Source organism: Gramella jeungdoensis (assembly GCF_023805255.1).
Classification (GTDB): domain Bacteria; phylum Bacteroidota; class Bacteroidia; order Flavobacteriales; family Flavobacteriaceae; genus Christiangramia; species Christiangramia jeungdoensis.
On record NZ_JAMSCK010000004.1, the window covers coordinates 346,029 to 403,699 of the forward strand.

A 57,671-nucleotide genomic window follows, 5' to 3' on the forward strand; every position below is an offset into this window, starting at 1 on the left:
GAGGAGAAATTCAATGTATAGGAGCTACTACTCTGGATGAGTACAGGCAGTACATTGAAAAAGATGGTGCCCTTGAAAGAAGGTTCCAAAAGGTGATCGTTGAACCTACTACGGTTGAAGAGACCATCGAGATCCTTAATAACATTAAGAACAAATACGAAGAGCATCATAACGTGGCTTACACAGATGAAGCAATCCATGCTTGTGTAAAACTCACAAACAGGTATATGACAGACCGTTTCCTTCCAGACAAAGCTATTGACGCCCTGGATGAAGCAGGTTCAAGAGTTCATATCACAAATATTGATGTTCCAAAGCAGATCCTTGACCTGGAGAGAAAACTTGAAGAAGTTCGGGAGAACAAAAATTCTGTGGTTAAAAAGCAGAAATATGAAGAGGCTGCCAAATTGAGGGATGACGAGAAGAATCTTGAAAAAGAATTGAGCCTTGCACAGGAAAAATGGGAAGAAGAATCTAAGAAACACAAGGAAACAGTTTCAGAGGAAAATGTTGCCGATGTGGTTTCAATGATGACCGGTATCCCAGTTAACAGAATCGCTCAAACCGAAAGCAATAAACTTGTAGAATTACCTACAAAAATTAAAGGTAAGGTCATCGGTCAGGATGAAGCTGTTGGTAAAGTTGTGAAAGCTATCCAGCGTAACAGGGCCGGATTAAAAGATCCCAACAAACCTATTGGATCTTTTATTTTCCTAGGTCAAACAGGAGTGGGTAAAACCCAGCTTGCAAAAGTACTTGCCCGCGAATTATTCGATAATGAAGATGCCCTTATTAGGATAGATATGAGCGAATACATGGAAAAATTCGCTGTTTCCAGACTAATAGGTGCACCTCCAGGATATGTTGGTTATGAAGAAGGTGGACAGCTAACAGAAAAAGTTAGAAGAAAACCTTACGCAGTTGTGCTTCTGGACGAGGTAGAAAAAGCTCATCCAGACGTTTTCAACATGTTGCTTCAGGTTCTTGATGATGGATATCTTACTGACAGTCTTGGAAGGAAGATCGATTTCAGAAATACCATCATTATCATGACTTCGAATATCGGAGCAAGAAAGCTTAAGGATTTTGGTCAGGGAGTTGGATTTGGAACTGCCGCCAAGAAATCGCAGGCTGATGATAATACCAGAAGTGTGATTGAAAATGCTCTTAAAAAAGCATTTGCACCTGAATTCCTGAACCGTATTGATGATGTAGTGATCTTTAACAGCCTTGAAAGAGACGATATTCATAAGATCATTGACATTGAGCTTGCAAAATTGTTCGAGAGAATTCATGGACTCGGCTATGATCTTAGCCTTACTGATAAAGCTAAAGACTTTATTGCCGAGAAAGGATTTGATAAGCAATACGGAGCCCGTCCTCTGAACAGAGCCATCCAGAAATATATTGAAGATGCTCTTGCAGAAGAGATCATTACATCCAAGCTCAAAGAAGGCGATAGAATTGTGATGGATCTGGATGAAGAAAAAAATGAATTAACTATTGATATTAAAAAATCAGTAAAAGAAACTGAATCTTAAATAGTTACATAATTATAATAAAAAAGCCGCTCCGAAAGAAGCGGCTTTTTTAATATAATTTTTTTTACAATTGTTCAATTTGCTCTAAATTAGTCGGCCTAAGCCCCTGCAAAATGCCTACTGAAAAAATTGATCTTGACTTTGGACAGGTCACTATTCATGAGAATATCCTTATTGCCAAACTTAACGAAGGTGTGTTGTTTGACGTTGAAAACAACAAAAAACTACTGGCACTCGGCAAGCAATTCTTTAGAGATAAAAATTACGGTTATATTTCCCACAGGGTAAATTCCTACGCCGTAGATCCAATGGTCTATTTTGAATCGGCAAATACGCAAAACTTAAAGGCTATAGCGGTAGTCAGCGAAAATGAAATGACGCGTCGCAATGCCGATCAGGTTGAAAGAAAGTTTTATAAAGGCAGCAATTCCTTTGAAGTCTTTCAAACACTTGAAGAAGCTGTTCAATGGATCAAAACAAAGATCTAATCTGCAAAATCTTCTACCTCAAAATTCTCTATAAATTCTTTAGCTTTCTTTATGTAAGGCGCCATAGTTCTGTCTTCGGTAAGAACCGGCACAGTTTTCCTGAAAGCCTCCAGAACCTCATTTAATTTCCCTGAAGTCTTTGCTGGCTCCCTGAAATGAATCGCCTGCGAAGCATTGAAAAGTTCAATTGCCAGTACAGTATTCAGATTTTCAACCACTTTTAGAAGTTTGGTAGCACTGTTCGCTCCCATACTTACATGATCTTCCTGACCATTTGATGAGACTATCGAATCTATGGAAGCCGGACTCGACAATTGCTTATTCTGGCTTACGATACTAGCCGCTGTATATTGTGGGATCATGAACCCGCTATTAAGTCCGGGGTTTTCAACAAGAAAATTAGGAAGACCTCTTAAACCTGACACCAGTTGAAATGTTCTTCTTTCAGAGATATTGGCGAGTTCTGAAAGGGCTATTGCCAGGTAATCCAAGCCTAGTGCCAGCGGCTGACCATGGAAATTCCCTCCCGAAATGATCTTATCGGCTTCAATAAAAATATTGGGATTATCTGTCACCGAATTTATTTCGGTCTTTACTGTTTTTCTCACAAAAGACAACGTGTCTTTAGATGCTCCATGAACCTGAGGTATACATCTAAAAGAATAAGGATCCTGCACATTTTCTTTTTCGGTCTGGGCAATTTCACTTCCTTCAAGAAAAGTTCTAATTCTTTCAGCTGTTTTTATCTGTCCCCTGTGAGGTCTCACCATATGTACAAGTTCATCAAATGGTGAAAGGTTACAATCAAAAGCATCAATGGAGATCGCTCCAATAAGATCGGCCATAAAGGATAGCTTATAAGCCTTTAGCAAAGCATAAACGGCATGAGCACTCATAAACTGGGTTCCGTTAAGTAGAGCCAAACCTTCCTTGCTTTGGAGCTTAACTGGCTCCCAGCCTTTCATATCAAGCAATTCTTTACCTGTGATCACTTTATCTTCAAAATAGACCTCCCCATCGCCTATTAAGGGTAAAGCCAAATGTGCTAACGGTGCAAGATCACCGGATGCACCCAGGGATCCCTGTTCGTATACCACCGGCAGTATATCTTCATTATAAAAATCGATAAGCCTTTCTACTGTTTGCAATGCCACGCCCGAGTTCCCATAACTGAGAGACTGGATCTTTAGGAGTAACATGAGCTTAACAACAGGTTTCGAAACTAAGTCACCCGTTCCGCAGGCATGTGACCTTACCAGGTTTTCCTGAAGTTCGGTAAGTTTTTCTGAGGTAATCTTTACATTGCAAAGAGCTCCAAATCCTGTATTGATCCCATAAACAGGAGTGTCACTCTCCTTGATCTTATTATCCAGGTATCTTCTGGATTTTTCAATGTTTAATCTGGATTCATCACTTAGAGCTAATTTCTTTCCGGTTTTAAGTAGGTCATGAATAACTTCAATATCTAAAACTGCAGAACTTATATAATGATGACTTTGCATTTTATTGGTTTGGTTTTATGGAATGCAAAAATCTTACTTCAAAAATAAGATTCCAAATAATATGAGACTTAAATAAGGATATTTTCAATAATTCCTGATCAGTTTTCCTGATCTTTCATTTCCCGGCTGAAAAGATCTTTGACAGCTCTTCCAATATTTGCTGCGATATCTCCTGCCATTACCCCTTCATAACCCAGCTCTCTGGAGGAAATATCCCCGGAGAGTCCATGAAGAAAAACTCCCAGAACGGCCGCCACCACCGGCTCGTATGACTGCCCGATAAGCGATGTAATAACTCCGGAAAGCACATCACCACTTCCGGCAGTAGCCATACCAGGATTCCCAGAATTATTTATAAAGATCTCCTCCCGGTTAATGGTAAAAGTATGAGCTCCTTTAATTACCACAACAACCTTATGTTTTTTGCTGAAAGCTTTTACCATTTCCAGTTTATGAAAATCGTCTTTCCACTCCCCTATCAGTCTTTTTAATTCCCCTGGGTGTGGAGTTAGTACCGAGTTTTCCGGAAGAAGGCCCAAAAGTTCCATATTAGCAGAAAGAATATTGAGACCATCAGCATCAATTACTACTGGAGAATCTGAAGTCTCCAGCAACTTTTTCAGGGCTTGTACAGATTTTTTATCGGTTCCTGCGCCCATCCCAAAACATACAACATCAGCATCAAAATCTTCAGGGTAATCGCTTACCATATCATTTTCAGGATCTGTAAGCACCATAGCTTCGGGAAGCCCTGTTTGAATGATCTCATATCCGCATTTTGGTATATATAAACTACACAATCCAGAGCCAGTCCTCAAGGCTGCAGTAGCAGTAAGAAGCACACTTCCCATTTTCCCATAACTACCTCCGGCTATCAAAACATGGCCATAATCACCTTTATGCGAATTCTTTTTTCTTTGCTTATAAAGCGGCAGTACCGAATCCTTATTTATAAGATAAGTTTTAGTTGAAAGACCTGCCAGGAACTCCCTGTCCAGACCTATATCTATTATCTGCAGATCACCGACATAATCCATGGTTTCCGGAAGAAAAAATACAAGCTTGGGAGCCTGAAAGCTCAGAGTATAATCAGCTTCTATTATCGCAGCCTTCTCCCCGGGCACCTTATCAGAAAACAATCCGCTGGGCATATCAACAGAAAGAGTGAAGGCCTGGGAATCGTTCATGTGCTTCACAAGTTTCGCCACCCAACCTTCAATAGGACGGTTAAGACCTATTCCAAAAATTGCATCAATCAGAAAGTCACCGGTATCTATATCGGGAAAATCGTTTTCTTTTTTTATGAGTTTAGGCCAGTCATTTGTAACTTCTTTTAACCTTTCATAATTGCTTAGAAAGTCATCAGATCTTTTATCGCTATAGTTCACCACATATACAGTCACGTGATAACCATGCTGAATTAAATGGCGAGCCACTACCAGACCATCACCGCCATTATTTCCTATTCCACAAAAGATCTTAACAGGGATAGGAGCGCCCTGCAGCCTCTTGTGAATTTCATTAAAAACAAGAGTAGCGGCCCTCTCCATTAATTTTTCTGAAGTTATACCCTGCTTTTCAATACTTATCTTATCGGCTTCCGAAAGTTGTTCTGCAGAAAGTATTTTCATAGGAATTGTTTCATTTTTGGTCTCTCTCAAAGATAAACTTATAGAATGAATTCGCATAATATCCCATAAAAAGCCTAAATAAATATTGTATTCATTCCGAATTGAATAAATTTGGGCAAATTTTTGAAAAAAATGAAAGAAATAGCCCTGTCTGGAAAGCATAAAGAACTTAACGCCAAAATGGTTCCCTTTGCCGGTTTTAATATGCCGGTCTCTTACGAAGGTGTGAATATTGAGCATGAAACAGTAAGAGAAAAGCTTGGAGTATTTGATGTATCACATATGGGGGAATTCCTCATATCGGGAGAAAATGCCCTGGAGCTAATTCAAAAAATAAGTTCTAATGATGCCTCCAAACTGGTGGATGGTAAGGCACAGTATTCCTGTATGCCAAATCATGATGGTGGAATTGTAGACGATCTTATCATATACAGGATCGATGCAGAGAAATATCTTCTGGTTGTAAATGCTTCAAACATTGAAAAAGACTGGAACTGGATCGCGCAGCATAATACCATGGAAGCTACCATGCGCGATATGAGCGACGAAATGTCCCTTCTTGCCATTCAGGGTCCGAAAGCAGCAGAGGCGATGCAATCTCTAACCGATATAGAACTTGATAATATGAAGTTCTACACTTTTGAAGTGGGAACTTTTGCCAATGTGGATAAAGTGATAGTTTCGGCAACAGGCTATACCGGTAGTGGTGGTTTTGAAATCTATTTCAGAAATGAGGATGCAGAGCAGATCTGGGATTCGGTAATGGAAGCTGGAAAGGATTTCGGAATCAAACCAATAGGTCTTGCCGCAAGAGACACACTTCGTTTGGAAATGGGGTACTGCCTCTACGGAAATGATATTGACGAAACTACATCACCTATTGAAGCTGGTCTTGGATGGATCACAAAATTCACTAAAGACTTCATCAATAGTGAAGCCTTGAAGCAGGAAAAAGAAAACGGGCCAAAGCGCAAATTGATTGCCTTTGAACTGGATGAAAGAGGAATTCCACGTCAGGGATATGACATTGTTGACGAGAATGGTAAGAAAATTGGAGAAGTAACATCGGGCACCATGTCTCCTTCCCTTGAAAAAGGAATAGGTTTAGGATATGTACCGACAGAGATCGCAGGTGTGGGAAATAAAATTTTTATTCAGATAAGAAAAAAAGCTGTTCCTGCGACTCAGGTAAAACTGCCCTTTTATAAAGGCTAATTTATTTGAAAAGGATACTCATTTTAGGAGCAAGCGGATTTATAGGCAACGCCTTATATAAAGAGCTATGCTCCTATTTTGATACCCATGGTACCTACCGGACAGAGAATGGATCCTTCAGCAGCAACCATCAGTTCCATCATTTTGATATGGAAACTGAAAATATCGAGATCCTTCTTGAGAATTTAAAGCCCGATGTGATAATATCCTCCCTGAGAGGAAATTTTGATGCGCAGGTTGTCACACATTTTGCTATAATCAATCACATTCTTAGGCACAACAGCAAACTTATCTTCATAAGTTCTGCTAATGTATTTGATGCCTTTACCAATTACCCGTCTTACGAATATGATAAGACTTTAAGTCAAAGTATATATGGACGCTTTAAGATCAAAATAGAAAACGCCTTATTAAGACTACCTAACCATCAGTATAATATTGTAAGACTACCGATGGTCTTTGGAAAATTGACTCCCCGAATAAAAGAGATAAAAACCATACTTGATTTAGGCGAACCACTGGAGGTTTTCCCCAATGTGGTGATTAATGCAACCGAGATTCAAAAGGTAACCCAACAGATACATTATATAATCAACAGGAACAGGCAGGGAGTTTTCCACCTGGGAAGTTCAGACTTAATCCATCAAAAGGACTTTATTGAAGAGATCTGCGAAGGACTGGGTTATCAGAATCCACTTTTCAAAAATGTATATGATTCTAATTATGACAGATTTCTGGCGGTTCTTCCCAAAGACAACAAACTACCTAAAAACCTGGAAATAACAATTAGTCAGGTTGTGGAAGCTTCCACGAAGAAATAGCTGTTAATCTTATATTAAAGCGGGGGTATCCCCTATATTTTCAAGGCTTAATTTCTAAATTTAATAAAACCGAAAAACTCAAACTGATGAAAAAATTAAGTGAAGACGAAATTCAGGATAAATTGAAGGATCTGGAAGGCTGGACCTATGCAAAAAAAGCGATCCACACCTCCTTTCAATTTGAGAACTTTAAAGAAGCCTTTACGGTGATGACCCGTATCGCTTTTGAAGCAGAAGCTCAACAGCATCATCCCAACTGGGGAAATGTCTACAATCAACTTGAGATCTCATTATCTACACATGATGCCGATGGTGTTACAGAAAAAGATTTTAAACTGGCAAGGTCAATCGAAGAAATAGTTGATCCTTCAAATTAGAAATTGCTCTATACATCATACAGGCTCCTGATATTTTTCAAGAAATATTAGGAGCTTTTTTTATACTTTTGCCCGAATATTATTTTAATCTACCATGGGAAGAGCATTTGAATTTCGCAAAGCACGTAAAATGAAACGTTGGTCAGCTATGGCCAAGGCATTTACCAGAATAGGAAAAGACATCGTAATGGCTGTTAAGGAAGGTGGTCCAGACCCTGACACCAACGCGAAGTTACGTGCGGTGATTCAGAACGCCAAGAGCGTTAACATGCCTAAGGATAATATTGAACGGGCTATTAAGCGTGCTTCCGATAAATCTCAGGGTGATTATAAAATAGTTCTTTTCGAAGGCTATGCACCACATGGGATCGCTGTACTGGTAGAGACCGCCACAGATAATAACAATCGCACCGTGGCAAATATCCGTTCTCATTTCAATAAATGTGATGGTAATCTTGGAACATCAGGTTCAGTGGAGTTCATGTTCGATCACACCTGTAACTTCAGGATCAATGGCGATGGTATAGATCCAGAAGAACTCGAGTTGGAACTTATAGATTTTGGAGCCGAAGAGGTATTTGAAGATGAAGATGGCATCCATATCTATGCTCCTTTTCAATACTTTGGGAGTATTCAGAAAGAACTTGAAAATCGTGAGATAGAAATCATATCTTCAGGTTTTGAAAGGATCCCTCAGGTTACAAAAAGCCTGAATGAAGAACAGGCTGCCGATGTTGAGAAACTTTTAGAAAAGCTGGAAGAAGATGATGACGTACAAAACGTTTATCATACCATGGAAACTTCAGAAGAATAATCAGAAGTTTTCAGGGATCTTCCCCTCTACACCTTTATATAAATTCTGAATTTCAACCAGATCCTTTTCCAGATTCCCACTGGGATCAACTGGATTATGGATCGTAACCGTTTTCGTCCCGAAATCAAAAGCCACGGGAATAATGGGTACCCGAGCCTTTAAGGCTATGAAATAGAAACCGGTTTTCCATCTCTCTGTCTTTTTTCTGGTTCCTTCAGGTGACAAAGCCAGCCGAAAGATCTCATTCTTTTCAAACATCTCTGCAATGACATCCACTTTTTTCTGGTTTCCTGTTCGGTCTAAAGGAGATCCGCCTACCATCCTGAAATACCAGCCGAAGGGCGGCCTGAATAATTCTTTCTTAGCGACAAAATCTAAATGGATACCCATAATCTTTCTTACCAGTAATCCAATAAAAAAATCATAGGAACTTGTATGTGGAGCGACGATCACCACACATTTCTTTGTAGCAGGATCGAAGTTATTCTCCAGTTTCCAGCCTAAAATATTAAAAAAAATAAGCTTTGCCAGCCAGCGCATAATCAGTATTATTCGCGATGGTGCTTAGTAGACTCATGACCTTTCCTTCTTTTTCTTTCTTCCCTTAGCAGCGAAAGTTCACGTCCTGTTTGCCCCTTTACCGAAGTGTTTTCCTGAGCCCTACGCAGAAGGTATGGAACAACATCCCGAACCGGACCAAATGGCACCAGTTTTACAGCATTATAGCCTTTCCTTGCCAGGTTATAACTAATATGGTCACTCATGCCGTATAACTGACTAAACCATATTCTCTCATCATCAATGGAAAGACCTTTATCTTCAATTATCTGAAGTGCAAGATAACTGCTCACCTCATTATGAGTCCCAATAAATACCGAAATATCTTCCAGATGATTCAGGCAATAGGAAAGAACACTGTTGAAGTTAACATCTGTAGCCTCCTTGCTTTCACATATCGGAGTTGGATAACCCAGTTTCTTCGCACGGGCATTTTCCTTTTCCATGTAGGCTCCCCTAACTATTTTTGCCCCTACTTTAAAGCCTTCTTTTTTTCCTTTCTCGTGAAGGTCTTTTAAATAATCGAGACGATCCCATCTATAACACTGAAGCGTATTAAAAATAAGAACTTCCTCTTTGTTATATTTTCGCATCATCTCTTCCATAAGATCATCTGCTGCCGTTTGCATCCAGGTCTCTTCGGCATCTGCATATAATCTTACTTTTAATTCATGTGCTCGCTTACAAAGAATATCAACTCTCTTTTTTACTCGCTCCCACTCCTCTTTCTCTTCCTCAGTAAGACTTATCTTCTCACTAACTTTCTCCCAGATAGCAAACCTACCGATCCCGGTTGGCTTGAACATAGCGAAAGATATCTCGTCGCTTTCTTTAGCATATTCAACAAGGCTGAGCTTTTTCTCCATAGCAGCATCAAATTCAGCTTCGGTTTCCTTACCTTCTACTGAATAATCCAGTATACTGTGAAGATTCTCATCGTACATTTCTTTCGTCACAGGTTTGCAGTCTTCCTCGGTCACGCCTCCGCAAAACTGCTCAAAGATTGTCTTCTTAATAAGGGTCTCAACGGGGAGATGCAGCTTTAAAGAAATATTGGTTAAAAAAGTACCAGCTTTAACAATGGTTGGCCGGTTCATTAATCCGAAAAGGAAAAGTGCTCTGTCAAGTTCTGCATTTGATTTTAGCTTGAAGGCAGACTTAGTGTTATTGAAGATTTTTTTTCTTATCATGGTGTGGTAGTACTTACGGCAAATATAATTATTGAAACTTGAATTAATTAATATTTTCTCTTTAATTTCGGAGGCTTAAAACCTAGTAAAATGAATGATTTAACCGCTTCTTTGAATCCGGTTCTGTATGCTGAAAATGCCTACCAAAAGCTTAATGAGTTCCTTGTTGAAAATGACCCGTCAAGGATCTTTATTCTTGTAGACAGCAACACCCATGAACATTGTCTCGCGAAATTTATGCAGCAATTGGAAAACAGCCCTCAAACTGAAGTCATTGAGATAGAAGCCGGTGAAGAATACAAGAATCTGCAAACCTGTGAAGGCGTCTGGAATGCCCTTTCAGAACTGGAAGCCGATCGAAAAAGCCTTATGATAAACCTGGGAGGCGGTGTTGTGACCGATCTTGGTGGATTTGTTGCTTCCGCTTTTAAGCGCGGCATTCAGTTTATAAATATTCCTACCACTCTTCTGGCCATGGTAGACGCTTCGGTTGGAGGTAAAACCGGTGTGGACCTAGGGAATCTGAAAAACCAGATCGGGGTGATAAATCAACCGGAAATGGTATTGATAGACACTCAGTTCCTTTCAACCCTTCCGCAGGAGGAAATGAGGAGCGGACTCGCGGAAATATTGAAACACGGCCTTATCGCCAGTGAAACCTACTGGGAAAAAGTTTCGAAACTGGAAGATCTCGATCTTTCTGACCTCGAAGATATTATTAAAGAATCTGTAGACATCAAAAAGGAAATCGTCACTAAGGATCCGTTTGAAAAAAACCTGAGAAAAACGCTTAATTTTGGGCACACCCTTGGACATGCCATAGAATCTTACTGCCTTACTCATCCCGAAAAGAAAAGGCTATTGCACGGTGAAGCCATTGCCGCAGGAATGATCCTGGAGTCTTACATATCAACTGAATTACAGGATTTTCCGAAAGAAAAATTCGAAAAAATCAATAACGTGATCAAGAGCATCTACGGGAAGGAATCTTTTTCTGAAGATGATATTATTCAGATAAAGGAATTGATGAAATTTGACAAAAAGAATGAACGGGGTAATATCAATTTCGTATTACTTAAAGATATAGGCAGGCCGGTGATAGATATTGTGGTTCCTGACAACCTTATTAAAAATGCATTCGACTGGTATTTAAATAATTGATTTTTAACTTATTAAAAATTAAACATAAATAACTACAATGTTTTGTATGCAATTTATTTTTTTATTTATACTTGCATAAAGCATTCAAACTATGAAAAGGATAATCGTAGATTACAAAAAACTCACTCCCGAAATTCTTGGCCTGTTGGTTGAAAAATATCCAGATGGCTATGATGATGACCAGATTATTTCATTTAAAAATGCCAAAAATGAGACCGTAGATGCCGTAGAAGTGCGTACAGATGATACCGTGTATCTTGTAAAGGTTAGTACCCGACTGGAAAACACCATGGCGAATTTTGATGAGGATGACTACGATGATTCAGAATTCAATGATCCGATTGTTGAAATTCCCGAAAAAGGAGACGAAGACTCAGATGATGAGGACCTCGATAAATAAAAAAAGGAACGCGAATTGCGTTCCTTTCTTTTTCAATTCTTTCAGTGAGATTAAGCGTGTTGTAAATCATGCTTACCCTCTTTTATTTCCTCTATCACTTTTGCATTAAAAGCAGGAAGATCATCAGGATTTCTACTTGTTACAAGAGCTTCATCTACAATCACTTCTTCATCTACCCATAGAGCTCCGGCATTCTCAACATCTTTTCTTATTGAATTAAAAGAAGTCATAGTTCTACCTTTAACAACCTCCGCACTAATTAAAGTCCAGGGTGCATGACAAATTGCAGCTACAGGCTTACTTTGTTTAAAGAAGTCTCTTACAAATATGAGTACAGACTCTTCCCTTCTTAGCTTATCCGGATTTATTACACCTCCCGGAAGGACAAGTGCATTATAATCTTTAGCCGAAACTTCATCCAGTGAATAATCTACATCATATTCCTTTCCCCAGTCATTTTTATCCCAGGATTTAATCTTTCCTTTTTCAAGGCTCACAATATCAACTTTAAAACCTTCTTTCTCCATTGCTTGTTTAGGAGAAGAAAGTTCGCTTTCTTCGAAACCATGAGTGGCCAAAATTGCAATTCTCTTTTCCATAATAAAGTTTTATTTTTTTGAGTTCATTTAAATATAGCAAGCATTGAAGGCAATTTCTATTAAGGCCCTACTAAAAATAGAATGAATTAAGTTAAACCTTTATTAAGTTGAAGATTTGTCTTTATCTGACTTCTCTTCAATGTCGAGATGGGATTTGAGCCTGTCTATAATATGTTTCTCTTCCTTCAGTTCAACGCGTCTTTGCTCAAGTTTTTTCATTTCCTGGTAGATCGCCGGCTCTCCAAAACGATTTGGCTCGACCTTCTCTTTTTTAAGCAAAGCATACTGAACGGTAAATTCTGCGCCAAAGAAAAGAATCAAACAGGTATAATATACCCATAAAAGTATCAGGACTACTGAAGATGCTCCTCCGTAAACAGAAGCAGGCTCACTTTTTCCGAAATAGAAACTTATCACGAACTCCCCTATCAGGAAAAGTATCGTGGTTAGCGCAGCCCCCATATAGGTGGTTCTAAGCCTGATCTTTATATCAGGAAGCAATTTGAAAATCATCGCGAAGAGGGTGGTAATAAAGAAAAATGAAAGAGCGTAATTCGCGATAAACACCACAACTTCAGTTATATTAGGTAAAAACTGCTCTATCTTATCAGCTATTAGTCTTAGCACAGCAGATACTACCAGCGCGATCAAAAGAAGAAGACCTAATACCAGGACCATACCGAGGGATATTACCCGATCCAGCACCAGTCTCAGGAAATTGGTCCTTTTAGCTGCAACGTTCCAAATATTGTTCATCGCTATCTTAAGCTGAAAGAAAACTCCTGTGGCACCAAAGACCAGGATAGCCAGTCCAAAAACAACAGCCCAGGTAGATTCCTGGGAAAGTGCGGCATTCTCAATCATGTTTTCGATCGCATCAGCCGTCTCCTGGCCAATGAAACCGGATATTTCTCCCATTAACCTACCACGCACAGCTTCGCGGCCAAAAAAATAGCCAGCTATACTTACAACAATTATTAGAAGTGATGGAAGAGAGAAAAGCGCATAATAAGCAATAGTGGCACTTCGTGCATATGGCTCATTTTTGTTCCAGCTTATGTAGGATTTCTTTAAAAGTTTAAAAAATATTTTAATGGAATTCCACATTAAAGATATCTTTTACGAATGATATCTTTATGATGCAACGCATGCCCGGCCATTACAAATCCAATGGCGCGGGCCGTTGCAGTCATTTCATTCATGATCCCTTTTTGTGCCAGCATTTCATCGGTAAAACTTCTGAATAAATAAATGCCAGATTCTCTTACCTGTTTAAACTCCTCAATCAAGTTATCTGCTTCACGCTTTTCAGCGCCAGAATGAAGTACGTAGGAATCATGGTCGAAACCCGGCAGGGATTTACTTTCCTGTCTGGCAAAAGAAAGAGCCCTGTATTGAAATATGCGATCGGTATCTATAAGATGCTGAACCATTTCCAGAACACTCCATTTCCCCGCCGCATAGCTGTATCGCCATTTCTCAGCGGGAATGGACCTAAAAAACTGAACCATATCTTCAGTATTCTTCTTTAAGGTTCCAATTAGCTCAGCATCGTCAGGAATCAGGTTTATATAATTCCAGTAAAATTCGCCGATCTCATCTTTCTTTAGCTCTGACTTTTTCATATTAATTAAGCTGAATTTCTACTTGCATTAATATTTCCGTAAAGCGAACGGGTAACCATTTTCTCATAGGTTTCAAGTTTCTCACCGGCATTCTCGGAATTCTTGCTTAATTCCTGAACCTTTCTAAGTGCATGCTGTTGTATGGTAAGCAAAGGAAGAACGATACGTTCCCTTGCCTGGATGGATGCTCTCATTGCCGGCTGATTCTGCATTAGATAATTGTACCCCGTCACCTTCAATAACATCTTATTAGATCTTTCAAACTCTTCATGGATTAACTGCCAGAACTCACCAAAATCAGGGTCATTCTTCATATAGGCAGTTAAAGGGAAGAAAGATTTAGTAAGACTCATCATACTATTCTCAAGAAGGGTCCTGAAGAATTCAGAGTTTTCATAAAGCTGTCTTACCCTGTCAAATTCTCCTCTCTTCTCGAGTTCTTCCATTGCGGTCCCAACTCCAAAGAATCCTGGAACGTTCTGCTTTAACTGACTCCAGCTTCCTACAAATGGTATCGCTCTAAGATCAGAAAGATTTAATTCAGCAGATTTATTACGCTTAGATGGCCGGCTACCAATATTGGTCTTGGCATAATACTTAAGCGTGCTCATTTTTTCCAGGTAAGGAATGAATCTCGGATGCTTTTTGAAATCCATATAAGTGTTATAACTGATCTCAGCCAGCTCAGTCATTGTTTTCCTGTCCTCATCGCTCAGAATATTCTTACCATCACTAAAGATCTCATTCGAAACTCCTGAGCTTAATAGCTGCTCAAGGTTATAGGTACATGAATCCTTGGTTCCAAAATTAGAACTAATCGTTTGTCCCTGAACGGTAACCTGGATCTCCTCATTTTCTATGGTAGGTCCTAAAGAAGCATAGAACTGGTGAGTTTTTCCACCTCCTCTTGCAGGTGGTCCTCCTCTACCATCAAAAAAGACAACTTTGATTCCATACTCTCTCGAAATTTTAGTCAGAGCTTCCTTTGCCTTATAAATACTCCAATTTGCCATTAAGTAACCACCGTCTTTGGTTCCATCACTAAATCCTAGCATAATGGTCTGCTTGTTACCTCTTCGCTCGAGATGCTCCTTATATACAGGATTCGTATAAAGTTTTTCCATCACATTGTGAGCATCCTGAAGGTCTGGAACTGTTTCAAATAGAGGGATCACATCAACACTTGGCTTCTCCCAGCCGCACATTCTTAAAAACGCGAATGGCTGAAGAACTCCCTGAACACTTCCACAGTTACTTATTATATAGCGGTTGGCTCCAGGTTCTCCACTCTTCTCCTGTATCTCCTGCATGGCATAGATAGAAGAAATAGTGGCTTTTCCCATACCTTCCTCAAAGTCTTCAGGATCCAGTTTACCCTGCACATTACTAAGCAGCTCAATTTGTTTATCATTGTCCAGATCTCCAAAATCTGCGGGAAGCAGTTTATCTCCTTTGGAAGTCACTTCAACCACTTCTTTTAAGACATCCTGGTGAATCCCGGAATCCTGACGTATATCGAGAGTAGCGAAATGGTAACCAAAAAGGTTTACCTTATTCAGCATATCATCAACTTCATCCAAGAATAATGATTGATGATCTCTAACGAGTATATCTTTGATATCATGAAGTTTAGACTTAAAATCTTCAAGCGGAAGTTTAACTTCTCCGGTTTTAGAAATTGCTGAATCATACAGGCCTTTTTCCAGTTCGCCCATCAACTCATTTACCCCTCTAAAGGTGAGTCTTCTCTTCAATTTTCTAATGTCCCTGTAGTAATTTAGAAATATGGTTCTTCTCAAGCGTTTCGCCACACGCAGGGTTATTTCGGTTGTCACAAAAGGATTCCCGTCACGGTCACCACCAGGCCAAAACCCAAGATTAATAACCTGATTTCCTATATCTTCCCCATCAAAGATATTTTGCTGAAGATAATTATGAATTTTACTGGCGCTTTGATAAAAAACATTCTCAAAATACCAGATCAGGTTTACCGCCTCATCGTATGGAGTAGGCTTCTCTTTTTTAAAGAAAGGGGTTTTCCCTAGTTGGGCAAGCAATTGCTTGATCTTGGTGAGATCGTTCTTCTGAATCGCTTTATCAAGATCGGTAATTATCCCCAGTACGCTGCCTGGATAGAACTGAGTAGGGTGTGCGGTTAAAGTAGGACGCACTTTAAACCGTCTTAAATACTCCTTTAGTTCACTAATTTTTTGCTTGGCTTCCGCCTCTTCTTTTACACTTCTAAGAGTTCCGCGGCCATCCATATTATTTACGATGGGAAAAGAAGCATCTTCAATAGCGTCAAAAAGAACTACCTGTCTTTCTATATATTGGATAAAGCGAAATAACAGATCTATCTTATCCTCTTCGGAAGGCTCTTCGCCATATTTATCAAAAAAACGTTCTACTATTTCAGAAGGATTCTTATTCTCCTTAAAACCTGTTTCACAAATTTCCTGAAATAGCGGTAATAGAGCACCGGTTCTTCTAATCTCGTCATAAGGCAGGGTCAGGAAAATACTGTTGTATACCTGATACTTCGCGAGTACATTGTCATTAAATCTATCTAATCTTGGTTCTCTGTGCATAATTAAATTTTAGGGTATTCAGATTCATTTAAAATTATAAAAAAACCCTTTAAACAAAACAGTCTAAAGGGCCTTTAATAAAAGTTTAGGACTGTTTTACATGTCTTTAAAAATAGAATGCATCAGCCGTTTTTTATCATTAATACTTTCTTCTAAAGAAATCATAGTTTCGGTACGATAAATACCTTCAATATCATCTAACTGGAAAATAACTTCCTTCGCATGCTGGGTATTTCTCGCTCTAATTTTACAGAAGACATTAAATTTCCCGGTAGTAACATGAGCTACAGTTACATATGGAATCTCATTTATTCTTTCAAGAACAAATTTAGTTTGGGAAGTACTTTTTAAGAATATACCTACATATGCAATAAATGCGTACCCAAGCTTTTTATAATCCAGGGTCAGTGAGGATCCTATGATAATCCCTGCTTCCTCCATTTTCTTCACCCTAACATGAACAGTACCTGCTGAAATTAGCAGTTTTTTAGCGATATCGGTAAATGGAGTCCTTGTATTCTCGATAAGCATATCAAGAATCTGGTGGTCGGTTTCGTCTAATTTGAACTTGGCCATCTTTAAACTTCTTTTTTAATGAAGTTCAAAATTAAGACAAAATCATTGAATTATTGACAATTTATTTGATAATTATCCATATTTAACCTGCAATTCTGCAGTATTTAAGAAAATTTTATTAACTATAACGTTTTCGACAACTTTTTCCTCACCTAAAAGTCTGAGTTTTCTTCTTCCCCCGTCTACCTCTCGATGCCCAAACTTCTCTATATTTTTAGCGATCTTTTCAATAACCGGCTGGAATTCGATTTTAGCATCAAGTAATATTTCTTTAAACTGAATACTTACATCCTTTAACTCACTATCCACCTCCACATTCCTTATAATAATATCATTGAATAGCTTTTGATTTTCAGGAATTTTAAAATAATCCTCATAATTCGACCCGGGATCGTTTCTCGATGCGATCTGATACAAACAGGACAGCAGGGCCCTGAAAACATATTTCCTCACCGCTTCTCGCTCATAATCATCAGGAAAGTGCCCTGCCTCAAACAGTAAGGTTGGTGTAGAAAGATTTTGAAATGTATCGCCCGCACAATTTATATTGAAGGCATCGTCATACCTCCCTATCTGTTCAGGTAATTGAGCTTTCAGGTCTTCAGCAATTCCAGCAATCAGACCCATGCTTTTTTTACGAAACCCATCTATACTCCTTTCTTTATCCTTTGAAGGAGTTAAAAAGGAAAGGGTAGCCGGCTTAGGTTTATTACCGGCGCTAAAAATAGTTCTCTGGTCATGAAGGTTTAAACAGAAGTCTGGACCGATCAAATCATATTGCATCTTAAGAATCCTACTTTCTGGCTGACTTAAATTTTGAAGATCCCTGTTAAGATCTACCAAATTAGCATTTACTCGTGTATATTCCTGAGCTCCATCTGGATTGAGCATGGGAATTATATACAGACTGCAGCTTTTTAATATTAAGGAGAACACTTCATTGGAGACATCTTCTTTAAAAGCATTTAACAGATCCACTACAGCTTTGGTGGTTGTAGATTCATTTCCGTGCATTTGAGACCAGGCCAGAACTTTTATTTTACCCGATCCAAGTTTATACATATAGACAGGTCTCTCCTGAACAGATCTTCCAATTTCTGTTATTTCAAAATATTTTTCAAAACTCTCATTTACTAATTCGATATCCGAAATAGTAAGATACCTACCAGTAATTCCATCGAACTTTATCCTGGAATACCAGCTATCTCCAAACAGATCTTTAAGCGCTTCATTTTTCATGTTTACAAAACTAAACATTGTAAATTTTACAAATGTAAACACCGGGACACATAATTTATGTATACAGTTGTAAACAAGCTGATGCCTATGTAATCAACTTTAATAGGAAAAATTCCTATGCGATATATTTTTACATGTTTATATTTGTTTTTTAGTTGTTTAAGTATATTTATTTAAAGTGTTTATTTGATATATTTGTGATAGTTTACAAATGTAACAGGTTTGATTTGAAAATATTATTTACATTTGTAAATCAGTAAACTTCTTAATTTGTGTTACAATGGTAAACACTGAAAAATTCGCTGCCCGGCTCAATAAAATCCTCGATTATTATGATTTATCTGCCGCTTCATTCGCAGATAAAATCGAAGTGGGGCGCTCTTCTATCTCCCATATTCTTTCCGGAAGAAATAAGCCAAGTCTCGATTTTGTTATGAAAATTGTAAAGAATTTTCCTGAGGTTGAACTCTACTGGTTGCTAAATGGAAAAGGAAAGTTTCCAGCGGTTGAGGAAACTTCTGAAAAAACCGAAGACATATTTATCGATAAACCGAGAACGGAAAAAACTTCAGAACCCATCCCGAATATAAATCCATCTAATGAGAGTTCTTCCCTGCCTTTGGGTACTTCAGGTAAAAAAATTCAAAGGATAGTAATATTTTATTCGGATGGCAGTTTTGATGCATTTGAAAATTGATTATCCCAGATAAATTAGATTATTTTGCGGTATGAGAAAATTACTGGGATTAATTAGCCTGTTACTTTTAGCATCCTGTTTTAATGCTGAACGAAAATGTGAAGATTTCCGCACCGGGACCTTTAAATTTGAAACCTATTTAAATGGGGAGCTGGTCACCTCTACTTTTATTAGAAACGACAGCATTGAGATCGAAAAATTTCAGGGAAAGACCGATACTTCCTCAGTAAGATGGATAAATGACTGTGAATACATTCTGAAAAATCTTCATCCCGATGGGATGTCTGAAGAGAAAGCCATTCACATGAAAATACTTACCACGAATAAGGATGGATATACCTTTGAATATGGGCAGGTAGGCCAGGCTAAGAAAGCCAGGGGAAAAGTGATAAAAGTCTCCGGAGATTAGTTCTGCCTTTCTCGAAGTAGTTTGTTCTGTTCCTCCATCAAATCATTTAGATTAGAAAGAAGTTCTATGTCTTTTGGCGTAACCACCTTCTCATTTTTAGGATCCTGAGCCTTGTTCCTGAAGCGATTCATGAATTTCACTACTATAAACACTACAAAACCAATTACGAGAAAGTCAATAAGCGTTTCTATCATTAATCCATAACCAATAGAAACTTCCTTGACAAAATCGGCAGTACCTTCAGTGCCTGCTGCCTCTCGCAGTACCAGCTTTCGATCAGCATAATTGATGCCATCTGTCATCAGGCTTAATGGAGGCATGATCACCTGCTTAACCAGAACATCAATCACACTGTTAAAGGCGGTTCCGATAATGATCCCTACCGCCATATCTACCATGTTGCCTTTTACAGCAAACTCCTTAAATTCCTTAAATAAGCCCATTAATCATCAAATAAAGATCCCTGTCCTTCAGAGCCCGATTTGTTCTCAGGCACACTAATCTTACCAGCTTTTATATCTTCTCCACTGATTTCATCTTCTACTGAAGTTTTTTCTTTTTCAGTTTCTTCCTCATTATCTTCCTGCTCCTCATAGGGCATGGGCTCAAGAAGATTTATCTGATTGACCTTCTCTGTAGTTAATTGATTTCCAAGAGCTTTAATACCTTTAACCGAAATAAATTCTTCAAGATTTATCTCTTCGTTCTCGCGGCGTTCTTTACCCTTAGGTTTAGTATAAACAATTTCAGCTCTAGGATAATAATCCGTTGAAACTATCTCCAGGAACGAATCTTCATGATCACTTATGAATTTCTCTTCCTTATCGGGATTTTCAATAAGGAAACGCTTTACATAGTAACGCTCTTTTTCTGGTTCCCAGTAAATCGCCGAAATTGGCTTATCCTTCACCCATTTTTCCAGAACCACAATTTCTTCATCAAAACGGGTAGTCAGCTCAGGCTTGATGGTTTTCACTATTCCATCCTGGGTAATGATAAGCAATCTATCCTCCCCCTTAAATTCCCCAAGCAACTCTCCTCTTTCGTCAACATTCAGCCTCTTCACGGTTTCATCAAACCAGATCCTTCTGGGCTTTAAAGTTGAAACCCCTTCTTCTTTTAGCTCTATGCGTTTCACTGAATATTTGGTGACAATATTGCCTTTTACATTTCTTCCTTTGATAAGGACATCGGCAAAATCAAGATCGAATTTCAGTTTTCTTATACTTCCCACCTGTCTTAGCAAAACTGTGACAACTTCGGCCTCTCCATTTGGGTTGGCAGAAAAATAAAGTACTTTCGAGTCCTTCTTTTCCTGTGTAAGATCATACTCCCTGTCTCTGGTCACCGAAGTTACCGCAAAACGTTTTACATAAGTCTTACCACCTTTCCCGTCACGATAAACCATATTATAGATGGTTCGTTTATCTTTTTTCTTGAATATGGCAACGTGAATGATATCCTTTCCTATAAAGGTCTTGGTGTCAACTTTTGTCACCATCATTTTACCGTCAGCGGTGAAACATATCACATCGTCTATATCGGAACAATCGGTGACATATTCATCTTTTTTCAGGGACGTACCCACAAAACCTTCAGACCTGTTGACATAAAGCTTGGTGTTCCTTATGACCACCTTAGTAGCTTCAATATCCTCAAATAGTCGAAGTTCAGTCTTGCGCTCCCTGCCTTCACCATAATCCTTTTTTAGCTTTTTGAAATAATCTACCGCGAAATCCACGATATTATCCAGATGATGTTTCACCTGAGCGATATCTCCCTCAAGGGCATCTATCTTTTGCTGAGCCTTATCGATGTCAAATTTTGAAATCCTTTTAATTCGGATCTCGGTAAGTCTCACGATATCCTCTTCGGTTACTTCTCGCTTAAGATGCTTGGTGTGAGGTTTCAGACCTTTATCAATGGCCTGGATAACACCTTCCCAGGTCTCTTCTTCTTCAATATCCCGATAAATACGGTTCTCAATAAAAATTCTTTCCAGAGAGGCGAAATGCCATTGTTCTTCCAGCTCATCGAGTTTGATCTCCAGTTCGCTCTTAAGCAGATGAAGCGTATGATCTGTAGATCTTCTAAGAATTTCTGAAACTCCCAGGAATATTGGTTTATGATCAATGATCACACAACCCAGAGGTGCCAGTGAATTTTCACACTGCGTGAAAGCATACAGGGCATCAATAGTTTTATCTGGCGAAATATTATTTGGCAGATGGATAAGTATCTCAACCTCGGCAGCCGTATTATCTTCGATCCTTTTGATCTTTATTTTTCCCTTGTCATTTGCCTTTAAGATCGAGTCGATAAGACTGGAAGTATTGGTGCCATAAGGAATCTCTGTAATTGCCAGGGTATTCTTATCGAGCTGGCTAATCTTAGCCCTGATTCGAACACGCCCCCCACGTTTACCGTCATTATAATTGCTGATATCAGCGATACCCCCGGTTGGAAAATCTGGAAAAAGTTTGAACTTTTTCCCTCTTAAATGATTGATGGAGGCCTCAATTATTTCATTGAAATTATGCGGAAGTATCCTGGTACTTAAACCAACAGCAATACCTTCTGCTCCCTGAGCAAGTAACAAAGGGAACTTAACAGGTAGATTCACAGGTTCCTGTTTTCTACCATCGTAAGATAATTGCCATTCCGTTAATTTCGGACTATAGAGTACTTCCAGGGCAAATTTGGAAAGGCGAGCCTCAATATAACGCGGAGCAGCCGCACGGTCACCGGTAAGGATATTCCCCCAGTTCCCTTGCGTGTCAATAAGCAGGTCTTTCTGGCCTATCTGCACCATAGCATCCCCAATACTGGCATCACCGTGAGGGTGATATTGCATGGTATGACCAACTATATTCGCTACTTTGTTGTAACGACCATCATCCAGGTCTTTCATGGAGTGCATGATACGGCGCTGCACGGGTTTGAAGCCATCTTCTATTGCGGGTACCGCCCGTTCAAGGATCACATATGATGCATAATCCAGGAACCAGTCCTTGTACATTCCGGTTACCCTTATAAGTTCTTCTTTATTTTCTTCAAACTGCTCTTCCTGAGCTCCTTCTAGGTTTTCTTCCATTAGGCAGTAACTTTAGGCGTGGTTTCCAGCACTTTTTGCAGCGAGGCAACCATTCCCTTTTTCTTTTTTCGGGTTAAAAATGTAGTATTGAAAGTATATTTTCTATATCCTTTTTTTCTTCTTGATTTGATATAAATGGTAAGCGCTGAATAGATCCCATAATCCACAAAACGAAACTTACCCAGTTTACGCTTGGGGAATTCGGCTTTTTTCACCCTGTATTCCATGAATTTGGAGAAAAAAACACCATTATTCTTAAAGTTCAGTGTCTCACCGTCGCTATCAAAATCAAAAGACTGACCAATCCTGTGCACATAGAAGCCAAGAAGCAATGTCACTATGTTCGGAACAAAATGACTAAACCCGATCTCCTGTTCGGAATCTGACGCCATTATTTCAATATTCACAAAAACATTAGTGATAAATACCGCTATTAAAACGATATATATTGAAGGTACTATCTTGATCTCTGTGCGGTTGGTGAATCTCATATCCCAAGTTCTTCTACAAGATCAAGTTCAACTTTCAGGTTATCTATGATGAATTCCTGCCTGTCTGGTGTATTCTTACCCATATAGAAACTCAGCATTTCTTCTATAGATTTATCCTTGTCCAGCATTACAGGGTCAAGGCGAATATCCTCTCCTATAAAATGCTTGAATTCATCTGGCGAAATCTCACCAAGACCTTTAAATCGCGTAATCTCAACTTTACCGGAAAGCTTGGCGATCGCCTGCTTACGCTCCATTTCACTATAGCAATAGATAGTTTCCTTTTTATTTCGCACCCTGAATAAAGGGGTTTGCAGAATATAAAGATGATTTTCCTTGATCAGTTCCGGGAAGAACTGAAGGAAGAAAGTTATAAGCAGCAACCTGATATGCATTCCATCCACATCGGCATCGGTAGCGATCACAATATTATGATACCTAAGATCCTCCAGGGATTCTTCAATATTTAAAGCTGCCTGCAGCAGGTTGAATTCTTCATTCTCATAGACAATCTTTTTGGAAAGTCCGTAACTGTTCAAAGGCTTCCCCTTAAGACTGAAAACCGCCTGGGTGACCACATCCCTGCTTTTTGTAATAGAACCACTTGCAGAATCACCCTCGGTAATAAAAAGCGTGGTTTCAAGGCAACGTTCATGTTTGCTATCACCAAGATGAACCCTGCAGTCCCTTAATTTCTTATTGTGCAGGCTTGCTTTTTTCGCACGATCTCTTGCAAGTTTTCTAATTCCTGAAAGATCCTTTCTTTCACGTTCAGCCTGTAATATCTTTTTCTGAAGCTTTTCAGCTGTTTCAGGGTTTTTATGCAGGTAATTATCCAGATTCCTTTTTACGAAATCATTGATGTAAGTTCTTACTGTTGGCAGATCGCCACCCATATCGGTTGAACCCAGTTTGGTCTTGGTCTGACTCTCAAAGACCGGCTCCATCACTTTTATACTTATGGCAGACACTATAGACTTTCTTATATCACTAGCTTCATAATTCTTTCCGTAGAACTCACGCACAGTTTTCACAACTGCTTCCCGAAAGGCCGAAAGGTGAGTCCCTCCCTGAGAGGTGTTCTGACCATTTACAAAAGAATGATACTCTTCGCTATACTGCGATTTACTATGGGTAATGGCGACTTCAATGTCATCCCCACGCATATGAATGATGGGATATAACATATCCTCATTACTGATGCTATCCTGAAGAAGGTCTTTAAGACCATTTTCAGAATAAAATTTTTCTCCGTTAAAAACTATGGTCAATCCCGGATTGAGATATACATAGTTCTTGAGCATTTTTTCAATGTACTCATTGCGGAACTTATAGTTCTTGAAGATTACCTCATCTGGAATAAAAGTGATCTTGGTACCTCTTCGACGTGAAGTTTCATCAAGATGTTCTTCATCGGTAAGGTTTCCCTGCTCGAATTCGGCGGCATGACTTTTTCCATCACGGGAAGATTCTACTCTGAAATATGAGGAAAGCGCGTTAACTGCCTTGGTACCAACCCCGTTAAGTCCAACAGATTTTTTGAAGGCACGGGTGTCATATTTCCCACCGGTATTCATTTTGGATACTACATCCACTACCTTACCCAATGGAATACCCCTACCATAATCACGAACAATAACGCGCTGGTTCTGCACGGAGATCTCGATGGTCTTCCCTGCTCCCATCACGAATTCGTCAATACTATTATCTAAAACCTCTTTTAAAAGAATATAAATCCCGTCATCCTGACTCGAACCATCTCCCAGTTTCCCAATGTACATCCCGGGACGCATACGAATATGTTCCTTCCAGTCTAATGACCGAATATTGTCTTCGGTATATTTAGTAGTATTCTCGCTCATAAATAGTCATGGAGTTATGCCCCTAATATAAGGCAATACCTAAAAAACTGAAATAAATCCAGCCTAAATTAATTAACAAAGATTTAGGAAGAAATGTTAATTAGATTTGAGAGGTGAGAAATTAGATGTTAGATTTCTCCAGAACTATTTAAAATCAACTACCTGGTGTTTTTTATAGCCTTATATTTTATACCTAACTTCTATCAGACATTAAAACGGAAGTGCATTACATCGCCATCCTTTACGATATAATCCTTTCCTTCCACTCTCATCTTACCGGCTTCTTTCACCTTCGCTTCACTCCCGTAATTTACGTAATCATCGTACCCAATCACCTCAGCGCGAATAAAGCCTTTTTCAAAATCGGTATGTATCACACCGGCGGCCTGTGGAGCTGAAGCTCCCACTTTAACGGTCCATGCACGAACTTCTTTTTCTCCTGCCGTGAAGTAAGTTTGCAGGTCAAGTAATTTATATGCACCACGAATCAGCTTTGCAGAACCAGGCTCATCGAGTCCAATATCCTGAAGAAACATCTGGCGTTCTTCGTAATCTTCCAGTTCGGTGATATCTGCTTCAGTACCAACCGCGAGCACTAAAACCTCAGCATTCTCGTCTTTTACAGCATCTCTAACCTTTTCTACATGCTCATTTCCATCAACAGCTGCATCTTCATTCACATTACACACATACATCACTGGCTTATCGGTAATGAACTGCAAAGGTTTAATGAATTCCTTTCTTTCTTCATCGGTCAGATCTATAGCCCGAACCGATTTTCCTTCTTCAAGACCTTTCTTGACTTTCAATAAGGCTGCTTCTTCTTTTTGAGCATCTTTATTTCCGGTCTTGGCAGCACGCTTTACCTTATCGAGTTTTTTCTCAACAGTTTCAAGATCTTTGAGCTGAAGTTCCATATCGATGGTTTCTTTATCCCTTAAAGGATTGATAGAACCATCAACATGCACGATATTGTCGTTATCGAAGCATCTTAAAACATGAAGAATAGCATCGGTTTCCCGGATGTTCCCAAGAAACTGATTTCCCAGCCCTTCTCCCTTGCTGGCCCCTTTTACAAGTCCGGCAATATCAACGATCTCTACAGTGGCCGGAATTACCCTTTCAGGCTTTACAAGTTCACCTAATTTACTAAGCCTTGGGTCTGGAACGTTCACAACCCCGATGTTAGGTTCTATGGTACAAAACGGAAAGTTTGCACTCTGCGCCTTCGCATTACTTAGACAATTAAAAAGTGTTGATTTTCCAACATTGGGAAGTCCTACAATTCCGGCTTTCATAAACTCAAATTTAGATGCTTGTTTTTTGCGGCTGCAAAGATAAGTATTAGAATCGAGAATTTAGAAGATCCATCAATCAAGCTTCACCAATTTATTTTTCAAGGATTTTTACTGAATTTCCTGGGTACGGTTTAGTATTTTTTTAACTGAAGCGGCTGGCATATTTTTTAATTTTAGGAGAAAGAATTGCTAACTGAGTCTAATACATCTCCAATGTCAAAACAATCGAACCCTGAAGAAACCCAATGGTATAAAGATGCTATCATTTATGAACTTCATATAAAAGCCTTTTTTGACAGTAATGGAGATGGAATTGGTGATTTTGAAGGACTCCTGCAAAAGCTGGATTACCTGGAAGACCTGGGAGTAACCGCCATCTGGCTCCTGCCTTTCTATCCTTCTCCGTTAAGAGATGATGGGTACGATATCGCCGATTATTATTCCATTAATCCTTCTTATGGAAATGTGGAAGATTTCAAGCGCTTTATTAAGGAAGCTCATGAAAGAGGGCTCAAGGTCATAACCGAGCTGGTAATCAATCATACATCAGATCAGCATCCCTGGTTTCAGAAGGCAAGAAAGGCTCCGCCAGGCTCTCCTGAAAGAGATTATTATGTATGGAGCGATGATCCACAGAAATATAAGGATGCGAGAATCATTTTCACTGACACAGAACCATCTAACTGGAGCTGGGACGCGGAAGCCCAGGCCTATTACTGGCATCGATTCTTTTCCCACCAGCCGGATCTCAATTTCGACAACCCACAGGTACAGCAGGAAGTTTTCGATGTTCTTGATTACTGGTGCAAAATGGGAGTGGACGGCTTCAGGCTGGATGCCATTCCATATCTATTTGAAAGAGACGGCACCAATTGCGAAAATCTCCCTGAGACCCATACTTTCCTGAAAAAATTAAGAGCCCATGTAGATAAGAATTACAACGATAAGCTTTTACTGGCAGAGGCGAATATGTGGCCGGAAGATTCGGCGGCATATTTTGGAGACGGGGATGAATGCCATATGAACTACCACTTCCCTATAATGCCACGAATGTTCATGGCGGTAAAAATGGAAGACCGCTACCCTATTATTGATATCATAGATCAAACTCCTACAATTCCAGAAAATTGCCAGTGGGGTATCTTCCTAAGGAATCACGATGAGCTTACCCTGGAAATGGTCACCGATGAGGAACGCGATTATATGTATAAGGTCTACACCAAGGACCCACAGGCTAAGATCAACGTAGGAATTCGCCATCGTCTGGCACCATTGCTCGATAATAACAGAAGTAAGATAGAACTGATGAACGTGCTTCTATTCTCATTACCGGGAACTCCCATCATCTATTATGGTGATGAGATTGGAATGGGTGATAATTTTTACCTGGGTGACCGCGACGGGGTTAGAACCCCAATGCAGTGGACTGCCGACCGTAATGCAGGATTCTCTCTTGCAAACCCACAGAAATTATATCTTCCGTTAATCATTGATCCTGAATATAAATATGAATCAATAAACGTAGAAACGCAGCAAATGATCTCCTCTTCTTTGCTTTGGTGGATGAAGAGGATCATAGGGATGCGAAAAAAATTCAAAGCTTTTGGCCGTGGTGATATAGAATTTCTATCCCCCTCCAATTCTAAAATCCTGGCTTTCACGCGGTCTTATGAAGATGAACAGATTCTTGTTCTTGCAAATCTTTCGAGATTCTCCCAACCGGCCGAGCTTGACCTGGAAGAATTTAAAGGCTACACACCAATAGAAGCTTTTAGCCACAACAAATTTCCAAAAATCAGTGAAAGGCCATATTTATTCACTCTTTCTCCTTATGGATATTACTGGTTCGTTCTTGAAAAAGAAAGAGAAAGAGTAAAAGGTGAAACCAAAATTCCTGTACTTAAAATAGATAAATGGACCAATCTTTTAAAGAACAGGACGCTTCAAAAACTTTCTGCACAGATTTTACCACCATATCTAAATAATCGAAGATGGTTTGAAAGTGGCGGAAGGAACCTACAGGAAATATCGGTTAAGGAATCGGTAGAAATAAAGATCCAATCTCTACCCACCCGTATCCTGATCCTGGAAGTCATTTATAATGAAGGTTTACCTGAACTCTATCAACTCCCCGTTTCCTTTGTAGCTACAGTAAATGAGAACGTATTAAATGAAATTCCAAAGAGAGGTATTATCGCCGAACTAAAGATTGGAAATGATAAAGGATATTTATTCGATTCTGTCTACGCTGAAGATTTTCGGGACCATTTGATCGAAGGATTCCGTTCTTCCAGAAGATCCAAATCTGCTTCGGGCGAACTGGAATTCTCTTCAGAAAAATCAGCCCTGAAAGAGATTGAAGCAGATCCGCGTTCAGAATTGGTAAATACCGAACACAGGCAAACTATAATCACTTACGACAATCAGTTTTTACTAAAACTATATCGAAGACTGGATACAACCTTTAATCCGGATGTTGAAACTATAAAATTCCTCTCCACAAAAACCGATTTTCTCAAAATTTCAAATTATGCCGGGGCTATCAAATTCAGTCAAAAATCTGGTAAACCATACATTTTTGCCATGCTTCAGCATATGGTGGATAACCAGGGTGAAGTCTGGGACCATGTAAAGGATTCCCTTGACAGGTATTTTGAGAATGTGCTCACCAGTACCAAACATATCGATATTGAGAAACCTTCCACTCGTATCCTGGAACCCCTGGGTTATGAAAGTATACCGCAGCCTATCCAGGAATTACTCGGCATCATTCTCCCTGAGAGAATGTATCAGTTGGGTGAGTTCACAGCCGAACTGCATACGGCTCTCTCGCGGCATTCTTCCGATAAAGATTTTGACAAGGAGGAATCATCCCTTCACTATCAGAGATCTTTATTCTCCGGACTACAAACCCTTACAAGAACAAGTCTGGAAAAACTGAAATCTGTACTTAAAGAGCTTCCAGAAGATGTTCGTGAAGAGGCCACGGAAGTGATTGGATTAAAGCAGGATATTCTAAAATGTTTCAAAACAATCTACGATCACAAGATCCCGGTAATGAAAATACGCACCCATGGCGATTATCATTTAAAACAGATCTTATGGACCGGCAGGGAATATATTATGAATAGCTTTGAGGGTGATCCCTCCAAATCATTCAGTGAGAGAAGAATAAGAAGGTCGGCAATGCGGGATCTGGCAGCAATGATAAGGTCGCTTCATTATGCCGCATACAGCAATATACTTTCTCCAGAATATAACCAGCAGCGCCGGGAAGGGAACCTTGAAGAATGGGCTGAAACCTGGCATTATTACATTAGCCGTTTGTATATAAAAGGATATTTTGAAAAAGCCGGCCAGAGTGATTATGTGCCAAAGGATCCTGAAGATTTCAAGATCCTGATGCACACTTTTCTTTTAGAGAAAGCCCTTTATGAGCTTAATTTTGAGATCGATAATCGTCCCGAATGGATCATTATCCCGATTCGTGGAATAAAAGCTGTGATCCAATACTATAACAAGGCCTGAATTATTCGACGATATACATCTCGTTAGATGCCTTGATGTATTCCTGAGGATTGAAGGTTGATTCAAAACTGTTCCTTACCAGATCCAGTTTTAGCTTGAGGTTCTTCATCTCATCTTTCAGGAAAGGATCGTTCTGGTATTTTTGAATAAGGCCCTCATACTTATCAAGATTTTCAAGGATCCTGAACGTAAGCATCCCGAATCTTATCTTAAGATTCTGAACTCTCAGCATCTGGTCATGGTATTCCTGTTTCCAGTTTTCGGGATTGGTTTTGCGCTCTTCTACGATCTTATTTTCGGCGATCTTTGAGATATCAAGAATGTACTGAGTTCGCTTCTTGGCATCGGTTTCATCGGTGAAATTCTCCCTGAATTGCTTTTTCGATATTCCCAGAATCTCCACCAGGTTATCTTCCATAGCCTTATTCTGAAGCTCTTTCAGCTCATTCAGACTTTTATTAATAGCTTCCCATTCTGTTTCAATAAGATCCTTGTCATGAGTGAACTGTGAAATTGAAGCAGTAAGTTTCAGCATTTTTACACTCTGATCTTTAAGTTCACGATCCCTACGATTAAGGGATCCTATAAACTGGCTGATTCCGTCGAAAAGACTGCCTGCGAACATCCCGGTAAAAGGCGTGCCTTTAGCTAGATCACCGGTAACCTGAAGCATATGGTTTAGCGCCTGTAACTTAGCATCATCTTCCTGTTCTTCGGCAATATATTGTTTGAATTTTCCGAACCACTCCTGGTAGCCTTCATAATTCATAGGATTACTAACCGCATCAAGGGTGGAGTAGAATTCACGTGAAGCATTAAATAGATTTAGTGGCTTTATCTCGCGTTCCATCGAAGCCAGGTTAAGCACCGCCGAACTATAATTATACTTATAAACACTTATCGTGTTCTTATCTATCTCTTCCTGGCGCTCCTCGAGATATTTTACTCTTTCCAGTAACTTTTCAACTTTTTCTGAAGCAGAATTGGTATTCTTAATACTTTCGTCAAGGTTATTGATCTTTGAATCTATCTCTTTGATACGGAATTCAAGGTTCTGACTCAACAACGAACGTTCGCGATTAAGTTCTTTCAAAACCTGTTCAGTCACACTAGCTCCCTGATTATCCGAATAAATCTGAGCACTTGCGCCCAGGCTACTTATTATAGCCAAAAAAACGAAGAAGGTCTTCTTCATAATACACTGGTTTTTAGTCAATTTTATTAACGTCTGTGTTATGCAACATATTTCGTGCCACCGAAAAAAAGACCCCCAAATGTAAGTATCCCGGGCATTAAGCCGTTAAGAATATTGTAGATTTAATAAACATTTATGAAAGCTTCCCCAGGCGGAATAAAATAGGAAAGCTCACTTCATTCTTTACTCCAAATGCTTTTCTCAAATCTTTTTCGATAAGTGATACCGGATCTTCGTGATTAGCCTGCTCATAATGTTTAACTGCAGACCAGGTTCGCAAATAACCCAGTAGCTGATCGATGGTCCATTTATATTCTTGATAAAACATAGGGGTTTCTATCTCAGAAAAAGGGAAAGGAATACTAAAATAATTATCTTCCAGATACTTCCTTTCGGGATCCCAGTAAGATCCTATGACATTATTGTAGAAATGACCAATGATTTTATTGGTTTCCGGGTTACCAGAAAACAGTCCATATCCAAGAACGGCAAACAAACCATCAGGCTTTAAACATCTTTTTACCTCATTATAGAATTTATTAAAATTGAACCAGTGTATTGCCTGTGCAGTAATTATTAAATCAAAATCATTATCTGGAAAATCGGTTTTTTCTGCAGGTTGAACCGAGTAATGGATATTCTCTCTTTTAACGGCATTTTTGATTTGATTGGTACTGATATCGGTGGCTTCTACCTTTTTAAAAAAAGCATAAATTTCAGCAGCTACCTGACCATTTCCCGTCCCGCAATCCCAGGCTTTTTCATGCCCGCTGAGTCTTGCAATAATATAATCATAGACTTCTGCAGGATATTTTGGCCTGTACCTGGAGTAATCTTCTGCATGTGACGAAAAATTGTCTTTCAAAACTATTCTATTAGGCTTGCGAAGACCATTTGCCGGAACTTCCACCCTGTTTCATCATTCACAGGCCCTCGGGTTTGTTTCATGAGTATCCCGATAACATCAGTGACAGGATCGGCAAAATACTGGGTATTGAAATATCCACCCCAGTCAAAGGTACCTTCGCTTCCCTGCCCTCCTTTCTCTTCACCCCTTTTAGACACTATTCCAAAGGCGAGACCGTAAAAATTTTCAGGTCCGCCAAATAGATCCTCGGTATGATTACTCAATATCATTTTAACCGTTACGGGACTCAATAGCCTGTTACCATTATAAATGCCTCCGTTCAGATACATTTGAAGGAATTTTGCATAATCCAGCGCTGTGCTCGACAATCCGGCTCCGCCGGAAAAGAAAGTTTTTGCTCCCTTCACCGGATATTGAGGATCGTAAAAAGTTACGGGAAATGCTTCCCATTTATCCCCTTCCTTATGTTGAACCTGAACCAGACGGTCTGCTTTTGATGCCGGTAAATAGAAATAAGTATCATTCATACCTAAAGGCTCGAAGATCCTCTCCTGAAGAAATTCATCAAAACCCTTACCTGAGACGATCTCGATAAAATAACCCAGCACGTCAAGTCCTTCCGAGTAAGTAAACTTTTCGCCCGGTTGATGATGTAGAGGCAGTTTTGCCAGTTTTTTAACACTTTCCTCAATCGTTACCCCCTCGGTAGTAAAGAGATCGGTTATTCCCGCCTTCGCATAGATTTTTTTAAACCTTTCATCACTGTCTATTACTCCATATCCTATCCCTGATGTATGCGTCAGTAAATGACGTATAGTAATTTCCTTCTTCGCCGGAATGCTTTGAAAAGTAGAATCGGCTTCATTAAATGATGCCAGAAGTTGTGGATCCTTGAATTCAGGAATATATTTTGAAATAGGATCGTCCAGCCGGAACTTCCCCTCTTCCCATAACATCATCACGGCAGTAGCCGTAATGGCTTTAGACTGGGAAGCGATCCTGAAAATATCCTCTTTTTCAAGATCTTCTCCATTAGCCTTTGCATCTCCAAAAGCTTTATGATAAACTATTTTTCCATCTTTCGCTATAAGAGCTACGGCTCCCGGGATCTGACCACTCTCGATCGAATTCTGGAGCATATCTCCAATTTTCTCGAGTCTTTCAGAAGAAATGCCAACACTCTCAGGCTTGGCTTCAGTTAAAACAGAATTCTTTTGCTGAGCTTCAAGACTGAGAAAAAATAAAATACAGATTAAAAGACTAATTCTCGATTTCATATCAATGGTTGGTTTTATTATCAGGAGATCTTTAAAAGATTCATATCAAATTTAGGAATTTTCTGCACACCTAACCGATATCTATAAATATCATAACATTTCACATCAAAATCAGCGTGATTCACATCAAACTAAGCCTTAAATTCATTATATTGTATAAGTTTAGTTAACATTAAAAAATTTTGTCATGAAAAATCCCAAAACAATTTTGAATGGCTATACCAATACCCTTCTGTTAATATTCAGTTTGCTTTTTCTGTCGGTACAGAGTTTTGCTTTTCAGCCTGCCGATATAAAATTCGTAGAATATAAAGGAGAGGTGGTTAACGCCAGAAATGGAAGACCTATATCTTCTGCATACTTAGCTTTAAACAATAGCAATATTTCTACAATTACAAATGCCGATGGGGAATTCTCCCTTAAGGTTCCTGAAGATCTAATCGAAGCTACTGTGACAATTTCAGTTCTCGGCTTCCAGAGTAAAACCTTACCTCTCACCTATTTCAAGGGACAGGGAACTAGAATTGAACTGGAAGAGACCGTAGAAGAGCTTTCCGAGGTGAACCTTTATAAAGCCACAAATCCCCGGCTACTGGTAGAGGAAATGCTGGCCAAAAAAGATGAGAATTACCTATCTGATCAAAGTCTGATGACTTCCTTCTACAGAGAAACCATCAAAAAAGGCTGGAGTAATGTAAGCCTTTCTGAAGCCGTGGTCAAAATATTTAAAAGTCCTTATAATTCGCCGAGAAAAGACCTGGTTTCCATTTACAAGGCCAGGAAAAGTACCGATTACGAAAAACTGGACACCGTAGCCGTCAAACTTAAAGGTGGTCCCTTTAATACCCTCTACCTTGATATGATGAAGTATACCGAGTATGTACTCAGACCGGGAATGGTAGATAGTTACGAATTCACTTTTGACGATCCTACCAAGATAAATGATCGTTTCACTTATGTGGTGAATTTTAAAGAACTGGATGAATCAGATCCATGGTATTACGGTAGATTATTCATCGATGCTGAAACTTCAACACTGGTCAAAGCAGATTATAGTCTGAATGTAGACGATAGAAGAGCTGCTGCGAAGATGTTCGTTAAAAAGAAACCCACCGGTGCCAAAGTATATCCTGTGGAACTAAATTACCAGGTAGACTATGCACAGAATGATGGAAAATGGCATTACGCCTACGGTAAAGCCCAGATGGACTATGTGGTAAACTGGAAAAGAAAGATCTTTAATTCCAGATACAAGATAAACAGCGAGATGGTGGTTACCGACTGGCAGGAATATGCAAGTGACGACTGGAAAAAAACTGTAGACCTTATAAACCCTAACATTGTGATGGTAGATGATGTATCAGGCTTTTATGATACTGAATTCTGGGGCAGCAATAATATTATTGAACCCGAGAAATCCATTCAGAATGCTATAGATAAGATAAAACGGAAAATGAAAGACGAGTAAAAGAAAAAGCCCCCGCTACAGCGGGGGCTTTTAGTTTGAATTAGGCTGTAATTCAAGCTACCCAACGGTAAGAGTCTTTGTAAAACTGTTCTTTTTAGTTTTGATGGTTACTATATAGCTACCCGCAGGAACCCGTGAGAAATCGAGCGTACGTTTTAAGATAAGATCCTTACTCTTAAAATACTGAACAGATTTTCCATATCTATCAAATATTTCTACATGCATAAAGGTCTCCTCTGGATTTGCTATATAAAGAGCTACTTTATTTCCATCCACTTTAAGTATCGGTTTATAAACAAAGGAATATTCTCCTTTACTTATAGTTATGCTTTTTCCAGTTTTTCTAATTACCGAAGTAGCTACACTATATTCTTTTTCCAGCTTAAGCGAGTATTTCCCATCGGGTAAACTTTCAAAATCAAGGATCTTAGAATAAGAGCTCTCGTTAAAGAACCTGTCTTTGAATAGAACTTCTCCAGATTCATCCAGCAAACTTAATACAGCACCTTTCTCGATACTTTGGAGTTCAACAATAAGGTTTTGCTGATCATTGATCCTGATATCAAGCTCATCGGCAGCTTTTACATTCATAAACACTAAAAATAATAGTGTGATTCCAAGGGTTCTGATTGTTGTTTTCATAATCTTAAGTTTTAAAAGGTTAGAACTGCGATTAAAGATTAATTCAAACTTACCCCATAAAAACCTATAAGAATAGAAGCCAATAAACTGATATATGTAACAAAATAACACCGAATAAGTCAAAGAAAACGTTTTCGCATAATTTGGAACATATTATTGGTAATCTAGTATAGTTTCGCAAAATTTGAGAAGGTTAACTTTAAGGAGAAATATGACAAATATGGGAACCGGCCACAAACCTACTTTGGAAAAGATCGAACCTGGATTTGGAAGTTCTTTCTCCTACAGAACCTACTACAGAGACCTTAAGAATAAAAAGCCCACCTTTTGGCACTACCATCCCGAAATTGAACTTGTATATGTGAACGGAGGATGTGGAAAGAGACAGATAGGAAGCCACATCTCTTATTACAGGAATGGCGATCTTATTCTAATAGGCTCACACCTGCCCCACTGCTCCTTTACCGATAGCCTTACCGAACATGAATGTGAATCTGTGATTCAGTTCAAACCCGATTTTATCGGAAACGATTTCTTTGATATAGTTGAGTTGAAGGGTATAAAGAATTTATTGGATCGAGCGAAGAAAGGCATCGTATTTCACGGTGATACCAAAAGACGTATAGGGGCAGAAATTGAAAAATTAAGGGAACTTGAACCTTTCGCACGCCTTCTTGGATTGCTGGAAGTTCTGAAACAACTGGAAAAAGCTAACAATTATACCATTCTTAATGCTCAGGGCTTTATCCTGGAAACCGAGTTACAGGATAACGACAGGATAAATGTGATCTTCAATTTCGTAAAAGAAGAATTCACCAGACATATCAGCCTGGATGAGATAAGTGAAAAAGTAAGTATGACCAACCCTGCTTTTTGCCGCTACTTTAAAAAGATCACCGGTAAAACATTCACAAAGTTTGTAAATGAATACAGGCTGGCTCATGCTGCCAAACTACTTCACGAAAAACAGATAAGTATTACTGAAGTTTGTTATGAAAGTGGATTCAACAACTTCAGTCATTTCAATAAGCTTTTTAAAGCCTTCACGGGTAAACCTCCATCCACTTACAGGAATGAATTGAAGTTTAGCGTATCATAAAAAATCCCGCTCACAAGAACGGGATTAAAATTCCTGTGAATTTATTCTGTTTATTCATTATGCATGAAACGCTGTTTTGCCAACAGTTCTTCTTCGCTTTCTACATGATCTTCGTCGGGTACACAACAGTCAACAGGACATACAGCTGCACACTGAGGTTCTTCATGAAATCCTTTACACTCAGTACACTTATCTGGAACTATATAATAAATCTCATCGCTTATTGGTTCCTGAGCCTCATTAGCGTCCGCTTCCTTACCATTGGGAAGCACAACTTCTCCATCCAGGTCAGTACCATCTGCATATCTCCAGTCGTCCGCTCCTTCATAAATTGCGGTATTCGGGCATTCAGGCTCGCAGGCCCCGCAGTTTATGCATTCATCGGTTATTACAATTGCCATAGCTATTTCTTTTATTTGTAAATTTAAAAAACTGAACGAAAAAAGACCGACAGCTTTTAATAAATTTTATGGTAATAAGCTGAGGAAACTTTAATTTCGCTGCACAAATTTAACATGCACACCACTCATAACCAAATAAGCCAATGACAATTGACGACCATAAATCACATCTAATTAAACTGGGGAAATTCCTGAATCAATTCCAGGTGGTAGAATCGGTTAAAGATGATTCCCTCCCGGCAAATGAGAAGTTGTTCGCCGAAATGGAAGAGAAGATAGATAATGCGGTGCACCATAATGGCTGGTTTACCAGGGAAAATGTGGTATTCTCTCTTCAGCAGTGGAGCGAGGCTCTAACAGAAGAAAACCTAAAGCTATGGCTGGCAGAATATGATCTTTCAAAAAGTGGAGGAAAAACCGTAGGGATTGTTATGGCCGGAAATATACCGCTGGTTGGTTTTCATGATTTTATTTCGGTACTGGTTTCTGGTCATAATGTGCTCATTAAGCTTTCTTCCAACGACAAGCATATATTACCGCTTATATCGAAATATTTAATGAAGCTGGATAGCAGGTATGAAGAACGAATAAAATTCACCAAAGGCAAACTGGAAGATTTTGACGCGGTTATAGCCACAGGGAGCGATAATACGGCTCGCTATTTTGAATATTACTTTAAAGGTAAACCAAGTATCATTAGAAAGAATCGTAATTCGGTGGCAATACTTACCGGAAATGAAAGCCAGGAGGAACTATCAAGACTTGGTGAAGATATTTTCAGGTATTATGGACTGGGGTGCAGGAATGTATCCAAACTATACGTGCCCGAAAATTACGATTTTGACCGATTCTTTAAAGCTATTTATGAATGGAATCCGATAATTCACAGAGATAAATATGCCAATAACTACGATTACAATAAGGCTGTCTACCTGATGAGCGAATTCAAATTGCTTGAAAACGGTTTTTTGATATTAAAGGAAGACAAGAGTTTTGGTTCTCCAATCGCCACTTTATTTTATGAAACCTACAAAAATGAAGGCCAGTTAAATAAAACCCTGCAGAAGAATAAAGATAAGATACAATGCATTGTAAAAAATGAGCCGGGGAATACCGAGGTAAGGTTTGGACAAACCCAGAAACCACAGTTATGGGATTACGCCGATAATATTGATACTATTGAGTTCCTGTTAAATTTATAAGGCTACTATTATAATTTTAATAACAGCATTTACTGGCATTTTTAGCATCTTTGTTATAACATAATCAAGTAAAAGTTTTATGAAAAAACATAATTTCAGCGCAGGCCCCTGTATTTTACCTCAAGAGGTATTTAAGGAAGCCTCTCAGGCTATTTTAGACTTTAACGGTTCAGGTTTATCAATACTGGAAATATCACATCGCAGTCCGGCATTTGTTTCCGTTATGGAAGAGGCACAGTCATTGGCGCTGGAACTGCTTGGTTTAAAGGATAAGGGATATAAGGCCTTATTCCTTCAGGGAGGTGCAAGCACCCAGTTCCTTATGGTTGCCTATAACTTACTGGAGAAAAAAGCCGCTTATCTTAACACCGGGACCTGGTCTACAAAAGCCATCAAGGAAGCCAGGTTATTTGGTGATGTTGCGGAAGTGGCCTCCTCAAAAGATAAAAACTTCAATTATATACCTAAGTCATTCAGCATCCCAGACGATGCCGATTACTTTCACTGTACCAGTAATAATACCATTTTCGGGACCCAGATAAAGGAATTCCCTTCTACTTCCAAACCACTGGTTTGCGACATGAGTAGTGATATTTTCTCAAGGGAACTGGATTTTTCCAAATTTGATCTTATTTACGCCGGCGCTCAAAAGAATATGGGACCTGCAGGTACCACCTTAGTTGTGATAAAAGAAGATATTCTTGGAAAGGTTTCGAGAGAGATCCCGTCAATGATGAGTTATGCTACCCATATTAGTAAAGACAGTATGTTTAATACACCTGCGGTGTATGCTGTATATGTATCCATGCTTACCCTTCGCTGGATAAAAGCTAAAGGAGGTATTAAAGCCATGGAAGAATTAAATAATAGAAAAGCTGAACTCATCTATGCTGAAATAGATCGAAACCCATTATTTAAAGGATTTGCTGCTAAAGAAGACCGCTCACCAATGAACGCTACTTTCAACCTTACAGATGAATCTCACAAAGAGACTTTTGACAAGTTATGGAAAGATGCTGGTGTGAATGGTCTTAACGGTCACCGTAGCGTAGGTGGTTACAGGGCATCGATGTACAATGCCCTCCCGTTGGAAAGCGTACAGATGGTGGTTGATCTTATGCAGGAACTTGAAAGACAAATTTAAATTCATAGATCATTTTACAAAATGAAAGTATTAGCAAATGATGGTATCTCGAAAAGCGGAGTTAATACTCTTGAAAAAGCTGGTTTTGAAGTTACCATCAAAAAAGTTTCACAGGAACAGCTTAAAGATTACATAAACAAAAATGCCATTAATGTACTGCTGGTAAGAAGTGCTACAAAAGTTAGAAAAGATATAATCGATAACTGCCCCAGCCTAAAACTTATAGGTCGCGGAGGTGTGGGAATGGATAATATTGACGTGGAATATGCCAGAAAAAAAGGAATCCATGTGATTAATACGCCTGCGGCTTCATCAGCTTCTGTGGCAGAGCTTGTTTTTGCTCATCTTTTTGGAGGCGTACGTCAGCTTTATCATTCCAACAGGAATATGCCTTTAGAGGGTGAGACCAAGTTTAAGGAACTCAAGAAAACCTATGCCGGTGGTGTGGAGTTACGCGGAAAGACCCTGGGAATTGTCGGTTTCGGAAGAATTGGCCGGGAAGTTGCAAAAATCGCTTTAGGTATTGGAATGAAAGTAATAGCAAGTGATCAGAAAGTGGGAAAAGCTGAAATAGAGCTTGAGTTCTACAATCACCAAAGCATCCGGATCCCGATTAAAACAGAGCCTGTTGATATGCTTATAAAGCATGCCGATTTTATCACACTTCATGTTCCCGCGCAGGATAAACCGGTGATCGGAAGCAAAGAAATAGAAAAAATGAAAAATGGTGTTGGTATAATCAATGCTGCCCGCGGGGGTGTTCTGGATGAAGAAGCCGTATTGGAAGCTATAGATACTGGAAAAGTTTCATTTGCTGCTTTTGATACTTATGAAAATGAGCCTAACCCAGCAATAAAGCTTCTTATGAACGAAAGTGTGTCCTTAAGTCCTCATATTGGCGGTTCTACTCATGAAGCCCAGGAAAGAATTGGTTCTGAACTTGCCGAGCAGATAATTTCTCTTCTTAAGAAAGAAAAAGCTTAAACTGAATAAAGTACAATAAGGGACAGTCTAAAAAGTAAATCCATTTGTCATTACGAATGAAGTGAAGTAATCTCATGTAAAGATTGTTTCGTTCCTCGCAATGACTGTTAAAGGACTTTTTAGAAAGTCTCTTTTTTATTATTTCATTAGGGAAATTGAATAATAAACTTGCTAACTTGAACCTGAATAAACGCAAGGAGAAAATGGCCAATATTTTAGATGTTTTCAGAACCCATACCGGGGAGAGGCTTGTCGAAAGGACCGGAGAACTCATAAAACTGGATAAACAGAAAATCGAAAGAGCTCTTGTTTTTACACTTCCGGCCCTACTCTCGGTTTTTCAGAAAAATGAAGAATTTTTGATGGGAGGGTCTTCCAACCTTATCTCGCTCGTCGAAAAAGGTGATCTTATCCTAGAGGGTGATAAGACCCTTAAACAGCATTTAAGTGAAGAGCAACTAGAGTCTTTAAAGAGAAATGCCAGCCTTCTGAAAATAGATGAACAAAGCTTTCAGGATATTTTGAAAATTGCTGCTGCTTTTCTTTCAGGTGTAATTGCCCAAATGAAGGAAACAGAAAAAGATTCAGAAACTGTTGATCTCCTTCGAACGCTTAGCGGTCAGGACGTAAAATATGATAAGGTTTTTATAAGGACATTAGTAAAGAACGAAGACAGTCCCGATATTATTGATAGCAGTGAAGAAATTGCCCTAGGCAGGAAGAAGGATGATAATGATGAAAGCATCCTTGGAGGTTATTCAGGCGGGCGCTAAGAGAGGAACAATATTTGTGTAAGTTTATATTAGAATTATTTTGTTAAAATGAAAAACATATTATACATATTTCTACTGGCACTATTTGTTTATAGCTGTGGATCCACCGGAGGAAAAAAATTCCCTTCAGACAGGCTTGCAAATGAAGAAAATGACACGGTACGAATAGCGAATGACAGCCTTGAATATGAAATTATAATTATAGAACCAGGCTTCAATCTGTTCATTAATTCATATGCCAAACCAAGAGGCTATTATTCCCAGAATTATCTGGAAAACAAAAACCAGTTCCTGGTGACGGAATATAACCAGAGAGTGCAGCAACCTACGGTTTATAATCCTAATCTATATATTAATCAGATTAATTACGATCCCAATATCGATTACGGCTACGAAGTGAATTATTTGCTGTACAATTATTTTGTCTACTTCAGTCAGCAATACAATCAGCGATTTAGTGTTCCCACGAGAATTTGATTATTTGATCAAATCCCTATATTTGCAACATGAAAAAGTTGAAAAATCGCTGGGGAATAGATTCTAATTGGCAGCTATTCATCATCTTTTTGGTTTTTGCAATCACCGGATCTTCAGCGGCCAAACTTGCCAGTCCGCTTTGTGAGAGTCTTGGTATTACTCAGGAAAGCACGCACTGGAGTCTTTACTGGTTTGCCAGAATCTTTCTTATCTTTCCAATATATCAGGTATTACTGGTAACTTTCGGCTGGATCTTTGGGCAATTTCAGTTTTTTTGGGCGTTCGAAAAGAAAATGTTGAGCAGAATAGGATTTGCAAGAATTTTTAGAAATTAAATTGAAAGAATTAAAGAACATATTTTTTGTATTCACTGCAGTACTGATTCTGCTTCCAACTGGGGTAAGTTTCTCTCATATCTTCCTTGAACACAGCCATAAGCTTTGTGATAATTATTCTGAGTATCATTATCACAAAGAAGCTATTGATTGTGATCTTCATAAATTTCATAAAAAGCCTGCCCTTAATATTGATCTTCCCGAGTATTCCATTGTTTCAGAAGTTTCAGAAGAAAGGAGCATCTTTGAATACTACCAGTTTTTAAATGATTTTGAACCTCTTGCATTTGACCTTAGAGGCCCGCCTTTTACCGCTTAAAACTCTTATTCTTTTTACTTAAGCGATTACAAATCATTTAAAATACATCAATGAAAAAATTATTGATTATTACACTGCTATTTGCGGTGAACCCGGCTTTATTCAGCCAGAACAACATATCGGGTACCATAAGAAATGCTGAAACCAATGAACCGGTTTTCAGTGCCAACATATATTTCCCTCAACTTGAAAAAGGTACGATGACAGACCTTGAAGGAAACTTCAGCATTGGCAATATTCCGCAGGGAAGGTATAAAATGGTTATTTCATCTATAGGTTTTGCCAGCTATACTCAGGAAATAAACATTCCATCTGAGGAGATCCAGATCAGTCTCAAGCCTTCTGCCATAGAAATGGAAGAGGTCATCGTTTCCACCCCTTTCCACCAGTTACAAAGTGAAAATGTTATGAAAGTTGACCGGGAAAGTGTTTCAGAACTCAACCGTAAAGGTGCGGTAACTCTTTCAGACGGGATATCCCAAATTGAAGGAGTAAACAATCTCACTACAGGTGTGGGAATAGGGAAACCCGTTATTAGAGGCCTTAGTTCCAATCGTGTGCTTGTCTATACCCAGGGAGTAAGACTTGAGAACCAGCAATACGGAGATGAACACGGGCTGGGTATAAACTCCAAGGGAATTAGCAGTGTGGAGGTGATTAAAGGACCGGCATCTTTACTTTATGGTAGCGATGCGATTGGCGGGGTTCTTTACCTTAATCCCGAAAGATATGCCACAGAAAATTCGTTTGGTGCCGAACTTGAATCAGATTATTTCAGTAATACTCTGGGATACCAGGCCAGCTTGATGGCAAAGACTTCTGCAGAGAAATTAAAGTTTCTGGTAAGAGGAAGTCTTGCTTCCCACAGCGACTATAAAGGTGGGGATGAAGTGCGGGTCACTAACACACGCTTCAATGAGAGAGATCTTAAAGCAGGTATAGGTTTTCAGGATAAAAAATACAAGGGAGACCTACGATATAATTTTAACAGAAGCGAAATAGGTATTCCTGAAGAGACGGGTCTTCAGTCAACCGAAAAAGAACCACTACTCCCCTATCAGAAGATAGACAACCATGTTCTTAGCCTGGATAATAAATTCTATTTCCGCAATTCCAGTCTGGACTTGAAGATCGGATATCAGTTCAATGACCGTAAGGAATTTGAAGAACACCATGAAGAAGAACATGAGGAAGAAGAACATGAGGAAGAGGAACATGTGGAAGCAGAGGACGCCCATGAAGAAGATCTTGAACCAGCCCTTGAAATGCACCTGGAAACCTTTAATTATAATTTTAAGTACAATCTTCCTAAGATCGGCAATTTTGAAACCATCGCAGGAATTCAGGGAATGTATCAGACCAATGAAAATTATGGGGAAGAATTGCTTATACCAGACGCAGAAACCCTGGATTTTGGCGTTTTTGCCACTACTCATTACCACCTGGAAAACTGGGACTTTCAGGGAGGCTTGAGATTTGACAATCGTTCTCTGAACTCTGAATCCTATCAGACCGAAGGTGGAGACATCGTAGAGAGTATAGATCGTAACTTCAACAGTATAAATGGAGCACTTGGGGCAAAATACCAGTATGAGCAGAAATTAATTGTAAGGCTTAATCTTGCCAGCGGATTTCGCGCACCCAATCTTTCCGAGCTTACCTCAGAAGGAGTACACCACGGTGCAAACCGCTATGAAAAAGGAAATGCTCAACTGGACAATGAACAGAATTTCCAGGTGGACCTTGCACTGGAGTGGAGAGCCCGCCATTTTGAGGCTTTCGTAAATGCCTTCAATAATTCCGTAACCGATTATATTTTTATAACTCCTACCGGTGAGACTATAGAATCCAGCCCGGTATTTGAATATACACAGGCGGATGCCAGCCTTTATGGAGGAGAAATAGGTCTCCATATTCACCCGCATCCGTTGGACTGGCTTCACCTGGAGAGCAGTTTTGAAACGGTAACCGGAAAATTGAAGGATGGAGCTTATCTCCCGCTAATCCCCGCCAATTCTCTTACCAACACTTTCAGGGTAGAATTTGATAACGGAAAGTTCTTAAAAGAAAAATATGCCTTTATCAGATTAAAGAATGTATTTGATCAAAACAACCCCGGAATGTTCGAGACAAGAACCGGAGGATATGGATTACTGGGTGCAGGACTTGGAACTGTTCTGGATCTGGGAGGTTCCAGTCTTAAACTTGGAATCAATGGAAATAACCTGCTAAATAAAACTTATATTTCCCATATGTCACGTCTTAAGCCAGACAATATTTATAACATCGGGAGAAATATCATGATCTCGGCATCCTGGACCTTATAAAAAATAAAGGCTGCCAAAATTGGCAGCCTTCCCTTTAACTAATTAAGCAAACACTAATAACTTTCAACTTCAATAACCTGAGGTTTTAAAGGTTCTTTCTTCCAAACGTAGGTATAAAGGTACATTAGTGTAAAAGTTGGAATAATATCGGTTCCCGGAAGGATCTCTTCAATGAATACAAGCACAGATGCCAGCTTTCCTTTTCTACCCGGATACATTTCACTCATCTTCTTTGCCGCATAAGGCGCCCATAGAAGATCCAGAAAGGGACCGATAACAGGAATTGCCACGCTGGCCATTCCCACCAGATCATAAGCAAGTCCTTTTACAAAAGTTTTATTTCTGAATAATTTCATCCTTTGATTTTTACTCCTGTAAAATCAAATAAGATGCCAAACTTCTATCTCAGGTCCGAACTAATGAGTTTCAGAAATTCTTCCCGAGTCTCAATTTCCTTGAACTGCCCTCTGAAACCGGAGGTTGTGGTAGCACTGTTCTGCTTCTGCACCCCGCGCATCATCATACACATATGTACGGCCTCTATCACTACTGCGACTCCCTGAGGTTTCAGGGTCTTGTTCAGGCATTCCAGTATATCATGTGTTAGTCTTTCCTGTACCTGCAAACGCCTTGCAAAAATATCCACCACCCTGGGTAACTTGCTGAGGCCGATAATCCTTCCATTAGGAATATAGGCGATATGTGCTTTGCCAAAGAAAGGCAACATATGGTGCTCGCATAGGGAATAAAGCTCAATATCCTTTACCACCACCATCTCATCATAACTTTCCTTAAAGATGGCCTTTTTCAGGATCTTTTCGGCATCCATAGAATAGCCCTGGGTTAGGAATTGTATCGCTTTTGCCGCCCTTTCGGGAGTTTTCAAAACTCCTTCCCTTTCGGGATCTTCACCTACACCCTGAATTATCTCACGGAAATTATTCTTTAGGTTTTCAGTGACCTTGTGATTGTACTCTTCAAAATATTTATATGCCATTCTAGCCTGTTTGTTTTAGTTTATCTGAAAATAACTTGTTTAATTTCGTGATCTTAGGATCAATAATATACTGACAATAAGGTTGCTCACGATGCCTGTTGTAAAAATCCTGGTGCTCCTGCTCTGCTTCGTAAAAAGCTGATGCTTCAGTCACTTCGGTTACTATTCGATCTTCAAATGCCCTTTCCCTCTCAAGCAGATCTATCACTTTTTCAGCTACCTCTTTTTGTTCTTCGTCATGGTAGAATATCGCGCTCCTGTATTGGGTCCCAACATCATTTTGCTGGCGGTTCAGAGTTGTAGGGTCGTGAGTAGCAAAGAATATTAAAAGGATCTCTCGATAATTTATTTTCTCAGGATCAAATAATATCTGAATAGCTTCGGCATGACCAGTTCTTCCGCTTATCACCTCACGATAGGGCGGATTCTTAATCGTTCCACCGGTGAAGCCAGATCTCACATTTTCAACGCCCTCCAGTCTCTGAAAAACTGCTTCCGTACACCAAAAGCATCCTCCTGCCAAAGTAGCTTTCTTCAGATTTTTCTCTTTCATAAACAATCTTCAAAATTTTGTTTATCAAATTTAGTTTTTAAATAAACAAAACAAAGAATGTTTAACGCGATTTTATGGAATTCTTTTGCCCATATTGATGAACAATAATACATTTGAGCGGATTTCAATTAATTCATCAATCAATGCCCAAAAATTACTGCTTTTTTTATTTATTTTTCATTTTCAGCCTTCTTTCGTTCTCACAAAATCAGGAAAAAAGAAAAGTCTATACCACACATAAAATTGAAAATCCGCCCAGAATAGATGGAATTCTGAATGAATCTTTATGGAACCAAGCCGAAACTGCCGGCGATTTTGTTATGGTAGAACCGGGAGATGGTGACCCCATCCCCCTTTCCCATGAGACAAATGTTAAACTACTATACGATAATGAAGCTCTCTATGTGGCGGCTATTCTAAAAGAAGAAAACCCTGAAAGGGTAATTACCCAATTCACCCAGAGAGATAATCTGGACCAGGCCGAATTCTTCCTCATGGATATAAATACCTACGATGACGGGGAAAACCAGACCCGATTTATCGTTACGGCCGCAGGCACTCAAGCCGATGCGCGGATGACCGGGGATAATGAAGACTATAGCTATAACGTGGTATGGGAATCGGCAGTATCACAGGACGAAAATGGATGGTATGTAGAAATGAAGATCCCCTACTCTGCTTTAAGATTTCCTGAAAAGGATATTCAGACCTGGGGAATTCAGTTTTACCGGGAAATTAAACATCTTAATGAAGGTTATGTATGGAATTACATTGATAAATCTGTAGGACAGATCAGCCAGTATACCGGACTTTTAAAGGGAATTAGGGATATAGACCCCCCGGTTCGGCTTAGCCTGTATCCATATATTTCAATGGCATCTGAAAGGTATAATGGAAATGACGATTTTAATTTTAATGCGGGAATGGACCTGAAGTATGGGATCAATGATTCCTTTACACTAGACATGACCCTTGTTCCCGATTTTGGACAGACGGCCTATGATGAAGTGGAACTAAACCTGGGGCCTTTTGAACAGGTTTTTGGGGAGAACCGTGCTTTTTTTACAGAAGGAACCGAACTTTTCAATAAAGGAGATCTTTTCTACTCCAGGCGTGTGGGTAGTACACCTATAGGCTACAATGAGGCACAAAGGGAACTCCTGGAAAACGAGAAGATAATTGACAATCCGGAGAAGACCGACCTTATTAATGCGCTGAAAATTTCAGGAAGAACGGATAGAGGTCTTGGCGTTGGGTTTTTTAACGCGATCACCGATAAGGAAGAGGCCATCTTCAGAGATACTGTTACTGGGAACACTCGTAGGCGAATTACAGAACCTGTAGCGAATTATAATATTCTTGTTCTGGATCAACGGTTCAATAAAAATTCTTCCATTTCTCTGGTTAATACGAATGTAACCAGAAATGGCAGCTTCAGAGATGGGAATGTTACCGCCTTTCTGTTTGATATTTTCAATAAACAGAATTCGTTCAATTTTAAAGGCCAGGCTAAAATGAGTAACGTTAATCTGCCCGGCCAGAACAAGACCGGCTTTGCATCTATGTTTTCAGTAGAAAGAACAAAAGGAAATTTTAGATACGAAGTGGGCCACGAATTTGCGAATGAGACTTATGACATTAACGATATGGGAATTAGTTTCATTAACAATTACAATAATTTTTCCTGGGGTGGCTCGTATCGAATCTTTGAACCCAAAGGAGCATATAACAATTATCAGATTAGGATTTACGGTCAGCACCTTAGAAGATACAGACCAGATATCTCAGTGAATACAGGGATGGGCGGCAGTTTCTTTGCTATGACTCGTAAACGCTTTGCATTTGGAGGAGCCCTGGAGATAAATTCTGAGTTCAGGGATTTCTTTGAACCCCGAGCCGAAAACACTTATGTACTCTATAAACCCTTCGGCGGAGGCCGATTCTTTGTTTCTTCAGATTACCGTAAAAGGTTCGCTTATGATGTTAGGGTGTATTACGAAGATTATTATAAATCCGCCCAAAACAGCTTTAATTTGGATATCGAGCCACGCTTCAGATTCAATGATAAATTCAGCATGGTTTATGATTTTGAATACGAATATGAAAATGACCGCCCAAGTTATGTAGACCAGTCCCGGAATATGATCATTTTTGGGACCAGGGATCAAAAAAGTATTGAGAATTCTATCAGCGGAAGTTATAATTTCAACACAAGACAGGGACTAAATCTCAGCTTCAGACATTTCTGGTCTACCGCTATTTTTGCTGAAGGGGAATTCTCCAGGCTTGCCGAAGAAGGATCTCTCGACCCAATTGAATATAGTAAAGAACAAAATAATCCCGACGCTAATTTTAATATATGGAACCTGGATCTTAGCTACAGGTGGCAGTTCGCGCCGGGAAGCGAAGCAGTACTACTGTACCGAAATGCGATTTTTAACCAGGATAAGCTTAGCCAGCTTGGTTTTGAAGAAAGCCTGGATAACCTGTTCGCACAACCGGCCAGACATAATTTAAGTCTCAGGGTGGTTTATTATATAGATTATAACAGGGTCAAGAACTTATTCCGAAGTTAAGCTTGGGGAATCTCCCTAATTTGGCTATTTTCGGAGCTCTTATTTTGTGATAAATGATCATTGCCCAAAATATTCATAAATACTACGGAGATCTTCATGTTTTAAAAGCGGTTGATCTTCATATAAAGAAAAGTGAAATTGTTTCGATTGTTGGAGCCTCGGGTGCAGGAAAGACCACTCTGCTGCAAATACTCGGAACTCTGGACCGACCTTCAAAAAAGGAAAACTCACAATTAGAAATAAACGGCACCGACATCTATGGGCTTTCATCCCGGGAACTCTCGCGCTTCCGAAACAAACATATTGGGTTTATTTTTCAGTTTCACCAGTTATTACCAGAATTTACAGCTTTGGAAAATATCTGTATCCCGGCATTTATTCAGAATACTCCTAAAAAGAAAGCAGAAAAAAGAGCCATGGAACTGTTGAGTTTTTTAGGGCTGGAAAATAGAGCCTCCCACAAACCGGGAGAACTAAGTGGGGGTGAACAGCAAAGAATTGCAGTGGCAAGAAGCCTTATTAACAATCCTGCCGTTATTTTCGCTGATGAGCCCTCAGGAAATCTTGACAGCGAATCGGCAGAAAACCTTCATCAGCTTTTCTTCAGACTTCGTGATGAATTTCAGCAAACCTTTGTGATCGTTACTCATAATGAGGAACTGGCTAATATGGCCGACAGGAAACTCACCATGGTAGATGGTGCGATTATTCATCATTAAATCATACTTTAAGATAACAACTTAGCATGGTGACCAGATAGGCTAATGCTCCCAGGAGGATGAGCACAGAAAAACCTGCCTCAACAGCAATTATAGTAGCCAGCGAAGTACTCACAACAGATAAGCAGCCGTTTATTCCCCAGGCCCAGGGCACTTCCTGTTCATTCTTTTCGGAAAGATAACGCAATCCCAGAGGAAAAGGCATTCCCATAAAAAAAGCCGGAAGACCTATAAGAACCAGGGAAACGACCATTTTAACTCCTCCAGCCAGTCCCATCCCCATCTTCAAAACCCATGGCAGACCGAATGCATATAAGACAAGTATCCCTGTTATTATCAGGAGAATTGTCCGCATACTTATAGGGCCCTTTGGCAAATTTTCGGAAAGCCAGCTTCCTGCTCCGGATAGCAGCAACATAACACTTATAACGGCCGCCACTGAATAAACTGGATGACCAAGGAAAAGGATGAATCGCTGTATAAGCACGATCTCTACAAACATAAACCCAATCCCTATCCCCGCAAAATAAAGCAGCGTCCAGGTCATATTTTGTATTTTTCTCTTTAAAAAGAATAATGGAAGGATTATCAGTATAAACGCCAGTAATAATGATTGCAGGAATGTTACTCCAACAATGAGATATCCCAGTTCAAAAAATGAAGCAGACTGGCCTCCGAACAATTCCTGTAGATGCGAAAAACTTTTCCATTTCAGGAATTGAGAGAAATACGGCTTTTCATCAGTGGCCGGTTTGATATTGAAGTCATAGGTTTCATATAAATCTTCCCTTTCATCAGCAAGTAGCTGATCGTTAAGCCGGAACAGGCTTTGATCCTGAAGAGCATTATATTTATCTCTCTCACCCGGCGAAATGTCAGGAAGCAGCAGAGGATCGAACGATAATCGCTCACAAAACTCCCTGACTTTTCTTATTTCTCCTTCGGTAAATGCTTCTTTCTTCAGTAAATAAGTAATGGTGTTCCAGCTTCGAACGGCGACCAGATGCTTTGAAGGATCTGAAATACTCTTATCAACCAGAGTTTCCACCAGTGTGGCAGTGATCTTGAGAGGATTTCGATAAGGATAATCCATCCAGACTGTCACACTAATAAGTCCGTTATTTTCAAGATGATCAAATATTGATAAAAAGCCATCGATGGTAAAGAGGTATTCCTCCTGAATCGCCTGCAAACCAGCTGTCCCGCCAAACGCTCCAATATCGGGAAGACTAACCAGATCATATTGCTCTTCCGATTCAGAAAGAAACGAACGGGCATCCTGCTGATAATGCTTAAAACTATTATCCGGATCGATTTTTTCAGAGGAAAACTGAGTAACTAAAGGATTTGCTTCCACATGGTCTACGTGGACTCCTCCATTCCTGCTATAATAAAGGCTCCTTATGCCTGTGCCCGCATCCAGAACCAGTATTTTTTCAGGAGTGGCAATCTCCGTAGCCAAGGCTGAAGTAGTGTAATTATGGATCTCACTGTCTTCTTCTGAAGCAAGTACAGCTCCGGCCCAGTCTCCATTATTAAATATTGCATCAGTTACAGGGACTTCTCCCGTATAAGAGAGACTAAGTCCCGGGGCATATCGAAGTACCGGAGAAGAAACATACTGTACCCAACCATAAGGACTATTCGACCCAGCCTTTATTTCTGTATCAGGTAAATCTAAAGTACGGCTCAGGCTTTTATATTGAGATAGTTTCAGGGATAAAGGAGATTGAAAAGTGAAAAAAAAGCAGATTACTAACATTATCAATATACTACTCCCCCACCAGATACGCTTTTCATAGGGTATTACAATACCTGCAGAAATTATTGCAAGAATTCCGGTGATAAAAGGTATCTCAATCGGTAAAGCGTTCCAGAAAAGGACAATAGCAAGTATTCCACCTAATCCCGAACCAACCAGGTTACTAAAGTATAATTTCCCGATCCTGCTGGTATATTTTATAAATGCCATACCTATGGCTAAAGCACAGAAAAAGAAGGGAACAAAGAAAAGTAACTCAAACAACAACAGTCGCCATATCTCCTTTTGCTCCACAAACAACAAATAGGTGTCGAAGCTAGCGAAAGGCTGTGAAGACAGCCAGATACTTAAAGACATGAAAATACCTGAAAGTACCATGAACAAAGGAAGCAAAAAGCCTATATTTTCAATAAGACGTTTTCGAAATAAAGCGAGAAAAGTACCAGCCCCTCCAAATCCCAATAGTGCAATTGCTATCACCATATAAGCAAAATGATACCATTGGATAATTGAAAGATATTGCATGAGGCTTAACTGGTAAGCGATCATGGATGCTGAAAGCAGCCCGATAGAAACCAGGAGTCGTTTAAAGGAAAAAGATCCCATCAGTTACGGGTAAAAGGAACAAAACGCACGGGAAGCAGATTTTTTGTTTTCCATTTCCCATCCTTCTTTTTTTCAACCAGCATAAGTTGTTGAGTGGTAAAGGGCGCACCCACCGGAATTACCATTTTTCCACCTTCTTTTAATTGTTCTATTAAGGGCGGAGGAATGTACTCTGAAGCAGCCGTAACCACGATGGCATCAAAGGGAGCATGATCTTCCCATCCATAGAAACCATCACCTATTTTGGTGTTTATATTGCTATAACCGAGTTTTTTTAAATTACTTTTCGCGTTCACACCCAGCGGTTCTATGATCTCAATAGTATAAACCTCATCTACGATCTCTGCCAGCACCGCTGCCTGGTATCCTGAACCTGTACCTATTTCCAAGACTTTCATTCCAGGCCGGGGTCCGATTAACTCGGTCATATAAGCCACAATATATGGCTGAGAAATTGTCTGTCCATGCCCAATAGGAAGAGGACGATCCTGATATGCGCTTCTTACCTGGTCTTTTGGCACAAGTCTATGGCGTTCAACTTTTCGCATAGCATTTAGAGTAGCCTTATTTTCTATTCCTCTTGCCGCGATCTGCCGTTCCACCATTTGACTTCGACTGCGTTGATACTTATCCTGTTGGGGATAGGGCACGTAGAAAAACAGTAAAATAAACAGTATGAAAAAACTACCTTTCATTTAACACATCTTACTCATTATCAATTAAATATACGCAAAATACAGCTGAATCAGGATTCTTGGATGACTAAGTGCATACAAAACGGAAAGACTTCTAAAACCGAAATGGTCTTCCTTCTGAAATTATATCTTTGCACCCCAGAAAGAAAGGTCTATATATGAAATTATCGCGAACAGCGCTAAAGGAATTCCTGGATGAAAAGGTTAAGGAATATAATACTCCGAAGTTCATTGAGTCTGATCCTATCCAGATACCTCACCTGTTTCAGAAAAAAGAAGATATAGAGATCGCGGGGTTTTTAACAGCAACTATTGCCTGGGGAAACAGGAAAAGTATACTGAAAAATGCCGAAAAACTGGTTAGGTTGATGGATATGAGTCCAAATGATTTTATTATTAACCACGAAGAAAGAGATCTTGAAGATCTGGAGGGTTTCGTTCACAGAACCTTTAATTCAACAGATCTGAAGTATTTTGTGAGGTCATTAAAAAACATATACATCCATCATGGTGGGCTGGAGAACATATTTGAGAAATATTCTCAGCACCATACTCTACAACCCGCCATTCATCATTTTAAAAATGTTTTTTTTGAGTTGCCTCATGAAAAGAGAACCGAAAAGCATGTTAGTGATCCTTTAAAGAATTCGGCGGCCAAACGTATTAATATGTTTCTAAGGTGGATGGTAAGAAAAAATAATACCGGAGTTGATTTTGGAATATGGAAGAATTTGTCTCCCTCCCTGCTCTCCTGTCCTCTTGATGTTCATTCGGGAAATGTTGCCAGAAAGCTTGGACTTTTAAAACGTAAGATGAACGATGCAAAAGCCCTGAGCGAATTGGATAACAACCTGAGAAAAATGGATAAAGAAGATCCGGTAAAATATGACTACGCATTATTCGGGCTTGGTGTTTTTGAAAAAGGCCTTTTCTAGTTTTTGCTATTCTAGTTTTTTTTAGTTTTCTTTAACAATTAACAAAATCATGATTTTCAATGATTAGTCCCCCCTTACCAGCTAACGAGGACAAAAGGCTTGAATCCATACGTAAGCTTGATATCATTAATTCTTTCGCAGAGGAAACCTACGACAGCATTACTAAACTTGCCAGTGAGATCTGCCAGACTCCTATTGCGCTTATTTCTATTTTAGGTTCAGAAACAAACTGGTTCAAGTCTAAACAGGGAACCGATATCCCGGAATCTGATCGAAAAATCTCTTTTTGTGGTCATGCCATCCTCAAACCAGAAGAATTATTTGAAGTTCCTAATACCCTTGAGGATATACGTTTTAAAGATAATCCGTTGGTGACGGCGGGGGAAAATGGGATAAGGTTTTATGCCGGGGTTCCTATTCTTGATGCTGAAGGATTGCCTCTAGGAACACTTTGTGTTCTGGATTCCAAAGAGCACCGTTTGACTGAAAATCAAAAGTCGGCCCTTAGAACTCTTGCTAAACAGGTTGAATTACTTTTTGAGTACAGAAGGAAGAATCAGGCACTGGAAAAGATGAAGAACGATCTGGATGAAACCAATCGTATTTTACGTGAGTTTGCCAGTACGGTATCGCATGACCTTAAAATGCCTTTAGCCAATATGATCATCACTGCCGATATCCTAAAAGCTAAATATTCTAAGAAAATGGATAGTGAAGGGATAAATTATCTCAATTATCTGAAGCATTCGGGCTTAACTCTAAGCGAATATATAAACGGGCTTCTGGATCATTACTCCAGCAGCAATCTTGAAGATGATACCAGCCATGAGTTCTTTTTGAACGACTTACTGGAAGATATTATAGATTTGCTACAGATAGACCAGAACTGCGAAATAAACCTGCCGGATAATAACCTTTTAATCCATGGAAACAGCGCTGCTTTAGGCCAGATCTTCATGAACCTTATTAGCAACAGCATTAAATATAACAGCAGTGAAAAGATCATAATTGAAATAGATTGTACTGAGAACAGGGAGTTCTATAATTTTAGTATAAGCGATAACGGAATAGGAATCCCAAAAGAAAAACAGAACTATATATTCGAACTTTTTACAACCGTAGCCGATAGGGACAGAGAGGGTAAAAAAGGACATGGAATAGGTCTTTCAACGGTAAAAAAGCTTGTTGGTAGCCTTGGAGGAAATATCCGACTAACATCAGAAGAAGATGAAGGAACTCATTTTGAGTTCAGTATAATGCGAACAAAGCTGGTAGATTAGGATTTTTTTATAATAATTCTGCTGAATTTTAGATATCTTGTAATCAACTATTTGGGGAGATGCAACATAAATTAGTTCCATTCAATGAGAAGCTAAGGTTAGCTGCCTTGAAGGAGTATAACATCTTAAATTCTGGACCGGATAAGGATTACGATAACCTTACATTTCTGGCAGCTACGGTATGCGAAGTTCCCGTCGCCCATATTAGTATTATCGATAAAAAACGTATCTGGACCAAATCGATTTACGGAGCCGATGCAACGGATATCCCTCGTTCCGAATCCTTTTGTGACCGTGTGATACATCAGGATGAACCAATTGTTTTCTTCAACAAATCGACCCATCCAAACATATTTACAGGATCAAAAGAACTCTTTAGCCAGGATTTTCAATTTTATGCCGGGATTCCGCTGTACAACCCTCAGGGGCATGCAATTGGAGTATTCTGTGTTTTTGATACCAAAGAAAGAAAACTTACACAACGCCAGATAGAAGCCCTTAAAGCACTTGCAAGCCAAACGATGAACCTTTTTGAGTTCAGAAAACAAAAAAATAAGCTTTACGAGGTACAAAAGAAACTGAAGCAGAAGTACAAGGAACTTGAACGTTTTGCCAGCCTTGTTTCTCATGATATTAAATCTCCACTGGCAAATATCATTTCCCTGAGTGAATTGCTTAAAGATGAGAACAAGGGAAAATTTGATGAAGAAACCGAGCAATATCTGGAATTCCTTGTTGAGTCATCATATTCCCTCAGAAATTATGTAGATGGAATTCTAAGCTTTTATCGCAGTGATCATGTAATGGAGAAGGATTACGTAAATGTAGATCTACATAAGCTCTTGAAGGGTATTGTGGACCTATACCAGGTCTCTGATGATATCAATATCACCTATCCCGATGATGTGATGCTTCATAATGTCAACAAAGCCGCTCTTACCCAGGTTTTTCTAAACCTTATTAGCAATGCTCTTAAATATAATAATAAGGAAGAAAGGAAGGTAGACGTACGCTTTTCAAGGAATGAAGAGTATTATTTTTTTGAAGTAGAAGATAACGGGCAGGGAATTCCCAGGGAAAAGGTCAAGGATATTTTTGATCTGTTCACCACCCTTGATAACACAGACAGAGAAGGAAATACAGGTAGCGGGATAGGTCTTGCAACCGTAAAGAAACTCATAGAATCTATGGGAGGCTCCATCTCTGTAGAATCGGAACCCGGTGAAGGCAGTAACTTTAAATTCCGAATAAAAAGGATATAGCCTTCAATCGCATATCATTTTCTATATTTGAGAAACCTTTTTCCCGAATATGCATTTTCAACATCCGGAATTACTCTACGCCCTGTTTCTGCTTATAATTCCGCTGATAGTTCACCTATTCCGGCTTAGGCGATTCCAAAAAGAGGATTTTACCAATGTGAAATTTCTGAAAAAGGTAATTCAGGAAACCCGTAAAAGTTCGAGGCTTAAAAAGTTCCTTATCCTAATTACAAGACTTCTGCTTCTAACCTGTCTTATTCTTGCTTTTGCTCAGCCTTTCATCCCGGCCAGCAATAAAGCCATGAGTGAAACCAAGACCCTCATTTACCTTGACAATTCTTTCAGCATGCAAGCCGGGGACGGACAATCTTCCATATTTCAAAGAGCAGTAACCCAGCTCCTGGAAAACCTGGATGAGCAAAGCGATTATGCGCTTTTTACAAATAATGCGGAATATTTCAACCGCTCTGTATCTGAACTCAAAGAGGAATTACAGGACATTAATTTCACTGATGAAAAGGCAGATTTCAGAGAGATAAAATTGAAGGCAGAGAACTATTTCAAGGATTATCCTGCCTCAGAAAAAGAGTTCGTAATGATCTCTGATTTTGCAGTATCCCTTAATCTTCCGGATGATCTGAAAAATAAAGACCTCAATTATCATTTAGTAAATAATACTGCCGGTGAAATAATTAATATCAGTCTGGATTCGGCTTTTATCAGCAATACCAACCCTGAAACCCTTTCTCTCAATATTCGATTAAGTAGTAATAACGCCGAAAACAGGCCAGTGACGGTATCTGTACGGGATGGAGAAAAACTTTTAGGCAGAAATACGGTGCAATTTGAAGAAAATGATAAAGCTGAAATAAATTTCAGGCTCCAGAATCAGGCAGTTGAGAATGGGAGAATAGAAATTGAGGATTCCGGCTTGAGGTATGATAATGTACTTTACTTTAATATCGCAGACAGGCAGGCGGTAAAAGTGGTTATTATTTCGAATGCTCAGGATGATTTCCTGGAAAGGATCTACAACGAACCTGAATTCGAAACTGTGGTTTATGAGGCTTCACAGATCGATTTCAATCAATTGAACTCTGCCAATCTAATTGTTCTGAATGAAGTTGAACAGTTAGCTTCCTCATTAACAAATAACCTTACAAATGCCCAAAGCAATGGCGCATCTCTATTGATCATTCCCTCGGAACAGGTATTTTCTTATGAGCAATTGCTGAATGGACTGGGCTTTAGCTCTTTTTCCCAAAAGATCACTTCCGAAAGGCTTATTACAAATATAGAATATGATCATCCTCTTTTGGAAGGAGTCTTCGAAGATCGGACAGAAAATTTCGAATATCCAAAAGTACTTACTTCATTTAACCTGCAAGTTGCTAATGCTGTTCTAAGATATGAGGATAATCAGCCCTTTCTGGCGGAATCAAATTCGGCATATCTTTTCACTGCTCCATTAAACAGTGAAAATTCAAATTTCAAAAATTCACCGCTCATAGTGCCTGTTTTTTATCAAATAGGGCTTGAGGCCCTGAAAAGGAATCAACTATATTATCAAACCAATAGTGAAAACAAAATTGATATTCCTGTAGAACTTGGAAAGGATCAGGTATTGCATTTAACAAACCCGGAAAGCGATCTTATACCCCAGCAACAGAACTATAGCAACCGTGTAGAATTAAATACAGCCAACCTACCGCTGAAAGCCGGAAATTATGAAGTATCCGGCAACAATTCCCGCTTTGGCAATCTTAGTTTTAATTATGACAGGCAGGAAAGCGATCTTCAATCCATGGATATTTCTGGGGTAAATGGCGTGAGCATACATGATTCTGTGGATGAATATTTTTCTGAAGCAAATGCGGCATCACAAATCAATGCGCTTTGGAAATGGTTTGTTATTTTTGCTTTGATCTTTTTAGCTATTGAAATGCTACTAATAAAATTCCTCAAATGAAGCTACTTTTAAAATCGGTAACCATCATTGATGAGAGCTCTTCTCACAACAATAAAAAACTTGATATTTTCATTGATCACGGAGTAATAAAAAAAATCGGAA

General features: G+C 39.3%; 53 protein-coding genes (2 of these 53 cut by a window edge). 28 read left to right on the forward strand and 25 right to left on the reverse strand.

The window, feature by feature from the left end; translation table 11 throughout:
* On the forward strand, nucleotides 1-1,541 hold the 3' portion of the coding sequence (locus NE848_RS12500; RefSeq protein ID WP_252114473.1) for an ATP-dependent Clp protease ATP-binding subunit. The gene continues 1,015 nt to the left of window position 1, outside the view; only the last 1,541 of its 2,556 coding nucleotides appear in the window; its start codon lies beyond the left edge, outside the window; the stop codon is at nucleotides 1,539-1,541.
* Nucleotides 1,542-1,654: 113 nt separating this feature from the next.
* Nucleotides 1,655-2,029: a DUF7793 family protein gene (locus tag NE848_RS12505; RefSeq protein ID WP_252114076.1), complete on the forward strand. Its 375-nt coding sequence runs from the start codon at nucleotides 1,655-1,657 to the stop codon at nucleotides 2,027-2,029.
* On the opposite strand, the gene hutH is transcribed toward NE848_RS12505, so the two are convergent.
* Nucleotides 2,026-3,531, reverse strand: a complete 1,506-nt coding sequence (gene hutH, locus NE848_RS12510; RefSeq protein ID WP_252114079.1) for a histidine ammonia-lyase — start codon at nucleotides 3,529-3,531, stop codon at nucleotides 2,026-2,028. The two genes, NE848_RS12505 and hutH, sit on opposite strands and share 4 nt — an antisense overlap.
* A gap of 98 nt (nucleotides 3,532-3,629) precedes the next feature.
* The gene (locus NE848_RS12515) at nucleotides 3,630-5,162 is read right to left on the reverse strand and encodes an NAD(P)H-hydrate dehydratase (protein ID WP_252114081.1); all 1,533 of its coding nucleotides are present in this window, start codon (nucleotides 5,160-5,162) and stop codon (nucleotides 3,630-3,632) included.
* A gap of 132 nt (nucleotides 5,163-5,294) precedes the next feature.
* On the opposite strand from NE848_RS12515, the gene gcvT reads away from it, so the two are divergent.
* The 4 genes from gcvT to NE848_RS12535 all read left to right on the forward strand — a co-directional run bounded on the left by gcvT (nucleotide 5,295) and on the right by NE848_RS12535 (nucleotide 8,389).
* The gene (gene gcvT, locus NE848_RS12520; protein ID WP_252114083.1) at nucleotides 5,295-6,377 is read left to right on the forward strand and encodes a glycine cleavage system aminomethyltransferase GcvT; all 1,083 of its coding nucleotides are present in this window, start codon (nucleotides 5,295-5,297) and stop codon (nucleotides 6,375-6,377) included.
* A 5-nt stretch (nucleotides 6,378-6,382) separates the two neighbouring features.
* Nucleotides 6,383-7,198: a sugar nucleotide-binding protein gene (locus tag NE848_RS12525; RefSeq protein ID WP_252114085.1), complete on the forward strand. Its 816-nt coding sequence runs from the start codon at nucleotides 6,383-6,385 to the stop codon at nucleotides 7,196-7,198.
* An 86-nt stretch (nucleotides 7,199-7,284) separates the two neighbouring features.
* Complete coding sequence (locus NE848_RS12530; protein WP_252114087.1) at nucleotides 7,285-7,575, forward strand: 4a-hydroxytetrahydrobiopterin dehydratase; 291 nt, start codon at nucleotides 7,285-7,287, stop codon at nucleotides 7,573-7,575.
* Nucleotides 7,576-7,669: 94 nt separating this feature from the next.
* The gene (locus NE848_RS12535) at nucleotides 7,670-8,389 is read left to right on the forward strand and encodes a YebC/PmpR family DNA-binding transcriptional regulator (protein ID WP_252114089.1); all 720 of its coding nucleotides are present in this window, start codon (nucleotides 7,670-7,672) and stop codon (nucleotides 8,387-8,389) included.
* Here the strand turns inward: NE848_RS12535 and NE848_RS12540 are convergent, their stop codons facing one another.
* Both NE848_RS12540 and NE848_RS12545 read right to left on the reverse strand, forming a co-directional pair.
* Complete coding sequence (locus NE848_RS12540) at nucleotides 8,390-8,929, reverse strand: 1-acyl-sn-glycerol-3-phosphate acyltransferase (protein WP_252114091.1); 540 nt, start codon at nucleotides 8,927-8,929, stop codon at nucleotides 8,390-8,392. It abuts the gene before it with no gap.
* Between the two features lie 8 nt (nucleotides 8,930-8,937).
* A complete protein-coding gene (locus tag NE848_RS12545; RefSeq protein WP_252114094.1) occupies nucleotides 8,938-10,137 on the reverse strand; it encodes a proline dehydrogenase family protein in 1,200 nt (399 codons plus the stop codon).
* A gap of 90 nt (nucleotides 10,138-10,227) precedes the next feature.
* Between NE848_RS12545 and aroB the strand changes: the two genes are divergently transcribed.
* Nucleotides 10,228-11,298 (forward strand): 3-dehydroquinate synthase, encoded by a 1,071-nt coding sequence (aroB, locus tag NE848_RS12550; protein ID WP_252114096.1) that lies wholly within the window; start codon nucleotides 10,228-10,230, stop codon nucleotides 11,296-11,298.
* Nucleotides 11,299-11,389: 91 nt separating this feature from the next.
* Nucleotides 11,390-11,698, forward strand: a complete 309-nt coding sequence (locus NE848_RS12555) for a hypothetical protein (protein ID WP_252114098.1) — start codon at nucleotides 11,390-11,392, stop codon at nucleotides 11,696-11,698.
* 50 nt (nucleotides 11,699-11,748) lie between these two features.
* Here NE848_RS12555 and NE848_RS12560 read toward each other — a convergent pair whose 3' ends face one another.
* The 6 genes from NE848_RS12560 to NE848_RS12585 form a co-directional block, all read right to left on the reverse strand.
* Complete coding sequence (locus tag NE848_RS12560; protein WP_252114100.1) at nucleotides 11,749-12,297, reverse strand: type 1 glutamine amidotransferase domain-containing protein; 549 nt, start codon at nucleotides 12,295-12,297, stop codon at nucleotides 11,749-11,751.
* A gap of 102 nt (nucleotides 12,298-12,399) precedes the next feature.
* Nucleotides 12,400-13,404, reverse strand: coding sequence for a YihY/virulence factor BrkB family protein (locus NE848_RS12565; protein ID WP_252114102.1), 1,005 nt, complete (start codon nucleotides 13,402-13,404; stop codon nucleotides 12,400-12,402).
* The gene (locus NE848_RS12570) at nucleotides 13,404-13,922 is read right to left on the reverse strand and encodes a DinB family protein (RefSeq protein ID WP_252114104.1); all 519 of its coding nucleotides are present in this window, start codon (nucleotides 13,920-13,922) and stop codon (nucleotides 13,404-13,406) included. Before NE848_RS12570 ends, NE848_RS12565 begins: the two co-directional genes overlap by 1 nt.
* Nucleotides 13,923-13,927: 5 nt before the next feature.
* Entirely contained in the window at nucleotides 13,928-16,510 is a 2,583-nt protein-coding gene (locus NE848_RS12575) for a phosphoenolpyruvate carboxylase (RefSeq protein WP_252114106.1), read from the reverse strand.
* 96 nt (nucleotides 16,511-16,606) lie between these two features.
* On the reverse strand, nucleotides 16,607-17,086 hold the full coding sequence (locus NE848_RS12580) for an Lrp/AsnC family transcriptional regulator (RefSeq protein WP_252114108.1): 480 nt from the start codon (nucleotides 17,084-17,086) through the stop codon (nucleotides 16,607-16,609).
* Nucleotides 17,087-17,158: 72 nt separating this feature from the next.
* Nucleotides 17,159-18,325 (reverse strand): M14 family zinc carboxypeptidase, encoded by a 1,167-nt coding sequence (locus NE848_RS12585; RefSeq protein ID WP_252114110.1) that lies wholly within the window; start codon nucleotides 18,323-18,325, stop codon nucleotides 17,159-17,161.
* 280 nt (nucleotides 18,326-18,605) lie between these two features.
* On the opposite strand from NE848_RS12585, the gene NE848_RS12590 reads away from it, so the two are divergent.
* Both NE848_RS12590 and NE848_RS12595 read left to right on the forward strand, forming a co-directional pair.
* Nucleotides 18,606-19,022: a helix-turn-helix domain-containing protein gene (locus tag NE848_RS12590; RefSeq protein ID WP_252114112.1), complete on the forward strand. Its 417-nt coding sequence runs from the start codon at nucleotides 18,606-18,608 to the stop codon at nucleotides 19,020-19,022.
* A gap of 31 nt (nucleotides 19,023-19,053) precedes the next feature.
* Nucleotides 19,054-19,431 (forward strand): DNA topoisomerase IV, encoded by a 378-nt coding sequence (locus tag NE848_RS12595; protein ID WP_252114114.1) that lies wholly within the window; start codon nucleotides 19,054-19,056, stop codon nucleotides 19,429-19,431.
* On the opposite strand, the gene mscL is transcribed toward NE848_RS12595, so the two are convergent.
* From mscL to ychF, 5 genes are all read right to left on the reverse strand, one after another.
* Nucleotides 19,428-19,874 (reverse strand): large conductance mechanosensitive channel protein MscL, encoded by a 447-nt coding sequence (gene mscL, locus NE848_RS12600; protein WP_252114115.1) that lies wholly within the window; start codon nucleotides 19,872-19,874, stop codon nucleotides 19,428-19,430. The genes NE848_RS12595 and mscL overlap by 4 nt on opposite strands.
* Nucleotides 19,874-22,525, reverse strand: a complete 2,652-nt coding sequence (locus NE848_RS12605) for a DNA gyrase/topoisomerase IV subunit A (protein ID WP_252114117.1) — start codon at nucleotides 22,523-22,525, stop codon at nucleotides 19,874-19,876. The genes mscL and NE848_RS12605 overlap by 1 nt, the downstream gene beginning before the upstream one ends.
* Nucleotides 22,525-23,016 (reverse strand): hypothetical protein, encoded by a 492-nt coding sequence (locus NE848_RS12610; protein WP_252114119.1) that lies wholly within the window; start codon nucleotides 23,014-23,016, stop codon nucleotides 22,525-22,527. The genes NE848_RS12605 and NE848_RS12610 overlap by 1 nt, the downstream gene beginning before the upstream one ends.
* On the reverse strand, nucleotides 23,013-24,878 hold the full coding sequence (locus NE848_RS12615) for a DNA topoisomerase IV subunit B (RefSeq protein ID WP_252114120.1): 1,866 nt from the start codon (nucleotides 24,876-24,878) through the stop codon (nucleotides 23,013-23,015). The genes NE848_RS12610 and NE848_RS12615 overlap by 4 nt, the downstream gene beginning before the upstream one ends.
* Nucleotides 24,879-25,081: 203 nt before the next feature.
* Complete coding sequence (gene ychF, locus NE848_RS12620) at nucleotides 25,082-26,176, reverse strand: redox-regulated ATPase YchF (RefSeq protein WP_252114122.1); 1,095 nt, start codon at nucleotides 26,174-26,176, stop codon at nucleotides 25,082-25,084.
* A gap of 213 nt (nucleotides 26,177-26,389) precedes the next feature.
* Between ychF and treS the strand changes: the two genes are divergently transcribed.
* Nucleotides 26,390-29,704, forward strand: coding sequence for a maltose alpha-D-glucosyltransferase (gene treS, locus NE848_RS12625; RefSeq protein WP_252114124.1), 3,315 nt, complete (start codon nucleotides 26,390-26,392; stop codon nucleotides 29,702-29,704).
* Nucleotide 29,705: 1 nt separating this feature from the next.
* Here treS and NE848_RS12630 read toward each other — a convergent pair whose 3' ends face one another.
* The 3 genes from NE848_RS12630 to NE848_RS12640 form a co-directional block, all read right to left on the reverse strand.
* Complete coding sequence (locus NE848_RS12630; RefSeq protein WP_252114126.1) at nucleotides 29,706-30,899, reverse strand: hypothetical protein; 1,194 nt, start codon at nucleotides 30,897-30,899, stop codon at nucleotides 29,706-29,708.
* 133 nt (nucleotides 30,900-31,032) lie between these two features.
* The gene (locus tag NE848_RS12635) at nucleotides 31,033-31,764 is read right to left on the reverse strand and encodes a class I SAM-dependent methyltransferase (protein WP_252114128.1); all 732 of its coding nucleotides are present in this window, start codon (nucleotides 31,762-31,764) and stop codon (nucleotides 31,033-31,035) included.
* Between the two features lie 2 nt (nucleotides 31,765-31,766).
* Entirely contained in the window at nucleotides 31,767-33,044 is a 1,278-nt protein-coding gene (locus NE848_RS12640; protein WP_252114130.1) for a serine hydrolase domain-containing protein, read from the reverse strand.
* 187 nt (nucleotides 33,045-33,231) lie between these two features.
* Between NE848_RS12640 and NE848_RS12645 the strand changes: the two genes are divergently transcribed.
* Complete coding sequence (locus NE848_RS12645) at nucleotides 33,232-34,512, forward strand: carboxypeptidase-like regulatory domain-containing protein (protein ID WP_252114132.1); 1,281 nt, start codon at nucleotides 33,232-33,234, stop codon at nucleotides 34,510-34,512.
* Between the two features lie 57 nt (nucleotides 34,513-34,569).
* On the opposite strand, the gene NE848_RS12650 is transcribed toward NE848_RS12645, so the two are convergent.
* Complete coding sequence (locus NE848_RS12650) at nucleotides 34,570-35,154, reverse strand: T9SS type A sorting domain-containing protein (protein WP_252114134.1); 585 nt, start codon at nucleotides 35,152-35,154, stop codon at nucleotides 34,570-34,572.
* A 220-nt stretch (nucleotides 35,155-35,374) separates the two neighbouring features.
* On the opposite strand from NE848_RS12650, the gene NE848_RS12655 reads away from it, so the two are divergent.
* On the forward strand, nucleotides 35,375-36,253 hold the full coding sequence (locus NE848_RS12655) for a helix-turn-helix domain-containing protein (RefSeq protein ID WP_252114475.1): 879 nt from the start codon (nucleotides 35,375-35,377) through the stop codon (nucleotides 36,251-36,253).
* 50 nt (nucleotides 36,254-36,303) lie between these two features.
* Here NE848_RS12655 and NE848_RS12660 read toward each other — a convergent pair whose 3' ends face one another.
* Complete coding sequence (locus tag NE848_RS12660; RefSeq protein ID WP_252114136.1) at nucleotides 36,304-36,654, reverse strand: 4Fe-4S dicluster domain-containing protein; 351 nt, start codon at nucleotides 36,652-36,654, stop codon at nucleotides 36,304-36,306.
* A 143-nt stretch (nucleotides 36,655-36,797) separates the two neighbouring features.
* On the opposite strand from NE848_RS12660, the gene NE848_RS12665 reads away from it, so the two are divergent.
* From NE848_RS12665 to NE848_RS12700, 8 genes are all read left to right on the forward strand, one after another.
* A complete protein-coding gene (locus NE848_RS12665) occupies nucleotides 36,798-37,856 on the forward strand; it encodes an acyl-CoA reductase (protein ID WP_252114138.1) in 1,059 nt (352 codons plus the stop codon).
* 79 nt (nucleotides 37,857-37,935) lie between these two features.
* The gene (gene serC / locus NE848_RS12670; RefSeq protein WP_252114140.1) at nucleotides 37,936-39,000 is read left to right on the forward strand and encodes a 3-phosphoserine/phosphohydroxythreonine transaminase; all 1,065 of its coding nucleotides are present in this window, start codon (nucleotides 37,936-37,938) and stop codon (nucleotides 38,998-39,000) included.
* Between the two features lie 21 nt (nucleotides 39,001-39,021).
* Nucleotides 39,022-39,984, forward strand: a complete 963-nt coding sequence (locus NE848_RS12675; RefSeq protein ID WP_252114142.1) for a D-2-hydroxyacid dehydrogenase — start codon at nucleotides 39,022-39,024, stop codon at nucleotides 39,982-39,984.
* Between the two features lie 176 nt (nucleotides 39,985-40,160).
* Nucleotides 40,161-40,757, forward strand: coding sequence for a hypothetical protein (locus NE848_RS12680; RefSeq protein WP_252114144.1), 597 nt, complete (start codon nucleotides 40,161-40,163; stop codon nucleotides 40,755-40,757).
* A gap of 48 nt (nucleotides 40,758-40,805) precedes the next feature.
* Complete coding sequence (locus NE848_RS12685) at nucleotides 40,806-41,234, forward strand: DUF6146 family protein (protein WP_252114146.1); 429 nt, start codon at nucleotides 40,806-40,808, stop codon at nucleotides 41,232-41,234.
* 29 nt (nucleotides 41,235-41,263) lie between these two features.
* On the forward strand, nucleotides 41,264-41,569 hold the full coding sequence (locus tag NE848_RS12690; RefSeq protein ID WP_252114148.1) for a DUF6787 family protein: 306 nt from the start codon (nucleotides 41,264-41,266) through the stop codon (nucleotides 41,567-41,569).
* A gap of 1 nt (nucleotide 41,570) precedes the next feature.
* Nucleotides 41,571-41,888 carry a hypothetical protein gene (locus tag NE848_RS12695; protein ID WP_252114150.1) on the forward strand — a complete coding sequence of 106 codons (318 nt, stop codon included), beginning with the start codon at nucleotides 41,571-41,573 and terminating at the stop codon, nucleotides 41,886-41,888.
* Between the two features lie 50 nt (nucleotides 41,889-41,938).
* Nucleotides 41,939-44,215 carry a TonB-dependent receptor gene (locus NE848_RS12700; RefSeq protein ID WP_252114152.1) on the forward strand — a complete coding sequence of 759 codons (2,277 nt, stop codon included), beginning with the start codon at nucleotides 41,939-41,941 and terminating at the stop codon, nucleotides 44,213-44,215.
* Nucleotides 44,216-44,268: 53 nt separating this feature from the next.
* Here the strand turns inward: NE848_RS12700 and NE848_RS12705 are convergent, their stop codons facing one another.
* From NE848_RS12705 to msrA, 3 genes are read right to left on the reverse strand one after another with little or no spacing between them, the layout of a single operon-like run.
* Nucleotides 44,269-44,571 (reverse strand): hypothetical protein, encoded by a 303-nt coding sequence (locus NE848_RS12705; RefSeq protein WP_252114154.1) that lies wholly within the window; start codon nucleotides 44,569-44,571, stop codon nucleotides 44,269-44,271.
* A gap of 44 nt (nucleotides 44,572-44,615) precedes the next feature.
* The gene (gene folE / locus NE848_RS12710; protein ID WP_252114156.1) at nucleotides 44,616-45,212 is read right to left on the reverse strand and encodes a GTP cyclohydrolase I FolE; all 597 of its coding nucleotides are present in this window, start codon (nucleotides 45,210-45,212) and stop codon (nucleotides 44,616-44,618) included.
* Between the two features lies 1 nt (nucleotide 45,213).
* Complete coding sequence (gene msrA / locus NE848_RS12715) at nucleotides 45,214-45,765, reverse strand: peptide-methionine (S)-S-oxide reductase MsrA (RefSeq protein ID WP_252114158.1); 552 nt, start codon at nucleotides 45,763-45,765, stop codon at nucleotides 45,214-45,216.
* 143 nt (nucleotides 45,766-45,908) lie between these two features.
* Between msrA and NE848_RS12720 the strand changes: the two genes are divergently transcribed.
* Nucleotides 45,909-48,341: a DUF5916 domain-containing protein gene (locus NE848_RS12720; protein WP_252114160.1), complete on the forward strand. Its 2,433-nt coding sequence runs from the start codon at nucleotides 45,909-45,911 to the stop codon at nucleotides 48,339-48,341.
* Between the two features lie 53 nt (nucleotides 48,342-48,394).
* On the forward strand, nucleotides 48,395-49,060 hold the full coding sequence (locus NE848_RS12725) for an ABC transporter ATP-binding protein (RefSeq protein WP_252114162.1): 666 nt from the start codon (nucleotides 48,395-48,397) through the stop codon (nucleotides 49,058-49,060).
* A gap of 1 nt (nucleotide 49,061) precedes the next feature.
* Here the strand turns inward: NE848_RS12725 and NE848_RS12730 are convergent, their stop codons facing one another.
* Entirely contained in the window at nucleotides 49,062-51,428 is a 2,367-nt protein-coding gene (locus tag NE848_RS12730) for a spermidine synthase family protein (protein ID WP_252114164.1), read from the reverse strand.
* On the reverse strand, nucleotides 51,428-52,123 hold the full coding sequence (locus tag NE848_RS12735; protein ID WP_252114166.1) for a protein-L-isoaspartate(D-aspartate) O-methyltransferase: 696 nt from the start codon (nucleotides 52,121-52,123) through the stop codon (nucleotides 51,428-51,430). The genes NE848_RS12730 and NE848_RS12735 overlap by 1 nt, the downstream gene beginning before the upstream one ends.
* A gap of 158 nt (nucleotides 52,124-52,281) precedes the next feature.
* Here NE848_RS12735 and NE848_RS12740 point away from each other — a divergent pair, with 158 nt between their 5' ends.
* The 5 genes in view from NE848_RS12740 to NE848_RS12760 are tightly spaced (at most 59 nt apart) and all read left to right on the forward strand, a layout consistent with a single transcriptional unit that may run on beyond the window.
* A complete protein-coding gene (locus tag NE848_RS12740) occupies nucleotides 52,282-53,058 on the forward strand; it encodes a TIGR02757 family protein (protein WP_252114168.1) in 777 nt (258 codons plus the stop codon).
* 59 nt (nucleotides 53,059-53,117) lie between these two features.
* Entirely contained in the window at nucleotides 53,118-54,338 is a 1,221-nt protein-coding gene (locus NE848_RS12745) for a sensor histidine kinase (protein WP_252114170.1), read from the forward strand.
* A gap of 59 nt (nucleotides 54,339-54,397) precedes the next feature.
* A complete protein-coding gene (locus NE848_RS12750; RefSeq protein ID WP_252114172.1) occupies nucleotides 54,398-55,600 on the forward strand; it encodes a sensor histidine kinase in 1,203 nt (400 codons plus the stop codon).
* Between the two features lie 49 nt (nucleotides 55,601-55,649).
* Nucleotides 55,650-57,569, forward strand: a complete 1,920-nt coding sequence (locus tag NE848_RS12755) for a vWA domain-containing protein (RefSeq protein ID WP_252114174.1) — start codon at nucleotides 55,650-55,652, stop codon at nucleotides 57,567-57,569.
* Nucleotides 57,566-57,671 carry the start of a dihydroorotase gene (locus NE848_RS12760; RefSeq protein WP_252114176.1) on the forward strand. The gene runs 1,145 nt beyond the window's last position, so 106 of the gene's 1,251 nt are visible here — the first part of the coding sequence; the start codon lies at nucleotides 57,566-57,568; the stop codon falls past the right edge of the window. Before NE848_RS12755 ends, NE848_RS12760 begins: the two co-directional genes overlap by 4 nt.

Excerpts from the sequence above, each read along its gene's own strand:
- NE848_RS12585 (WP_252114110.1), bottom strand. The coding sequence starts at position 18,325 with ATGAAAAATGAAGCGCTTAAAGATCTGTTTGGAGATAGCTGGTATTCC.
- NE848_RS12610 (WP_252114119.1), bottom strand. The coding sequence starts at position 23,016 with ATGAGATTCACCAACCGCACAGAGATCAAGATAGTACCTTCAATATAT.
- treS (WP_252114124.1), top strand. The coding sequence starts at position 26,390 with ATGTCAAAACAATCGAACCCTGAAGAAACCCAATGGTATAAAGATGCT.
- NE848_RS12690 (WP_252114148.1), top strand. The coding sequence starts at position 41,264 with ATGAAAAAGTTGAAAAATCGCTGGGGAATAGATTCTAATTGGCAGCTA.
- NE848_RS12555 (WP_252114098.1), top strand. The coding sequence starts at position 11,390 with ATGAAAAGGATAATCGTAGATTACAAAAAACTCACTCCCGAAATTCTT.
- NE848_RS12535 (WP_252114089.1), top strand. The coding sequence starts at position 7,670 with ATGGGAAGAGCATTTGAATTTCGCAAAGCACGTAAAATGAAACGTTGG.
- NE848_RS12750 (WP_252114172.1), top strand. The coding sequence starts at position 54,398 with ATGCAACATAAATTAGTTCCATTCAATGAGAAGCTAAGGTTAGCTGCC.
- NE848_RS12755 (WP_252114174.1), top strand. The coding sequence starts at position 55,650 with ATGCATTTTCAACATCCGGAATTACTCTACGCCCTGTTTCTGCTTATA.
- msrA (WP_252114158.1), bottom strand. The coding sequence starts at position 45,765 with ATGAAAGAGAAAAATCTGAAGAAAGCTACTTTGGCAGGAGGATGCTTT.
- NE848_RS12595 (WP_252114114.1), top strand. The coding sequence starts at position 19,054 with ATGAGAAAATTACTGGGATTAATTAGCCTGTTACTTTTAGCATCCTGT.
- NE848_RS12540 (WP_252114091.1), bottom strand. The coding sequence starts at position 8,929 with ATGCGCTGGCTGGCAAAGCTTATTTTTTTTAATATTTTAGGCTGGAAA.
- NE848_RS12590 (WP_252114112.1), top strand. The coding sequence starts at position 18,606 with ATGGTAAACACTGAAAAATTCGCTGCCCGGCTCAATAAAATCCTCGAT.
- NE848_RS12700 (WP_252114152.1), top strand. The coding sequence starts at position 41,939 with ATGAAAAAATTATTGATTATTACACTGCTATTTGCGGTGAACCCGGCT.
- NE848_RS12740 (WP_252114168.1), top strand. The coding sequence starts at position 52,282 with ATGAAATTATCGCGAACAGCGCTAAAGGAATTCCTGGATGAAAAGGTT.
- NE848_RS12745 (WP_252114170.1), top strand. The coding sequence starts at position 53,118 with ATGATTAGTCCCCCCTTACCAGCTAACGAGGACAAAAGGCTTGAATCC.
- folE (WP_252114156.1), bottom strand. The coding sequence starts at position 45,212 with ATGGCATATAAATATTTTGAAGAGTACAATCACAAGGTCACTGAAAAC.
- NE848_RS12630 (WP_252114126.1), bottom strand. The coding sequence starts at position 30,899 with ATGAAGAAGACCTTCTTCGTTTTTTTGGCTATAATAAGTAGCCTGGGC.
- NE848_RS12650 (WP_252114134.1), bottom strand. The coding sequence starts at position 35,154 with ATGAAAACAACAATCAGAACCCTTGGAATCACACTATTATTTTTAGTG.
- NE848_RS12735 (WP_252114166.1), bottom strand. The coding sequence starts at position 52,123 with ATGAAAGGTAGTTTTTTCATACTGTTTATTTTACTGTTTTTCTACGTG.
- NE848_RS12675 (WP_252114142.1), top strand. The coding sequence starts at position 39,022 with ATGAAAGTATTAGCAAATGATGGTATCTCGAAAAGCGGAGTTAATACT.
- NE848_RS12560 (WP_252114100.1), bottom strand. The coding sequence starts at position 12,297 with ATGGAAAAGAGAATTGCAATTTTGGCCACTCATGGTTTCGAAGAAAGC.
- mscL (WP_252114115.1), bottom strand. The coding sequence starts at position 19,874 with ATGGGCTTATTTAAGGAATTTAAGGAGTTTGCTGTAAAAGGCAACATG.
- NE848_RS12505 (WP_252114076.1), top strand. The coding sequence starts at position 1,655 with ATGCCTACTGAAAAAATTGATCTTGACTTTGGACAGGTCACTATTCAT.
- gcvT (WP_252114083.1), top strand. The coding sequence starts at position 5,295 with ATGAAAGAAATAGCCCTGTCTGGAAAGCATAAAGAACTTAACGCCAAA.
- aroB (WP_252114096.1), top strand. The coding sequence starts at position 10,228 with ATGAATGATTTAACCGCTTCTTTGAATCCGGTTCTGTATGCTGAAAAT.
- ychF (WP_252114122.1), bottom strand. The coding sequence starts at position 26,176 with ATGAAAGCCGGAATTGTAGGACTTCCCAATGTTGGAAAATCAACACTT.
- NE848_RS12565 (WP_252114102.1), bottom strand. The coding sequence starts at position 13,404 with ATGTGGAATTCCATTAAAATATTTTTTAAACTTTTAAAGAAATCCTAC.
- NE848_RS12640 (WP_252114130.1), bottom strand. The coding sequence starts at position 33,044 with ATGAAATCGAGAATTAGTCTTTTAATCTGTATTTTATTTTTTCTCAGT.
- NE848_RS12580 (WP_252114108.1), bottom strand. The coding sequence starts at position 17,086 with ATGGCCAAGTTCAAATTAGACGAAACCGACCACCAGATTCTTGATATG.
- NE848_RS12725 (WP_252114162.1), top strand. The coding sequence starts at position 48,395 with ATGATCATTGCCCAAAATATTCATAAATACTACGGAGATCTTCATGTT.
- NE848_RS12730 (WP_252114164.1), bottom strand. The coding sequence starts at position 51,428 with ATGGGATCTTTTTCCTTTAAACGACTCCTGGTTTCTATCGGGCTGCTT.
- NE848_RS12655 (WP_252114475.1), top strand. The coding sequence starts at position 35,375 with ATGGGAACCGGCCACAAACCTACTTTGGAAAAGATCGAACCTGGATTT.
- NE848_RS12530 (WP_252114087.1), top strand. The coding sequence starts at position 7,285 with ATGAAAAAATTAAGTGAAGACGAAATTCAGGATAAATTGAAGGATCTG.
- NE848_RS12570 (WP_252114104.1), bottom strand. The coding sequence starts at position 13,922 with ATGAAAAAGTCAGAGCTAAAGAAAGATGAGATCGGCGAATTTTACTGG.
- NE848_RS12645 (WP_252114132.1), top strand. The coding sequence starts at position 33,232 with ATGAAAAATCCCAAAACAATTTTGAATGGCTATACCAATACCCTTCTG.
- hutH (WP_252114079.1), bottom strand. The coding sequence starts at position 3,531 with ATGCAAAGTCATCATTATATAAGTTCTGCAGTTTTAGATATTGAAGTT.
- NE848_RS12605 (WP_252114117.1), bottom strand. The coding sequence starts at position 22,525 with ATGGAAGAAAACCTAGAAGGAGCTCAGGAAGAGCAGTTTGAAGAAAAT.
- NE848_RS12660 (WP_252114136.1), bottom strand. The coding sequence starts at position 36,654 with ATGGCAATTGTAATAACCGATGAATGCATAAACTGCGGGGCCTGCGAG.
- NE848_RS12545 (WP_252114094.1), bottom strand. The coding sequence starts at position 10,137 with ATGATAAGAAAAAAAATCTTCAATAACACTAAGTCTGCCTTCAAGCTA.
- NE848_RS12705 (WP_252114154.1), bottom strand. The coding sequence starts at position 44,571 with ATGAAATTATTCAGAAATAAAACTTTTGTAAAAGGACTTGCTTATGAT.
- NE848_RS12685 (WP_252114146.1), top strand. The coding sequence starts at position 40,806 with ATGAAAAACATATTATACATATTTCTACTGGCACTATTTGTTTATAGC.
- NE848_RS12515 (WP_252114081.1), bottom strand. The coding sequence starts at position 5,162 with ATGAAAATACTTTCTGCAGAACAACTTTCGGAAGCCGATAAGATAAGT.
- NE848_RS12720 (WP_252114160.1), top strand. The coding sequence starts at position 45,909 with ATGCCCAAAAATTACTGCTTTTTTTATTTATTTTTCATTTTCAGCCTT.
- NE848_RS12665 (WP_252114138.1), top strand. The coding sequence starts at position 36,798 with ATGACAATTGACGACCATAAATCACATCTAATTAAACTGGGGAAATTC.
- NE848_RS12575 (WP_252114106.1), bottom strand. The coding sequence starts at position 16,510 with ATGCACAGAGAACCAAGATTAGATAGATTTAATGACAATGTACTCGCG.
- serC (WP_252114140.1), top strand. The coding sequence starts at position 37,936 with ATGAAAAAACATAATTTCAGCGCAGGCCCCTGTATTTTACCTCAAGAG.
- NE848_RS12615 (WP_252114120.1), bottom strand. The coding sequence starts at position 24,878 with ATGAGCGAGAATACTACTAAATATACCGAAGACAATATTCGGTCATTA.